This window comes from Anaerotignum sp., from assembly GCF_040307045.1.
Lineage (GTDB): Bacteria > Bacillota > Clostridia > Lachnospirales > Anaerotignaceae > Chakrabartyella.
This window is the reverse complement of the sequence record NZ_JAWRKF010000005.1, coordinates 1-57,671: the sequence shown is the minus strand read 5'-3', so window position 1 is coordinate 57,671 and position 57,671 is coordinate 1. Positions and strand designations below refer to the sequence as shown.

At 39.6% G+C, this 57,671-nt stretch carries 55 protein-coding genes, 3 tRNA genes, 1 rRNA gene, 1 riboswitch and 1 other annotated feature (1 of these 61 running past the window's edge); of the genes, 43 read left to right on the top strand and 16 right to left on the bottom strand.

Features of this window, described 5'->3' with window-relative positions:
- A protein-coding gene (gene spoIIP / locus ABVZ64_RS03785; RefSeq protein ID WP_352399729.1) for a stage II sporulation protein P crosses the window boundary here: on the top strand, window positions 1-194 show its final stretch. Its footprint begins 880 nt before the window's first position; 194 of the gene's 1,074 nt are visible here — the last part of the coding sequence; its start codon lies off the left edge, out of view; it ends in the stop codon at window positions 192-194.
- 141 nt (window positions 195-335) lie between these two features.
- Window positions 336-986: an HAD-IA family hydrolase gene (locus ABVZ64_RS03780; RefSeq protein ID WP_352399728.1), complete on the top strand. Its 651-nt coding sequence runs from the start codon at window positions 336-338 to the stop codon at window positions 984-986.
- A gap of 116 nt (window positions 987-1,102) precedes the next feature.
- Here ABVZ64_RS03780 and argH read toward each other — a convergent pair whose 3' ends face one another.
- Together argH and ABVZ64_RS03770 are read right to left on the bottom strand one after the other, a co-directional pair.
- Window positions 1,103-2,482, bottom strand: a complete 1,380-nt coding sequence (gene argH / locus ABVZ64_RS03775; protein ID WP_352399727.1) for an argininosuccinate lyase — start codon at window positions 2,480-2,482, stop codon at window positions 1,103-1,105.
- Window positions 2,483-2,595: 113 nt separating this feature from the next.
- Window positions 2,596-3,813: an argininosuccinate synthase gene (locus ABVZ64_RS03770; protein ID WP_352399726.1), complete on the bottom strand. Its 1,218-nt coding sequence runs from the start codon at window positions 3,811-3,813 to the stop codon at window positions 2,596-2,598.
- Window positions 3,814-4,162: 349 nt separating this feature from the next.
- Here ABVZ64_RS03770 and ABVZ64_RS03765 point away from each other — a divergent pair, with 349 nt between their 5' ends.
- The 3 genes from ABVZ64_RS03765 to ABVZ64_RS03755 all read left to right on the top strand — a co-directional run bounded on the left by ABVZ64_RS03765 (window position 4,163) and on the right by ABVZ64_RS03755 (window position 8,107).
- Complete coding sequence (locus tag ABVZ64_RS03765; RefSeq protein ID WP_352399725.1) at window positions 4,163-5,041, top strand: fumarylacetoacetate hydrolase family protein; 879 nt, start codon at window positions 4,163-4,165, stop codon at window positions 5,039-5,041.
- Between the two features lie 44 nt (window positions 5,042-5,085).
- Window positions 5,086-7,002, top strand: a complete 1,917-nt coding sequence (gene wecB, locus ABVZ64_RS03760; protein ID WP_352399724.1) for a non-hydrolyzing UDP-N-acetylglucosamine 2-epimerase — start codon at window positions 5,086-5,088, stop codon at window positions 7,000-7,002.
- A 196-nt stretch (window positions 7,003-7,198) separates the two neighbouring features.
- The gene (locus tag ABVZ64_RS03755; protein ID WP_352399723.1) at window positions 7,199-8,107 is read left to right on the top strand and encodes a GGDEF domain-containing protein; all 909 of its coding nucleotides are present in this window, start codon (window positions 7,199-7,201) and stop codon (window positions 8,105-8,107) included.
- A 115-nt stretch (window positions 8,108-8,222) separates the two neighbouring features.
- On the opposite strand, the gene ABVZ64_RS03750 is transcribed toward ABVZ64_RS03755, so the two are convergent.
- The 4 genes from ABVZ64_RS03750 to serC form a co-directional block, all read right to left on the bottom strand.
- Window positions 8,223-8,396, bottom strand: coding sequence for a hypothetical protein (locus ABVZ64_RS03750; RefSeq protein WP_352399722.1), 174 nt, complete (start codon window positions 8,394-8,396; stop codon window positions 8,223-8,225).
- A 122-nt stretch (window positions 8,397-8,518) separates the two neighbouring features.
- Window positions 8,519-9,769 carry a DUF1015 domain-containing protein gene (locus ABVZ64_RS03745; RefSeq protein WP_352399721.1) on the bottom strand — a complete coding sequence of 417 codons (1,251 nt, stop codon included), beginning with the start codon at window positions 9,767-9,769 and terminating at the stop codon, window positions 8,519-8,521.
- A gap of 14 nt (window positions 9,770-9,783) precedes the next feature.
- Window positions 9,784-10,953, bottom strand: coding sequence for a 3-phosphoglycerate dehydrogenase family protein (locus ABVZ64_RS03740; RefSeq protein WP_352399720.1), 1,170 nt, complete (start codon window positions 10,951-10,953; stop codon window positions 9,784-9,786).
- A gap of 10 nt (window positions 10,954-10,963) precedes the next feature.
- Window positions 10,964-12,049, bottom strand: coding sequence for a 3-phosphoserine/phosphohydroxythreonine transaminase (gene serC, locus ABVZ64_RS03735; protein ID WP_352399719.1), 1,086 nt, complete (start codon window positions 12,047-12,049; stop codon window positions 10,964-10,966).
- A gap of 537 nt (window positions 12,050-12,586) precedes the next feature.
- Between serC and ABVZ64_RS03730 the strand changes: the two genes are divergently transcribed.
- The 9 genes from ABVZ64_RS03730 to ABVZ64_RS03690 all read left to right on the top strand — a co-directional run bounded on the left by ABVZ64_RS03730 (window position 12,587) and on the right by ABVZ64_RS03690 (window position 22,224).
- The gene (locus ABVZ64_RS03730; protein ID WP_352399718.1) at window positions 12,587-13,285 is read left to right on the top strand and encodes an N-acetylmuramoyl-L-alanine amidase; all 699 of its coding nucleotides are present in this window, start codon (window positions 12,587-12,589) and stop codon (window positions 13,283-13,285) included.
- Between the two features lie 87 nt (window positions 13,286-13,372).
- Window positions 13,373-14,755 carry a DEAD/DEAH box helicase gene (locus ABVZ64_RS03725; protein WP_352399717.1) on the top strand — a complete coding sequence of 461 codons (1,383 nt, stop codon included), beginning with the start codon at window positions 13,373-13,375 and terminating at the stop codon, window positions 14,753-14,755.
- A 67-nt stretch (window positions 14,756-14,822) separates the two neighbouring features.
- Complete coding sequence (locus ABVZ64_RS03720; RefSeq protein ID WP_352399716.1) at window positions 14,823-15,122, top strand: DUF1292 domain-containing protein; 300 nt, start codon at window positions 14,823-14,825, stop codon at window positions 15,120-15,122.
- A gap of 53 nt (window positions 15,123-15,175) precedes the next feature.
- Window positions 15,176-16,369, top strand: a complete 1,194-nt coding sequence (locus ABVZ64_RS03715; protein WP_352399715.1) for a phosphatidylinositol-specific phospholipase C/glycerophosphodiester phosphodiesterase family protein — start codon at window positions 15,176-15,178, stop codon at window positions 16,367-16,369.
- A gap of 53 nt (window positions 16,370-16,422) precedes the next feature.
- Window positions 16,423-16,530, top strand: a riboswitch (TPP riboswitch).
- Between the two features lie 329 nt (window positions 16,531-16,859).
- Window positions 16,860-17,675 (top strand): bifunctional hydroxymethylpyrimidine kinase/phosphomethylpyrimidine kinase, encoded by an 816-nt coding sequence (gene thiD, locus ABVZ64_RS03710; protein ID WP_352399714.1) that lies wholly within the window; start codon window positions 16,860-16,862, stop codon window positions 17,673-17,675.
- Between the two features lie 208 nt (window positions 17,676-17,883).
- Window positions 17,884-18,903, top strand: a complete 1,020-nt coding sequence (locus tag ABVZ64_RS03705) for an LCP family protein (protein WP_352399713.1) — start codon at window positions 17,884-17,886, stop codon at window positions 18,901-18,903.
- Between the two features lie 216 nt (window positions 18,904-19,119).
- Window positions 19,120-19,380, top strand: a binding site (T-box leader).
- A 270-nt stretch (window positions 19,381-19,650) separates the two neighbouring features.
- Window positions 19,651-20,670: a methionine ABC transporter ATP-binding protein gene (locus tag ABVZ64_RS03700; RefSeq protein ID WP_352399712.1), complete on the top strand. Its 1,020-nt coding sequence runs from the start codon at window positions 19,651-19,653 to the stop codon at window positions 20,668-20,670.
- On the top strand, window positions 20,663-21,322 hold the full coding sequence (locus tag ABVZ64_RS03695; RefSeq protein WP_352399711.1) for a methionine ABC transporter permease: 660 nt from the start codon (window positions 20,663-20,665) through the stop codon (window positions 21,320-21,322). The genes ABVZ64_RS03700 and ABVZ64_RS03695 overlap by 8 nt, the downstream gene beginning before the upstream one ends.
- Window positions 21,323-21,372: 50 nt before the next feature.
- Entirely contained in the window at window positions 21,373-22,224 is an 852-nt protein-coding gene (locus ABVZ64_RS03690) for a MetQ/NlpA family ABC transporter substrate-binding protein (protein WP_352399710.1), read from the top strand.
- 254 nt (window positions 22,225-22,478) lie between these two features.
- Here the strand turns inward: ABVZ64_RS03690 and ABVZ64_RS03685 are convergent, their stop codons facing one another.
- From ABVZ64_RS03685 to ABVZ64_RS03655, 7 genes are all read right to left on the bottom strand, one after another.
- Entirely contained in the window at window positions 22,479-22,913 is a 435-nt protein-coding gene (locus ABVZ64_RS03685; protein ID WP_352399709.1) for a dUTP diphosphatase, read from the bottom strand.
- Between the two features lie 15 nt (window positions 22,914-22,928).
- Entirely contained in the window at window positions 22,929-23,423 is a 495-nt protein-coding gene (gene nrdG / locus ABVZ64_RS03680; RefSeq protein ID WP_352399708.1) for an anaerobic ribonucleoside-triphosphate reductase activating protein, read from the bottom strand.
- 3 nt (window positions 23,424-23,426) lie between these two features.
- Entirely contained in the window at window positions 23,427-25,544 is a 2,118-nt protein-coding gene (nrdD, locus tag ABVZ64_RS03675) for an anaerobic ribonucleoside-triphosphate reductase (RefSeq protein WP_352399707.1), read from the bottom strand.
- Window positions 25,545-25,680: 136 nt separating this feature from the next.
- Complete coding sequence (gene glpK, locus ABVZ64_RS03670) at window positions 25,681-27,168, bottom strand: glycerol kinase GlpK (RefSeq protein ID WP_352399706.1); 1,488 nt, start codon at window positions 27,166-27,168, stop codon at window positions 25,681-25,683.
- A gap of 72 nt (window positions 27,169-27,240) precedes the next feature.
- Window positions 27,241-27,849 (bottom strand): MBL fold metallo-hydrolase, encoded by a 609-nt coding sequence (locus ABVZ64_RS03665; protein WP_352399705.1) that lies wholly within the window; start codon window positions 27,847-27,849, stop codon window positions 27,241-27,243.
- 274 nt (window positions 27,850-28,123) lie between these two features.
- Window positions 28,124-29,515 carry an NADPH-dependent glutamate synthase gene (gene gltA, locus ABVZ64_RS03660; protein ID WP_352399704.1) on the bottom strand — a complete coding sequence of 464 codons (1,392 nt, stop codon included), beginning with the start codon at window positions 29,513-29,515 and terminating at the stop codon, window positions 28,124-28,126.
- A gap of 16 nt (window positions 29,516-29,531) precedes the next feature.
- Window positions 29,532-30,386, bottom strand: a complete 855-nt coding sequence (locus ABVZ64_RS03655) for a sulfide/dihydroorotate dehydrogenase-like FAD/NAD-binding protein (protein WP_352399703.1) — start codon at window positions 30,384-30,386, stop codon at window positions 29,532-29,534.
- Between the two features lie 198 nt (window positions 30,387-30,584).
- Between ABVZ64_RS03655 and mazG the strand changes: the two genes are divergently transcribed.
- From mazG to ABVZ64_RS03580, 15 genes are all read left to right on the top strand, one after another.
- Complete coding sequence (mazG, locus tag ABVZ64_RS03650) at window positions 30,585-31,373, top strand: nucleoside triphosphate pyrophosphohydrolase (RefSeq protein WP_352399702.1); 789 nt, start codon at window positions 30,585-30,587, stop codon at window positions 31,371-31,373.
- Window positions 31,374-31,415: 42 nt separating this feature from the next.
- Window positions 31,416-31,691 (top strand): non-specific DNA-binding protein Hbs, encoded by a 276-nt coding sequence (hbs, locus tag ABVZ64_RS03645; protein ID WP_313528484.1) that lies wholly within the window; start codon window positions 31,416-31,418, stop codon window positions 31,689-31,691.
- A 294-nt stretch (window positions 31,692-31,985) separates the two neighbouring features.
- Window positions 31,986-32,225, top strand: coding sequence for an RNA-binding S4 domain-containing protein (locus ABVZ64_RS03640; protein ID WP_352399701.1), 240 nt, complete (start codon window positions 31,986-31,988; stop codon window positions 32,223-32,225).
- A gap of 224 nt (window positions 32,226-32,449) precedes the next feature.
- On the top strand, window positions 32,450-32,728 hold the full coding sequence (yabP, locus tag ABVZ64_RS03635) for a sporulation protein YabP (protein WP_352399700.1): 279 nt from the start codon (window positions 32,450-32,452) through the stop codon (window positions 32,726-32,728).
- Window positions 32,729-32,743: 15 nt separating this feature from the next.
- On the top strand, window positions 32,744-33,346 hold the full coding sequence (gene yabQ / locus ABVZ64_RS03630; RefSeq protein ID WP_352399699.1) for a spore cortex biosynthesis protein YabQ: 603 nt from the start codon (window positions 32,744-32,746) through the stop codon (window positions 33,344-33,346).
- Window positions 33,339-33,605 carry an FtsB family cell division protein gene (locus ABVZ64_RS03625; RefSeq protein ID WP_352399698.1) on the top strand — a complete coding sequence of 89 codons (267 nt, stop codon included), beginning with the start codon at window positions 33,339-33,341 and terminating at the stop codon, window positions 33,603-33,605. Before yabQ ends, ABVZ64_RS03625 begins: the two co-directional genes overlap by 8 nt.
- A 78-nt stretch (window positions 33,606-33,683) precedes the next feature.
- Window positions 33,684-33,757: transfer RNA gene (locus ABVZ64_RS03620), tRNA-Met, on the top strand.
- Between the two features lie 13 nt (window positions 33,758-33,770).
- Window positions 33,771-33,842 (top strand) — tRNA-Glu (locus tag ABVZ64_RS03615).
- A 30-nt stretch (window positions 33,843-33,872) separates the two neighbouring features.
- Window positions 33,873-33,945: transfer RNA gene (locus ABVZ64_RS03610), tRNA-Val, on the top strand.
- 161 nt (window positions 33,946-34,106) lie between these two features.
- A complete protein-coding gene (locus tag ABVZ64_RS03605) occupies window positions 34,107-34,631 on the top strand; it encodes an ECF transporter S component (RefSeq protein ID WP_352399697.1) in 525 nt (174 codons plus the stop codon).
- A 359-nt stretch (window positions 34,632-34,990) separates the two neighbouring features.
- The gene (locus tag ABVZ64_RS03600; protein WP_352399952.1) at window positions 34,991-35,554 is read left to right on the top strand and encodes a manganese efflux pump MntP; all 564 of its coding nucleotides are present in this window, start codon (window positions 34,991-34,993) and stop codon (window positions 35,552-35,554) included.
- Window positions 35,555-35,564: 10 nt separating this feature from the next.
- On the top strand, window positions 35,565-36,128 hold the full coding sequence (locus ABVZ64_RS03595) for a phosphatase PAP2 family protein (protein ID WP_352399696.1): 564 nt from the start codon (window positions 35,565-35,567) through the stop codon (window positions 36,126-36,128).
- 127 nt (window positions 36,129-36,255) lie between these two features.
- A complete protein-coding gene (locus ABVZ64_RS03590; RefSeq protein ID WP_352399695.1) occupies window positions 36,256-37,188 on the top strand; it encodes an AEC family transporter in 933 nt (310 codons plus the stop codon).
- Window positions 37,189-37,611: 423 nt separating this feature from the next.
- The gene (locus tag ABVZ64_RS03585) at window positions 37,612-39,591 is read left to right on the top strand and encodes a sodium-translocating pyrophosphatase (protein WP_352399694.1); all 1,980 of its coding nucleotides are present in this window, start codon (window positions 37,612-37,614) and stop codon (window positions 39,589-39,591) included.
- Between the two features lie 165 nt (window positions 39,592-39,756).
- Complete coding sequence (locus ABVZ64_RS03580; protein ID WP_352399693.1) at window positions 39,757-40,431, top strand: DUF2461 domain-containing protein; 675 nt, start codon at window positions 39,757-39,759, stop codon at window positions 40,429-40,431.
- 53 nt (window positions 40,432-40,484) lie between these two features.
- Here the strand turns inward: ABVZ64_RS03580 and ABVZ64_RS03575 are convergent, their stop codons facing one another.
- Complete coding sequence (locus ABVZ64_RS03575; RefSeq protein WP_352399692.1) at window positions 40,485-41,135, bottom strand: adaptor protein MecA; 651 nt, start codon at window positions 41,133-41,135, stop codon at window positions 40,485-40,487.
- A gap of 162 nt (window positions 41,136-41,297) precedes the next feature.
- Here ABVZ64_RS03575 and ABVZ64_RS03570 point away from each other — a divergent pair, with 162 nt between their 5' ends.
- The 4 genes from ABVZ64_RS03570 (at window position 41,298) to rpmE (ending at window position 45,950) form a co-directional block, all read left to right on the top strand.
- On the top strand, window positions 41,298-42,908 hold the full coding sequence (locus ABVZ64_RS03570; protein ID WP_352399691.1) for a CvpA family protein: 1,611 nt from the start codon (window positions 41,298-41,300) through the stop codon (window positions 42,906-42,908).
- Window positions 42,909-43,082: 174 nt separating this feature from the next.
- Window positions 43,083-44,177 (top strand): LysM peptidoglycan-binding domain-containing protein, encoded by a 1,095-nt coding sequence (locus ABVZ64_RS03565; RefSeq protein WP_352399690.1) that lies wholly within the window; start codon window positions 43,083-43,085, stop codon window positions 44,175-44,177.
- 21 nt (window positions 44,178-44,198) lie between these two features.
- Window positions 44,199-45,632 carry a transcription termination factor Rho gene (gene rho, locus ABVZ64_RS03560; protein WP_352399689.1) on the top strand — a complete coding sequence of 478 codons (1,434 nt, stop codon included), beginning with the start codon at window positions 44,199-44,201 and terminating at the stop codon, window positions 45,630-45,632.
- A 114-nt stretch (window positions 45,633-45,746) separates the two neighbouring features.
- Window positions 45,747-45,950, top strand: a complete 204-nt coding sequence (rpmE, locus tag ABVZ64_RS03555) for a 50S ribosomal protein L31 (protein ID WP_352399688.1) — start codon at window positions 45,747-45,749, stop codon at window positions 45,948-45,950.
- Window positions 45,951-46,334: 384 nt separating this feature from the next.
- Here rpmE and rsiV read toward each other — a convergent pair whose 3' ends face one another.
- Together rsiV and ABVZ64_RS03545 are read right to left on the bottom strand one after the other, a co-directional pair.
- On the bottom strand, window positions 46,335-47,195 hold the full coding sequence (rsiV, locus tag ABVZ64_RS03550; RefSeq protein ID WP_352399687.1) for an anti-sigma-V factor RsiV: 861 nt from the start codon (window positions 47,193-47,195) through the stop codon (window positions 46,335-46,337).
- Entirely contained in the window at window positions 47,192-47,680 is a 489-nt protein-coding gene (locus ABVZ64_RS03545) for a sigma-70 family RNA polymerase sigma factor (RefSeq protein ID WP_352399686.1), read from the bottom strand. Before ABVZ64_RS03545 ends, rsiV begins: the two co-directional genes overlap by 4 nt.
- 365 nt (window positions 47,681-48,045) lie before the next feature.
- Between ABVZ64_RS03545 and ABVZ64_RS03540 the strand changes: the two genes are divergently transcribed.
- The 10 genes from ABVZ64_RS03540 to ABVZ64_RS03495 form a co-directional block, all read left to right on the top strand.
- Entirely contained in the window at window positions 48,046-48,984 is a 939-nt protein-coding gene (locus ABVZ64_RS03540) for a DUF1385 domain-containing protein (RefSeq protein ID WP_352399685.1), read from the top strand.
- Window positions 48,971-49,840: a peptide chain release factor N(5)-glutamine methyltransferase gene (gene prmC / locus ABVZ64_RS03535; protein ID WP_352399684.1), complete on the top strand. Its 870-nt coding sequence runs from the start codon at window positions 48,971-48,973 to the stop codon at window positions 49,838-49,840. Before ABVZ64_RS03540 ends, prmC begins: the two co-directional genes overlap by 14 nt.
- Before the next feature lie 9 nt (window positions 49,841-49,849).
- On the top strand, window positions 49,850-50,926 hold the full coding sequence (prfA, locus tag ABVZ64_RS03530; RefSeq protein WP_352399683.1) for a peptide chain release factor 1: 1,077 nt from the start codon (window positions 49,850-49,852) through the stop codon (window positions 50,924-50,926).
- A gap of 16 nt (window positions 50,927-50,942) precedes the next feature.
- Window positions 50,943-51,488 carry a chromate transporter gene (locus tag ABVZ64_RS03525; RefSeq protein WP_352399682.1) on the top strand — a complete coding sequence of 182 codons (546 nt, stop codon included), beginning with the start codon at window positions 50,943-50,945 and terminating at the stop codon, window positions 51,486-51,488.
- Complete coding sequence (locus tag ABVZ64_RS03520; RefSeq protein WP_352399681.1) at window positions 51,485-52,057, top strand: chromate transporter; 573 nt, start codon at window positions 51,485-51,487, stop codon at window positions 52,055-52,057. The genes ABVZ64_RS03525 and ABVZ64_RS03520 overlap by 4 nt, the downstream gene beginning before the upstream one ends.
- A gap of 66 nt (window positions 52,058-52,123) precedes the next feature.
- On the top strand, window positions 52,124-52,576 hold the full coding sequence (locus ABVZ64_RS03515; RefSeq protein WP_352399680.1) for a hypothetical protein: 453 nt from the start codon (window positions 52,124-52,126) through the stop codon (window positions 52,574-52,576).
- Window positions 52,577-52,682: 106 nt separating this feature from the next.
- Window positions 52,683-55,136, top strand: coding sequence for a glycogen/starch/alpha-glucan phosphorylase (locus tag ABVZ64_RS03510; RefSeq protein ID WP_352399679.1), 2,454 nt, complete (start codon window positions 52,683-52,685; stop codon window positions 55,134-55,136).
- Between the two features lie 257 nt (window positions 55,137-55,393).
- On the top strand, window positions 55,394-56,596 hold the full coding sequence (locus ABVZ64_RS03505; protein ID WP_352399678.1) for a dicarboxylate/amino acid:cation symporter: 1,203 nt from the start codon (window positions 55,394-55,396) through the stop codon (window positions 56,594-56,596).
- A gap of 227 nt (window positions 56,597-56,823) precedes the next feature.
- On the top strand, window positions 56,824-57,084 hold the full coding sequence (locus ABVZ64_RS03500; RefSeq protein ID WP_352399677.1) for a hypothetical protein: 261 nt from the start codon (window positions 56,824-56,826) through the stop codon (window positions 57,082-57,084).
- A 468-nt stretch (window positions 57,085-57,552) separates the two neighbouring features.
- Window positions 57,553-57,671: ribosomal RNA gene (locus ABVZ64_RS03495) — 16S ribosomal RNA — on the top strand; the annotation flags it as partial.

The following is a 57,671-nucleotide window of genomic DNA, read 5'->3' as shown; positions in this document are numbered from 1 at the left end:
CATTGGCAGGACAAAACTACCCTGGGTTTACAAGGAAAATTTATCTGAATCCCTATCGGTTTATTTTACACTATATGCCCCGTTCTGCACTAATTGAGGTGGGTGCGCAGACGAATACCAAGCAAGAAGCAAAGAATGCAATGAAGCCACTGGCTAAAATTTTGGCAGAAGTACTATTGAATGATACCCCTTAAAGGAGAACTTTAGGGGGTTTTTTGTTTGCACAGATTAGGTATTTGAGGTAAAATAAATCAAACTTAATAGAGTGGGGGTATGATCCCCTAATTTTGATAAATGCTACTTGAGTAGGGCATTATTGGGATGGGAGTGGAAATATGATGAAGATAGAAAAAAACACCATACTATTTGATTTAGATGGCACATTGACGGATTCGGCTGAGGGGGTTATTCGTTCAGCACAGCATATGCAGGAGAAGATGGGCATTGAAAAATGGTCCGATAAAGACTTGAAGTTTATTGTAGGGCCACCGTTGATAAAAACCTTTACTGAAGATTTTAATATGAATCAGGAAGATGCCCATAGAGCATTGGAATTTTTTAGAGAAAGATATGCAACAGTTGGGTTGTTTGAGAACAAGGTCTATGAAGGTATTCCTGAAATGTTGCAGGAATTAAAGAAAAAGGGGAAGCGCTTGGCAGTTGCAACTTCTAAAAAAGAGGAAACAGCAGTGCGAATTTTGAAGCACTTCAAAATTGACCAGTATTTCGAGGTGATTGGTGGGGATAATCGAGAACTTGGGAGAGACACAAAAGCCAAAGTGATTGCACATGTAATGGAGGTAATGAACGTATCAAAATCAGATGTAATTATGGTGGGCGATCGAAAGTTTGACGTTGAAGGAGCGCATTCAGTGGGGATTCCTTGTATTGCCATTGAATATGGCTATGGAGATAGAGATGAATTTGAAGCTTGTGGTGCTGATTATATAGGAGCTACGCCTCAGGCTGTTGTGAATATGTTTTAATTTGGGCAATGAAAGGGTAGTTGCAATTTTGCAACTACCCTTTTTGATGTCTAAGCATATTACTACACTGCGCAAAGACATAGAAAACTTTGAAAAGGCTTATTCAGTCTTTTTGTTTAAATCAAGGATTCCAAGTATACTTTATTAAATGCTATTGCTTTTGTGGTTACTGATTTTGCTGGGCCTCCAACAACATTTCTTGCTTCTACGCACTGCTTTACAGAGATAGCAGCATAAACACTTTCATTGAAAACAGGAGAGATGGCCTTATATTCCCCAAGAGAAAGGTCGTCCAAGTTGGTGTTGTTTTGTATACAATAAAGTACCAACTTCCCAATGATTTCATGGGCATCCCTAAAAGGAACACCTTGTTTCACCAGCCAGTCGGCAGCATCAGTTGCATTGGTAAAGCCGCCTTTTGCCGCTTCCAGCATGTTTTCCTCTCTTACGGTAACGGAGGCAATCATATTGGTGAATACGGGTACACACATTTTTATAGTATCTATGGCATCAAACAGTGCTTCTTTGTCCTCCTGCATATCTTTGTTATAAGCCAGAGGTAAACCCTTCATAGTAGTCAGAAGTCCCATTAGGTGGCCGTACACTCTGCCTGTTTTGCCACGGATTAGTTCAGCCATATCTGGGTTTTTCTTTTGAGGCATAATGCTTGAGCCTGTGGAATAGGCATCATCCAGCTCTATAAAGCGAAATTCATGGCTGCTCCAAAGGATAATTTCTTCGCAAAAACGGCTGAGGTGCATCATCATAATGGAAAGATTGGAAACGAATTCAACACAAAAATCACGATCAGAAACACCATCCATACTATTTTGCGTGATTGCAGAAAATCCCAGCTGCTCTGCAACAAAATCACGGTCTAAGGGATAGGTTGTGGTTGCCAATGCACCACTTCCTAAAGGCAATACATCTGTGCGTTTCAAGCAATCAGATAAGCGATCATAATCCCTTTTAAACATTTCAATATAGGCCAAAAGGTGGTGTGCAAGGGTCACCGGTTGTGCTCTTTGCAGATGGGTATAGCCAGGCATAATGGTTTCTGTATGCTTTCCAGCTAGGTTATTTAAAACTTCCATCAGTTCTTTTAGCAAGGACTGAACTGTTTTAATCTCTTTTTTTGTATACATACGTGTATCCAAGGCCACCTGGTCGTTTCGGCTTCTACCTGTATGCAGTCTCTTGCCAACATTGCCAATACGGCTAATTAGGATAGACTCCACGTTCATGTGGATATCTTCTGCTTTTTCGTCAAAGGAAATTTCCCCTTTTTCGATATCGGCCAGTATCTCTTGTAATGTGGTTATGATTAAATCGGAATCTTCCTTGGGTATAATACCCTGTTTACCAAGCATTGCTGCATGAGCTATACTGCCTGTAATATCTTCTTGATACATACGGCTGTCGAAGGAGATGGAGGAGTGAAAATGGTCGGTGAAGCTATCGGTAGATTTAGTAAAACGGCCGCCCCAAAGTTTCATAAAGCACGCATCCTTTCTTATCTTTGTTGTAAAATCACAGGGCTTTGCTCCAAACCCGCAGGCCATTTATGGACAATTGGGTATGGGGCAAAGCCCCAAAAAAGGTTTTCTAATTATTTGTTCTGGATATTTTGCATCATCATTGCACGAACCTTTAAAGGCAGACCAAACAGATTGATAAAGCCATCTGCATCTTTATGATTATAGAGCTCGCCTGTTGTAAAGCTTGCCATGGATTCATTGTACAGGCTGTAAGGAGATGTGGAGCCTGCAGAAATGATATTGCCTTTGTATAGTTTCATCTTGACAGACCCTGTAACAGTGGCATTTGTAAAGTCAAAATAGCTGCTCAACGCTTCTCTTAATGGCGTGAACCATTCACCACTATATACCAATTCAGTAAATTTGTTGCTTGCAACTTCGTTAAAGGCCTGGGTCTTTTTGTCTAAGCAAAGATATTCTAATTCCCGGTGTGCATAGTAGAGGATGGCGCCGCCGGGTGTTTCATATACTCCACGAGATTTCATACCTACTACGCGGTTTTCACAAATATCGGTAATGCCGATGCCGTTCTTTCCGCCGATTTCGTTCAGTTTTGTGAGTAAAGCAACGGGTGCTAACTTTTCTCCGTTTACTGCAACAGGAATACCAGATTCAAAATCAACGGTTACATATTCGGGTACATCAGGAGCATCTTCTGGGGATACGCCCATTTGTAAAATGTGATTAAAGTTTGGTTCATTCGCAGGATCTTCTAGCTCCAAGCCTTCGTGGCTTAAGTGCCAAATGTTACGGTCACGGCTATAAGAATCATCTTTTTTCACTGGGAAAGGAATTCCTCGTGCTTCTAAATAAGCCATTTCGTCTTCGCGGCTTTCCATACCCCATGTATCCAATCTCCAAGGAGCAATAATTTTCAATTCGGGTGCCAATGCCTTAATGGTCAGTTCAAAACGAACCTGATCATTTCCTTTGCCTGTTGCCCCGTGGCAAATTGCAGTAGCTCCTTCCTGCTTTGCAATTTCAACCAATTTTTTTGCAATGATTGGTCTTGCCATAGAGGTACCTAAAAGATACTTTCCTTCATAAACAGCATTTGCTTTGATGCAAGGATAGATTGCATCTGTGATGAATTCTTCAGTTAAATCAGCTATGTAGAGCTTGCTTGCACCAGTGCGAAGTGCTTTTTCCTCTAAGCCATCGGTTTCTTTGCCTTGGCCTACATCGCCACAAACAGCAATAACTTCAGCGTCATAGTTTTCTTTTAACCAAGGGATAATAACGGAAGTGTCTAGACCGCCGGAATATGCTAAAACTATTTTTTCTTTCATAATGACCGTTTCCTCCTTATTGTTTCCAAATTAATATTTAATGAAATGAATAATATAAATGGATTATACATAATAGAGGGGGGAAATGCAATAGAAAATGATAAAAATAATCCTATTTGTGTATTAATATTAAAATGATTAGACGCTCCACTGAACTTTTGTCCATTTTTGATGGATAATGTGAATCTTAATAGTATAATTATGCAAAAATAAAAAACCAGTTTATACCACTGTGTATACATTATGATTTCAAAGGTTTGCTCTTTGCTTGATGTATATTTTATGGTATGATGTAAACTAGAAAGAATTTTGTTTACGAAAGAGAACAGATAAAAGGAGGGTGTTGCATATGAAAGTTTTAACATTTAAACGTGGTTGTAGGGTTGAAGTTGGTGTACTGAAAGACGATGGATCTGAAGTTGTACCTGTAAATTACTTAGGTTGTACTGCGCATAACATGAATGAATTTTTAGATTTGATGACACCAGAAAAGGAAAGAAAGCTGAAAAAAAACAAGGAATTGATGAGAGGTATTCCCATTAGAGAATTAAAAGTTATTTCTCCTATTCCAGAACCCAAACAAGATATGATTTGCCTGGGTATTAATTATTATGCACATGCTGAAGAAGCTGCAAAATTTCATGGGGAAGCATTTGGTGGTGAAAGACCTGTTCCTATTTTCTTTTCTAAGCGTGTAAATGTAGCTGTTGCTGATGAAGAAATGGTTGATGGCCATTGGGACATTGTTGATGGCATGGATTACGAAGTGGAATTGGGCGTTGTTATTGGTAAAGATGCAAAAAATGTTGCGGAAAAAGATGCCTTTGATTATGTATTTGGGTATACAATCGTAAATGATTTTAGTGCAAGAAACTTGCAGACTGCCCATAAGCAGTGGTACTTTGGTAAGAGTTTAGATAATTTCACCTCTATGGGACCTTGGATTGTATCCAAAAATGAATTTGAGAACCCTCCCACACTGGGTATCCGTTGCTATGTTAATGATGAATTAAGACAGGATAGTAATACTTCTATGATGATTACCGGGATTGCAGAAGTTATTAGTAAGCTGTCCCAGGGGATGACCTTAAAAGCAGGAACAATTATTGCCATGGGAACACCTGCGGGTGTTGGAATGGGATTTGATCCCCCGAAATTTTTGCAAAAAGGCGATGTAGTTCGATGTGAGATTGATGGCATCGGTTCTATAACGAATTACATTAAATAAAAATAATTGCTCAAAATAGATATAAAAGGAGCGCGGCACGAACCATGAATAAAATTAAAGTGATGAGTGTTTTTGGAACAAGGCCAGAGGCAATAAAAATGGCCCCCCTTGTGAAAGAACTGGAAAAAAATGAACAGGTAGAAAGCATTGTTTGTGTAACGGCCCAGCACAGAGAAATGTTGGATCAGGTTTTACAAATCTTTGATTTGCAACCTTCCTATGACTTGGATATCATGCAGTCACGCCAAACTTTGGCAGGAATTACAACCAGAGCTTTAACGGGTTTGGAAGAGGTGATGGCTAAGGAAAATCCAGACATCGTTTTGGTCCACGGCGATACCTCCACCACTTTTGCGGGAGCTTTGGCTGCATATTATAACCAAACAAAGGTAGGGCATGTGGAAGCGGGACTGCGTACCTATGATAAGTATCAACCTTTCCCAGAGGAGATGAATCGTCGGCTAACAGGAGCTTTAACAGATTTACATTTTGCACCTACTTCTTTGGCAAAGGAACATCTTTTGAAAGAAAATGTTGATGAAAGCACTATTTTTGTCACAGGAAATACAGTTATTGATGCTTTAGCACATACCATTGAAGAAGAATATACTTTTACTGTGGATGAGCTGAATCACATTGATTTTAAAAATAGACGTGTCATTGCCATGACTGCCCACAGACGTGAAAATCTTGGGGAGCCTTTGGAGAATATTTGTCGCAGCGTAAAGCGCTTGGTGGAACAATACCCGGATGTTGAAGTTGTTTATGCTGTGCACAAAAACCCTGCGGTTATGGAACCGGTAAACAGAATACTTGGTCAAGTAGAGAGGATTCATCTGACAGATCCTCTGGATTTAAAGGATATGCATAATTTGATGTGCCGTTCCTATTTGGTTTTGACTGATAGCGGTGGACTCCAGGAGGAAGTTCCTTCAATGGGTAAACCTGTTTTGGTATTGCGTAATGTTACAGAAAGACCTGAAGGTGTTGAAGCGGGTACATTAAAGCTTGTTGGTACTGATGAGGAGAAAATTTATTCCACAGCGAAGGAGCTTTTGGATAATGAGCAAGCCTATGCAAAAATGGCACAAGCAAAAAATCCCTTTGGTGATGGACAAGCCTCCAGGCGTATCGTCCAAAGTATTTTATTTGCTTTTGGCAAAACGGAGAATGGACCCGATGAATATACTATCTGTATCAATTCCAAGCAAAAGGAGGAACAACCTATGAAGGACGAAAGAATGGCAATTTTAAATATGTTGGAAAAAGGTATTATTAATGCAGAGGAGGCAGAACGTCTATTGATGGCACTGCAAAGCGGCATGAGTTTTGATAAGGAAAAAATAAGCAAAACTATGAATGACGCTTTAGGAAAGGCTGGTGATGCCTTTCATACTGTTGCCAAGGCAGTCGGTGAGCAGGCAGAAAAAATCCAACCAGTTGTAAAGGATGTAGCAAATAAGGTTTCCGAGAAAGCTGAAGATTTTGAACCTGCAGTTAGAAGCGCAGCATTTCGTATGGCAGAAATGATGGAAGGTTTTAAAGCCGATGTAAAAAATTATAAAGAAAAAATGAAAGAAAAGAAAGCAAGAGATGAGGCTGAAGACTGGGATGATGTTGACAACCAGGAGATGGAGCAACAGGATGAGGAAGCAGCACAAAGCCCTGATGTGCCCCTCTTGGAAAATGGTCTTTCTCAAGAAGAAGAAGAATATGCACGCAATGTAGAATCTGTTTTAAATTCTTTGCAGGATCAGTTGAGCCAAATTGACGATGCTGAAAATTTCTTAAAATCAACCTTTGGAGATGTGGATTTTGACTCCTGGGATGACGAAAATGAGGATAACGAAGAAGCAACTGAAGTTGCTGAACAACTGGTAGAAGGGAACCTCAATGAGGATGAACCTAGTGCTGATGAAAAGATAAAAACAGATGAAACAAAGGAACCAGAAACTAAATAACTTAAGACTATTGAATATGAAATGGTCGATATGCTATGTAAAGACGATAATCGCTGAAATGGGTGGTTATCGTTTTTCAATATTATTCTAAGGTTTTCGTCTGGGAAGAAACAAACGAACATAGAAGAAATGAGACATCGTCATGGGAAATTTAATGAGGATAGAACCATTCGTAAAAAGTATGGAGGCGTTTTTAATGAATTATAGCTTACGAGAGATGAAAAGATACATAGATAATTTATCCCACATATTTGATAAAATACGTTTGGTAGACCCCATAAAACGAAGAGTTTTAGTACTTATGGACGACAGTGGAATTGGCTGGGAGGACTATGTTTGTCATAAGATTTGGAATAAAGAGGAACGCTGTGAAAATTGTATTAGTATACATGCACTTCAACTAGACAAACGACTAACAAAATTCGAATTTGCAAATAATGAAGTATTTTTTGTAGTGGCGAAGCCTGTTGAGGTTATGCTTGAGGATGGAACCATTTACCGCCTTGTCATGGAAATACTATGTATGATGACAGATGAGGTGTTTTTCGAGGCCTACGGAAGAAATACTTTTGAATCGAGAATTGCCATGGTAGAGAAAAAAATATACGAAGATCCGTTAACAAAGGTTTATAACCGTAGGTTTTTTGATGAAAGAATGTTTTTATATCATAGTCAGGGAAAACCCATAGATTCAATTACATTTATCATGGTAGATTTACACGATTTTAAGAATATAAATGACACGTTTGGCCATGCAGTGGGGGATGCTGTATTGATTCAGGTGGCAAATGTGCTACAGGCTAGCATTTGTGATATTGGTGCTGTGGTTCGTATGGGTGGAGATGAATTTTTAATAATTCTAACAAATTGTGAACCACGAACAGCGGAAAAAGTTATTGCAAGAATAAAGGAAAAAATGGAACAGGAAATCAGAATAAATACTTCCAAAGAATATAGGGTAGTGGCAGACTTCGGTATTTCTCATAGCCCTAGTTTTGTCAACTCTCCTGACTGTATTGAACAATTGTTGGAAGTTGCAGATAAAAAAATGTATCTAGACAAAAATGGAACTTGTTTGTGGGAAATGAATGAATCGTTGGGTTAAAGGGTTAACACAAAAAAATAAGACAGCCGTAAAAGCTGTCTTATAAAAAATTATCTTATGCAAAGTGGGAAGAATGCATAACGACCATGAAAATAGTATGGTCGTTTTTTTGTGATTATTTGTCAATCAAATCATCCATCATATCATCAATAACTTCTTCCGCTTTCACAGCCATTTTTTTGCCTCTTTTCATCATTTTACGGTAAGTTTTTTGATCCTGCATCAAATAAGAAATACCGGCCATAGTTGCAACGCCGCCAAGAACGAGACCTGTCGTAAATTTGTTCATAGTTAAACCCTCCTTTTGGTTTATTATGTGGGAAAGAGAGATTTTTATTCTCTGAACATATAAAAAAAATAAAATAAAAACCCCCAGGAGCTAGTTACTTTCTAACACATGGAGGTATATTTTTATTCTCCTAGATCATGGAGGAAAAGTCCACTTCTTAATTTTGGCTCAAACCAAGTAGATTTAGGTGGCATGATACGCTCTGCATCAGCTACCCTTATTAACTCATCCATAGAGGTTGGATAGAGGGAGAATGCAAGCTTCATTTCGCCCCTATCCACCCTTTTTTCAAGTTCTGCTAAGCCACGGATACCACCCACAAAGTCGATGCGTTTATCTGTACGGGGATCGCCAATAGCCAAAAGTGGCTCTAACACTTCTTTTTGTAAAATGGAAACATCCAATCCTAAAACAGGGTCATGGGACAGGATTTCTTCTTTTGTTGTTAAAGAAAACCACTTTCCTTCTAAATATAGGCCAAATTGATGAGGCTTTTGTGGCTTTAACTGGCCTTCCCCCAAATAGGGTGCCACTTCAAACTTTGTGGTGAGAAGGGCAAGAAACTCTTCGGAAGTATGGCCGTTCAGATCCTTCACAACACGGTTATAATCCATAATTTTTAATTCATCCGCTGGGAAAAGAACAGAAAGGTAGTAATTATATTCTTCTTCACCTGTGTAAAGCTCTTTTAATTCTCTTCTTTTTAACCCGACCTTTACCGCCGAAGCATTACGGTGATGTCCGTCAGCAATATAAAGATTTTCCACTTGTCTGAAGGAATCCACCAGAATACCAATCTCGGTGTCGCTATCAACCACCCAAACGGTGTGGCCAATGCCATCTTCTGAAACAAAATCATAAATGGGCTGGTTGCTTGTTTTCCAGCCTTCAATAATAACTCTTGCTGTTTCATTATTTTTGTATGCCAAGAAGATGGGGCCTGTATTTGCATTTAATGTATCTACATGGCGGATCCTGTCAGCTTCTTTATCAGCACGGGTCAATTCATGCTTTTTGATGATTCCGTTCAAATACTCATCAATCGAGGTGCAGGCTACAAGGCCAGTCTGACTATTGCCATTCATAGTTAAACGATATATATACAAATTAGGCAGCAAATCCTGCATGAAAATACCCTGCGCAATCATATCTTCTAAATTTTCTTTTGCTTTTGCATAAACAGCATCGCTGTAAATATCAGTGCCTTGAGGTAAATCCACCTCGGCTTTATCTATATGCAAAAAGGAGTAAGGCTTCCCTTGCACCATTTCTCTTGCTTCTTCACTATTCATTACGTCGTAGGGCAGAGCAGCCACTGCTTCAGCATATTCTGCTTGGGGACGTATGCCCATAAAGGGTCTAATGGTAGCCATAATAGTTATCCTCCTTATTTCAATAATCGAACTTTAATAACGCTGTTAATGGCATATAAGTCTTGAATTAATTCTGCCTCGTTTTCTGGCAAATTATCACATACAATAATATTATAAGCCAATTCGCATTTTGAATTATTAACCAGTTTGTCGATATTGATGCTATATTTTGTGAACACAGCACCCAACTGACCAATCATATTTACAATGTTTCTATGAGAAACGGTAATACGAGGTTTTCCGTTATAGGGCACGGTGCAGTTTGGAAAGTTTACTGAGTTTTTAATGTTGCCAAAATATAAATAATCCCTTAGTTCCTCTGCCACCATAATAGCACAATTTTCTTCGGACTCGGGGGTAGATGCGCCAAGGTGTGGTGTAACGATAATATTTTCATGACCCAGTAGTTCTTTTTCGGGGAAGTCGGTAATGTATCGAGAAATAATGCCCTGCTCCATCGCGCTTAAAAGAGCAGTGTTGTCTACCAAACCGCCTCTTGCAAAGTTTAAAAGGCGAGCGCCTTTTTTAGTTTTTCCAAATAAATCATCGTTAAAAGTATTTTTTGTTTTTGCATTTAAGGGAATATGTATGGTGATATAATCGCTTTTTGCAACAACTTCTTCCATAGAGTCGGCCTTTTCTACAGATGGGGAAAGATGCCAAGCAGATTCTAACGAAAGAAAGGGGTCATACCCAATGACATCCATACCTAAATCGAGGGCAGCATTTGCAACCAAAACACCAATGGCGCCTAAGCCAATAACGCCTAAAGTTTTGCCTAAAACTTCAGGGCCAATAAAGTTTTTCTTGCCAGACTCAATATCTTTTTCCAAGGTTTCGCTGTTGGCAATGGACTGTACCCACTGGGAGCCATCAACAATACGACGGGAAGAAATTAAAAGACCGGTAAGGACCAATTCTTTTACGGCGTTAGCATTACCGCCAGGGGCGTTAAATACGGGGATACCCCTTTGTGAACAGCGCTCAACGGGAACATTATTTGTACCAGCTCCGGCACGTGCCACTGCCATCAAACGATCATTTAACTCCATGTTGTGCATATCAAAGCTACGCAGGATGATGCCATCGGGGTTTTCTGCATTGTTGTCTATTTTAAAGTGTTTGTCCGGTAATTTATGTAATCCAATCGGTGCGATATTGTTTAAAGTACGAATTGTAAACATGATACTCTCCTTATTTGTTTTCCATTTCAAATTTTTTCATAAAAGCCACAAGTTGTTCTACGCCTTCTATAGGCATAGCGTTATACATACTTGCACGCATTCCGCCAACGGTCCGGTGACCTTTCAGGTTAACAAACCCCTGTGCTTCTGCTTCTTTAATAAATTTTGCATTTAATTCATCTGTTGGCAAAATAAAGGGTGCGTTCATCAAAGAGCGGTCTTTTGGTACAACAGTTCCTCTAAACAAAGAAGAGGTATCTAAGTAATCATAGAGCAGAGCAGCTTTATATTCGTTTATTTTTTGAAGTGCGGCAACACCGCCCTGACGCTTAACCCAATCGAAAACAAGACCCATAAAATAGATACCGTATGTGGGTGGGGTGTTGTACATAGAATCATTTTCTGCATGGATGTCATAGCGAAGCATTGTTGGTGTGAAGTCCATAGCATTTCCCATCAAATCTTCTCGAATGATAACAACAGTTACACCGGCAGGCCCAAGGTTTTTTTGTGCACCTGCATAAAGTAAACCAAATTTAGAAACATCAATTTCCTCGGAGAGAATGGAGGATGACATATCCCCTACCAAGGGAACATCTCCAGTATTTGGCAACTCCGTCCAACGGGTTCCATAAATGGTGTTGTTCAAAGTGATATAGAAATAATCAGCATCGTTAGCAAATTTGGATGGGTCCAATTGAGGGATGCGGTTAAATGTTGTATCTGCAGATGTGGCCACTATGTTAACTTGGCCATATTTTTTTGCCTCTTCAGCAGCTTTTTTGGCCCACTGACCTGTAACAACGTAATCAGCCTTTTTATTTTTATTCATTAAGTTCATAGGGATCATGGCAAATTGTGTAGAGCCACCTCCCTGTAGAAATAAGATTTTGTAGTTATCCGGGATGTTCATCAATTCTTTTAAATCCGCCTGTGCTTTTGCTAAGATAGATTCAAACATTTTAGATCGATGGCTCATCTCCATTACTGACATGCCACAGGAAGGATAACATACAAGCTCACGTTGTGCTTGTTCTAATACTTCTACGGGCAGCATGGATGGTCCTGCTGAGAAATTGAATACTCTTTTTTCCATAAAATAAGCCTCCTAAAATAATTTGATATGGGACATTTGACGTCTTGTCTTTATAGGGTGGTCAAATGTTCAAATTTTGTCATAGAAGAATTATAACACCTTGAGAGAAACCGTCAACAAAAATGAGGGATTTTCTTGCATGGTACGATTTTTTTGGAGGAACGGGCAAAAAGGCAGAAGGGTTTTGTGAAATCCTTGGCAAAATGTACAGATGTTGCTGAAAAAAAGAAAAACAAAAATATTGGTTTGGAATAGTTGCCAAAGGACATCTTAGTATAAATGGCTTTTCTATTAAAAGATGCTATTTTTAATAGCTGAAAAAAGCAAAATAGTAGGCTATTTCTGTATTCTTGCATTCAATGATGTAGGATTAGGTGTAAAACAATGAAAAGATAAGTGGAAATTAAACTTGAGAAGGATCATGATTTGATAAAAAAGGGATTGTGAAGTTTTAATGCAGATATAAGTGAGAAAAACAGAATTGAAGAAAGTTTTTTTAAGTTTCTTCATAAGGTTATTAAGAAAGGGGGCGGACAAATGAAAGCAAGATTTTCCGTCAAAGAGAAATGTAGTATTTATTGTTTATGTGCAGTGATTGGCTTGTGTGTTTGTATTTCTGTTGTTGGAAGTCAAAAAAGTACTAGGGCAATGCTTCCTGTGGATCAAAAAGTGGTTATTTTAGATGCTGGCCACGGTGGATGGGATCCTGGAAAGACGGGAACCACTGGGGAGGATGAAAAACAAATTAATTTAGCAGTTATGGGGAAGCTACAACAATATTTGGAACAAGGGGGAGCAACGGTGCTTGTCACCCGTTCGTCGGATGAGGCATTGGGTAAAGGAAAAAGGGCGGACATGGCAGAACGTAAAAAAATTGCCAATGAAAACGAGGGAGATATCTTAGTGAGTATTCATCAAAATGCATTTCCCTCCTCTGGGGCAAAAGGTGCCCAGGTTTTTTATCATAAGTCTAGCGAGGATGGAAAAAAACTGGCCGAGTTGGTGCAAGAGAGCTTGAAAATCAACGTAGATGGTGAGAATAAACGTCAAGCGAAACAGAATAGTGATTATTACATATTGCGCACCACAGAGATACCAGCTGTTATTGTGGAATGTGGATTTCTTTCAAACAGAGGAGAAGAAGCACTTTTGAATGATGAGGCGTATCAAGATAAGCTGGCATGGGCAATTTATTTGGGTATTATAGACTACTTTTCTAATGATGAGGGTGTGTAATGATTTTGTTTACACCTCGGTAAAAACAGGCTATAATTAAAATAATAGATAAAAGAATTGTTCTTTTAAATAAGGAAGGAATAGAACATGGAAATTAATTTTGAAACGTTGGGGCTATCATCTGCTTTGGTGGGTGCTTTGGCAAAGCAAGGCATTGAAACCCCCACAGAAATACAACAGCATATGATACCTTTGATTTTATCGGGAAAGGATGTTATTGGTCGCTCGGAAACAGGATCGGGTAAGACATTTGCGTATCTTTTGCCTATTTTTGAACGCCTAGATTTGAACGTTAAAGGTGCTCAAGCAATTATTTTAACGCCCACCCATGAATTGGCAGCCCAAGTTTTTCATCAGGCAGAGCTATTAGAAAAAAATAGTGGGATGGATGTTGGCTGTATGCTAGTTATTGGTTCAGCAGGCATGAAACGCCAGATTGAAAAGCTTAGGGATAAGCCTCGGATAATCATTGGCTCCACAGGCCGAATTTTAGATTTGATTAAGCGAAAAAAGGTATCTGCTCATACCGTTAAGACCATCGTTTTGGATGAAGGAGATCGCCTTTTGGAGGATGGACACTTCAAAGATGTAGAAGGGGTTGTAAGATCTACCTTGAAGGAGAGGCAGGTTGTGTTACTATCTGCTTCGATAGGTCAGGAGACGAAAGCCCGTGGCAAGCAGCTTATGGCAGAAGATGCGTTGACCGTTGAGGCAAAAACAGGGAGTTTAGTGCCTCAAGGCATTTCTCATTTTTATATATTAACAACGCAGCGTGAAAAATTTGTACAAATCAGAAAAATTTTGGCTGGAGAGAAACCACAAAGAGCCATCGTATTTCTGAATAACCCTGAAAATATAGAGGTAACCGTAGATAAGCTTTGCTTTCATGGTATTAGGGCAGCAGGGATTTATGGAAAGGTTGGCAAGATAGACCGAAAAAATGCCTTAGATGATTTCCGACAAGGAAGAATTCAGGTTTTGGTGGCATCGGATATTGGTGCGAGAGGTCTTGATATTGAAGGGGTAACCCATATTATCAATATGGACGTTCCTGAGGAGCCTACTCATTATTTACACAGAGCTGGAAGATGTGGGAGAAAGGGAAGCCACGGTATAGCCATTACCCTAGTAACACCCTACGAAAGAAAATGGGTGCATAAGTATGAAAGGGTGTGGGGGCTTCGTTTTATACAAAAAGAAATGGCCTTTGGCAAGCTTGTTGACAGTGGAAAAACAGTAAAGGATTTAGACAAACCCAAAAAGAATAAGCCTTTGCAAGAAAAGGGTGTTGATGTAAAAACGGTGTATGAAGAAGCAACGGTGAACAGAACTTCCTCTTTACAGAAAAAGGCGAATCACAAAAAGAAGGATCATCAGGACGATAAAAAAGAAAATTTAGGTTTTTTTGCTGCAAAGGCCAAAAAGCAGGCGGAAAAAGAGAAAAATAGATTGCAAAACCCAAAAAAGTGATTGTCCTAAAGCGCAGAATAGGGTATGATAGATAGGTAAATTTTTTTACCTAAAGGAGGTACTAAATATGTGTGATAATTGTGAATGTGGTCATGAACATGATAACGAAGAGATGGAATTAGAAACAATGTTTTTAACACTGGATGATGATACAGAAATGGAATGTGGTATTCTTGGTGTATTTCAGGTTGAAGGCATTGAAGGCAAAGAATTTATCGCATTGATGCCCTTGGAAGATGAAACAGTATTGCTTTATGAATACAAGGAAATTGGCGAAGAGATTGAATTGAATGTGATTGAAGACGATGCAATGTTTGACAAAGTTTCTGAAGCGTTCAATGAATTATTTGACGACGAGGAAGAATAATAAGAAACGGGGAGAAAATCCCCGTTCTTTGTTTTTTTAAGGGAGGGAAGGGAATGATTGGCAAAAGAATGACAGCAGTTATGCTGGCAACTATGCTAGGAACTGCCTTGCCACTCACCGTTTATGGAGGTTGGCAGCAGAATAACCCATTGATTGCCCACGCATTAGGTGAGGTAGAAGGAAAGATAGAAACGAACTCAAGGGAGGCCTTTGAATCATCCTGGGGAAACGGTTTTCGGGCTTTAGAAGTTGATTTTACCTACACATCTGACGGTGTTTTGGTTGCTCGCCATGATTTTGAGAAGGATGGAACCTATTATCGTTTGGAACAGGAAGCAAATGCACCATTGGTGATGGATAAAAGTACCTATCAAAATAGTAAAATCATTTATGAACAAACGCCAATGACAGCAGTTGATGTTTTGGGATTGATGGCAGAGTATCCCGATGTGTATATTATTACAGATACGAAGGAGACGGACCAGGAAACGGTAAAAAGGCAATTTGGTGATTTGAAAAAGATTGCTGAAGCTATGGGAGAGCCTAAGGTTTTAGAGCGAATCGTTCCTCAAATTTACAATGAAGAAATGCATGATTGGGTTAAGGAAATATATCCATTTCAAGAATGGATCTATACCCTATATTTAAACAGTAACCCAAATTATGGGAAAATTGCAGATTTTTGTGCTGCAAAAGGGATTGGAACAGTCACCATACAAAAAGAACGGGTGACGCAGACAATAGTAGAAACCCTCCATGCAAAGGGAATTCAGGTATATGCCCATACCATAAACCGATACAAGCAATTTGAAGAGTTATTGGCAATGGGTGTGGATGGAATCTATACAGATCGCATTAAGCCTTATGAACTAGAATGGGTTGGCCTTTCTGACAGTCGGCAAGTAGTACAAAAAACAATGAGTTTTGGTCAGATGTCACTAACGTTGGATACACTACAAATTTTTAATGAAGATTATGTACCATTACGTCAACTGTCAAAGGTAGGAAAGGGTTTTTCCGCTACATTTGACAGCCAAAATAAAACATTGAGTTTGTCTTCGGGCAAAACTTTTACCTCATTGGGCAATGAACTATTGATGAACCATAGTGGAAAGTTGATTATGGAAAAAGGGGATTTTCGATTGATTTACGATGACAAGGAAACAAATATCTATCCAATTTTAGTGGATGGGGAAGTTTATGTTTCATTAAATCAAATGGTGAATCTCTTAGGCTTTGGTGCTTAATTTCATCCTTGACATAGGGTGTGAATCGTGCTATTTTGTAAATGGATGGAATCAATTTTTGCTGGGGGTGCCAATTATGGCTGAGAATCAAGCGTATTCGCTTGTTACCCTTTCTACCTGATCTGGGTTATACCAGCGTAGGGAAGCGTATTACTTGCGAAAACGGGCACAGCAAACGAGATATCGTAGCTGTGCCTTTTTTGAACAATTTTTCCAATGATTATTGTTTTAATCTGGGTACTTTCAGATAAAAGGTAAGAACAAGTTAGACTTAGATGATGCAAGATAAGAAACGGCAGATGTCGTAATGGTTAAGTTGGAATTTAGGGAAGATACAAACAGCCTTTCGCCTTAAGGATAAAAATAGATTTAAAGTTTATCTTCTGTGTGTATGCTTTTTAAAGAACGTTTGAATACAATTGGATTGATTATGTTCTGGAGTTTTGTTAAGGTCGTAATTTATAATGCTTTTATTTAGGAGGTTGATAGCATGAAGCACGTTTTAACCATAGCAGGGTCTGACACTTGTGGTGGCGCAGGTATACAGGCAGACTTAAAAACATTCTCTGCCCAGGGTACATACGGTATGAGTGTAATCACAGCAGTAACCGTTCAAAATACCCAAGGGGTTTTTGGATGTCAGGATATTACGCCTGAAATCATCCGTGGACAGATTGATGCCATTTATTCCGACATTCTAGTGAGTGCCGTTAAAATTGGTATGGTTTCTCAAATTGATACAATCCATGCCATTGCAGATAAGTTGCAGGAGTACCATGCAACAAATGTTGTAGTTGACCCCGTAATGATCTCAAAAAGCGGTTTTGACCTAATGCAACCAGAGGCAAAGGACACATTAATTAAACGTTTGATTCCTCTGGCCTTTGTGGTAACACCTAACCTGCCAGAGGCAGAGGTTATAACAGGACTGAAAATTAATGATTTGCCTTCCATGGAACTGGCGGCAAGAGTCATTCATCAGATGGGTGCGAAGAATGTGTTGATTAAAGGGGGACATTTGGAGGATGATGCAACGGATTTACTATTTGATGGTGAAAAAATTATTGCGTTGCATTCCGACCGTATTGAAACAAAAAATACGCATGGTACTGGATGCACATTATCCTCAGCCATTGCAGCAAACTTGGCAAAGGGAAAATCCGTGGAAGAAGCAGTACGCATTGCCAAAGAGTATATTACGGTAGCAATCGAACATGCTTTGGACATTGGTAAGGGCGTAGGCCCCACCAACCATTTTTATCAGCTTTACAACAAAGCTGGAATTTGGAATGAAGTAAAAGACTGAGATAACGCAAAAGAATAAGCGAAATTGGGCGGTAAACTCCTTGTAGGGGATTACTGCCTTTTTATTTTAGGTAGGTGGGAAAAAATAAATGAAATGTTATATTCTGCTGTTTTGTCGTATTAAGGGATTTTTTATTGTTTTTTTATCTTGGGAGGCATATAATTAAAAACAACTCTGACGAAACTTTTAGAAAGGATGATATTCCTTAATGGATAAAAAACTATGGAAATTATACTTTAAAACACTTATGCTGACCCTTATGGGGCTTTGTGGTCTTCTTGCAATACTTTATGGGGTGTTTGTATATACTATTGGTGGATTGAATCGCCAAAGTGTTGATGAGGGTTCCCTATCTGTAAATGAGGATTTAGGGGTGTATGGAAATCAAAAAATAATGAATGTGGCTTTGTTTGGCATTGATTCTCAGAATGAAGAAAACAAAGGACGTTCTGATGCAATTATGATTGCATCGGTAAATGGAAAGACAGGAAAGATAAAGTTGATTTCCATAGCAAGAGATACCTATGTGGATGTACCCAACCATGGGAAAACGAAGATTAACCATGCCTACGCATATGGCGGCCCTGAATTGGCAATACAGACAATAAATGAGAATTTTGACTTAGACATTACGGATTATGTTTCTGTAAACTTTGATTCTTTGGCAGATGTCATTGATGAAATGGGTGGTATTGAGTTGGAGGTAACAGAAGAAGAACGTTACCAGATTAATAACTATTTGTTAAAGGGTGAAAAATTACAGGAATCGGGCTTAGTGCATCTCACTGGGCCACAGGCTGTAAGCTACTCTCGTATCAGAAAGATTGGCGGGGATGTGGTGCGTGGGGAAAGACAGCGAAAGGTTTTGGAGTGTTTGTTCCAAAAGGCTTTGGAAATCAATCCGTTGCTATATCCCTCTTACGTAAAGAAATTTTCGCCAATGGTGGAGACTTCTTTGAGTAATGACGAAATTTTGAAGATTGCTTCGGTAGGGATGAAAGGTGGTCTTTCCTTGGAGCAGGCAGGAATGCCTAATGATAATATTAAATCAGGTGGGCAAACCATTGGTGGTGTTTGGTATTTTGTGTATGATATAGACCAAGCTGCAGATATGATAGAAAGTTTTATCTATCACGATATCTCTTTTGACCAGTATGGGAAGGATAGCATAGAAACAGGGGAGGAAAGTGAAATAGCTACTGAACAAAAAATTGTGAAGATTGGATGATTCTTTTGCAGAAAAATCTTTTGAATGAAGAACAAAAAACGGTGAATGTTTTTTTATTAGTATAAAATGGCGGAAAATATGTATGTATTGCATAAATTATGACGTTTTTTTTATACAAATTGCCTAATCACAATGATGTTTATTTATTGAAACAAAAAGTTTTCTTATTGACAAAGGCTTTGAAATTTGTATAATGAGGTTAGTTCATCTATATTGAGAAAAGCTAAGAAAAGAAGAGTACACCTTGTATGGTTTTACAGAGAACCTCCAAAAAAGCTGAGAAGGAGGAAATACGGAAAAGGTGGAAGATGGTCTTGGAGCTGCGTACCGAGAGGGTTAACCTTTAGGCTACGACGGGAAAGCCCGTGATAGCGACGGAGTATCGGCATAGTATTTTGCCCGTACTTGCAGAGGCTATAACTGCGAAGTTATGGTGAATTAGGGTGGTATCACGAAGCGTATGCTCTCGTCCCTTTGACAGGAATGTCTTTGGGAGGAGGGCTTTTTTAATTGCTTCCAAAGTATAGATCACTTTAGGGGGTATTTCTTTGGAATGATTCCAGTCAAAGAAATGGCCATAAACCAACCCTCCAAAACACTACAATTATATTTTACTTTAAAGCAAATACTAGTATTGCTTTTCAATATTTTTTGTATCGTATGGAAAACCCAGGTGTGTTCCAAAAAGCGATAGACGATTCATGAAAGTTTTTCTTATGGCATGCTGAAGGAAAAGGTGGTAAAAGTATGGGAAACAAGGAAGTTATGATTCATTTAGAAAGTATTTCAAAAAGCTTTCCTCAAAAAAGAGGATCCTTGGAAGTACTTAAAAACATTGATTTGGAGATTCAAAAGGGAGAAGTGTTTGGTATTATCGGAATGAGTGGTGCGGGAAAGAGTACACTGGTACGCTGCATTAACTTACTGGAAAGACCAACAGAGGGGCGTGTATACCTTGATGGGACTGAGCTGACCTGTTTGCCAGAAAAGGAATTAAGGCAGCAACGGCACTCCATGGGAATGATATTTCAGCAATTTCACTTATTGATGCAAAGGACAGCATTGGAAAATGTATGTTTTCCGTTAGAGATTTCCGGTGTTTCTAAGGATAAGGCGAAGGCAAGAGCTACTGAGCTATTAGAATTAGTTGGGCTAGGCGAGAGGCTAGGCGCATACCCATCCCAACTTTCAGGAGGGCAAAAGCAGAGAGTTGCCATTGCCAGAGCCCTGGCAACAGAACCAAAAGTGCTTTTGTGTGATGAGGCAACCAGCGCCCTTGATCCAAACACAACAGCAGGCGTATTACGTCTATTGAAAGATATCAATGAACGATTGGGTATTACCATTGTTGTGATTACCCATGAAATGAGTGTAATTCAAGAAATTTGCAATCGTGTTGCCATTATTGATGGTGGCCAGATTGCAGAAATGGGAAGTGTGGAGGAAATCTTCCGTGCGCCCAAAACCCAGGCTGGTAGAGAGTTGGTATATCATGAAGGGAAAAACAGAGAGGCCTTTGAAGGAGCGATTCCCAACTGTTACCGAGTGGTATTTAGGGGCGGAAGCTCGGGAGAGCCCATTCTGGGTGGTATGATGATTGAATGTAACGCAGTGGTAAATATCCTTTCGGGAAATACTCGCATGATAGAAGGTAAGGTATATGGCCAGATGATGATTCAATTGCCAGAAAGTAAAGAAACAAGAGAAAAGATGTTAGCATATTTGAAGGCGAGAGATGTTGAGGTAGAGGAGGTTGCGTATGTTTAAGGAGGGATTATTGGCCTTAATTGGCTCCGCATTTTGGGAAAGTATTTATATGACCATTGTATCTACTTTTTTTGCATACTTGATTGGCCTACCCATGGGGTTGGTTTTGGTAATGACAGATAAGGATGGGGTACGGCCTATGCCCATCATTCATCAAATCCTAGGGGTGCTCATTAATATCGTTCGCTCCGTACCTTTCCTGATCTTGATGCTAACCATTATGCCCTTCACAAAGATGGTTGTAGGTACTACGATTGGTCCTAAAGCGGCTATTGTGGGTCTTTTGGTGGCTGCAGCACCTTTTATTGCAAGATTGGTTGAATCATCTTTAAAAGAAGTCGAAAGAGGTGTGGTGGAGGCTGCCCAATCTATGGGTGCATCCCCAATGCAAATTTTGGTGAAGGTTCTTTTGCCTGAAGCAAAGCCATCATTATTGGTTGGTAGTGCCATCGCTGTTACAACAATTTTAGGATATTCTGCTATGGCTGGCTTTATAGGAGGTGGTGGACTGGGTGCTATTGCAATCAATTATGGTTACCACAGAGGCCAATCAGACATTATGTACATCATGGTAATACTGCTTGTTATAATAGTACAGGTTTTACAAGAGGTAGGAATGCAGATTTCAAAAAGAACAGATAAACGTTTGTAAACCAAAAAGGGTTTCCAAATATAAATGAAAGAATGAGGAGGAAGAATATTATGAAGAAATTTTTTGCATTATTATTAACAGGGGTTTTGGCTTTCGGCGTTGTAGGTTGCGGTGGCAGCACAAATGAAGCAGGAAACCCAGGAGAAGCAGAAGCAGGTGGTGATGAAGCAGGGGCAGTGACATTAAAGATTGGTGCATCTCCAACACCCCACTCAGAAATTTTAAATGCGGCAAAAGAGGAATTGGCTGCAAAAGGAATTAACTTGGAAATCGTTGAATTTACTGATTATGTTCAGCCTAACTTAGCTTTGGATAGTGGAGACTTGGATGCAAACTACTTCCAGCATGAACCCTACCTGGACTCCTTTAACCAGGAACATGGCACAGAACTAGTAAATTTAGGCGCTGTTCACTATGAGCCAATGGGTATTTATAGTACAGCTGTAACAGATTTAGTTGAATTGCCTGAGGGTGCAAAAATTGGTATTCCTGCTGACGGTACAAATGGTGGCCGTGCGCTGTTGTTGTTGGAAGCAAATGGTTTGATTAAGTTAAATCCTGAAGCTGGTATTTCTGCAACAAAATTGGATATCAAAGAAAATCCAAAAAACATTGAAATTATTGAAATGGAAGCAGCACAGCTACCTTTATCTATTGGTGATTTAAGCTTGGCTGTTATTAATGGTAACTACGCAATGCAAAATGGCTTAAAGACGGAAGATGCTTTGGCAATTGAAGCGGCAGATTCCTTGGCGGCTACAACTTATGCAAACATTATTGCTGTAAACACAGGAAATGAAACAAAACCTGAACTAGCTACTTTGCTTGAAGTATTAAAAGGACAGACAGTGGCAGATTTTATCACCAATACGTATGGTGGTGCAGTTGCTCCTATCGTATAATTTGAACGAAAAGAAAAACCTCTGATTTCTAAGAAATCGGAGGTTTTTTTAGCAAGCAGATCAATGATTTAATAGCTGGTGGAGTTTTAGAGGACTAGTAGATTGATAATATGTAATTGTTTGGGGGAGGGATTTTGTAAATTTTCTCTTTTGCAGGTTGATGTGAAAAGAGCTTAGAACCTAAAGACAGGAATAATTTGTCTGATAATAAAAGGAGGAATTCACGTAGGTTGAATTCCTCTCAAAAAATTTAGTTATTGTTTTCCTGTTGAACCAATGCCGCCCCTATCTTCGTTACCTAGATTTTCTGTTTCCTCAAAAGAAATGGCAGGCTGATGCTCAAAAATACGGAATTGGCAAATGCGGTCGTTTACGTCAATTACAGTATCTCTCATTGCTAAAGCGGGGAAAAACCATTGATCATTATTACCACAATAACTTTCATCCACAATACCACAGTGGTTTGTCTGGATAACACCAAAGTTCTTGAAGGTTGAACTTCTGGGAACAATATGTGCTTCGAAACCTTTTGGTAACTGCATAGCAATGCCTAGGGGAATCAAGCGAAATTCTCCTTGCTTTAATTGAATTTTTTCCGCAGCACGTAGGTCAATCCAGTCGGATTTCCCATCGATATAGCGTAATTTTTCTATTTTATCACTAAGGTATTTAATTTTAATGGTCTCCATGTAAATTCCTTTCTGTTACTCCGCATTATACAGATAAAGGGAGTTATTCTTCCGTGACTTTTGTACGTCGATGATTCTTTGGTTGAAGCTACCTTTCCAGTGAAGCTTAGAATCTTTTAAATCTTCCACAAAGCGGCCATCCACCAAAACATCGATAAATTCCATGATGGGTAATGCGCTAATTTCTTCCCAACGAAAGCCTGTATAAAGCCAAATATTTTGATCGGGAAAACGCTCTTTTATATGTTTGGCTAAAATGGTCATGTCTTCCCGATTACCCATATAGAGAGGATCGCCACCGCTAAGGGTGACCCCGCTAATATAATCATGATCTAGGGCGTCAAAGAGCTCGTCTTGTGCTGATTCATCAAAGGGAATGCCTCCATTTGGATCCCATGTCACAGTGTTATGGCAACCTTTACAGCCATGGTCACAGCCTGCAACCCAAAGTACAACACGAAGGCCTTCTCCGTTTAGCATATCATCCTTCGTTATATTATGATAACGCATATGTTACATACTCTTCCTTTCTGCAATCTCTGCCATTTTTGCTTCATTCAAACGGGTGTCTCCCTTTACTCTGGAATATGAAAGGTAACCATTCATGCGGTCAATTTTTGTAAGGTTATGACTACCGCATTTCGGGCAAACATCCATTTCCAACTCTTGATGGCCACAGTCGTCGCAGTAGGCCAAGGAAAGATTTACGCCTTCGTAGAATCCAAGGTCCATTGCACGGCGAATTAAGGAGCGGATGGCATCTAAGTTATAGTCAATAGGGTACTTTACGTATTGAATTTTGCCACCGTTTGATAAGTCCCAAAAACGTTTTTCCAAGTCCTGCTTTTGAATAGGTGTCAAATTTTCTGTTACATGGCAATGGAAGCTATTGCTTACATAAGGTCTATCGGATACATTTTCAATAACACCATACTTTTTACGGAACTGGGTTACCTGCAAGCCACAAAGGCTTTCCGCTGGGGTTCCATAAATTGCGTATAGGTTACCATCTTCCTCTTTGAACTGAGAAATTTTTTCGTTTATATGGGCCAAAGTATCAATTGCAAACTGGCCGTCTTCTACTAAGGATTTGCCGTTGTGCAACGCTTGTAACTCATTCAAGGCAGTAATGCCGAAGGATGCAGTTGCAGTTTTTAAAAGAGGTTTAATCTTATCGTGTATTTTTAGGTGGCCACCATAGAAACCACCTTCGCAGTAAGCCAAGGGGTTGGTGGATGCACGCATTTCACCAAGGTATGCATAGGTACGAATATGGAGGTTGCGAATGAGCTCCAAATAATAATCTAAAACTTCATAGAAAGGCTTGCTTTCTTGTTTTGCTTTGGCATAAATCATTGGTAGATGCAAGCTGACAGCCCCAATATTAAAACGGCCTACAAAAACAGGCTTGTCCTGCTCATCGGCAGGCTTCATGCCACCACGTTCGTACCAAGGGGAAAGAAATGCCCGGCATCCCATAGGGCTGATGATTGCACCATATCTTTTGTACATATCTGCTACATACCCTTCACCCGTTAGACTTAACCAATCAGGGTACATACTTTTTGAGGAGCAAAGAATACCTGCTTCAAAAACATCTTCTAAAGATTTACCTTTGCCATGAAGATTTTCATCATAGAGGAATACCAGCTTCGGGAAAAGCACAGGTTTTTTACAATTCTTTTTGCCTTGCCCTTTACGACGTACATTCAGCATTGTAATGGATGCCAGTTTCGCAAACTTACCGGTGCCTGTACCAAAGGTCATGGTGATAAATGGGTAGTCACCACGACTGGAGGCAACGGTGTTAAACTTATATTCCCACCCCTGAAAGCCCTGTTCAAAGTCGTTTAGAATATCTGCCATGGCTTCTTGATCTGCCGCTTTTGGAGTAAGGCCCATATTGATATAACGATGATAGAACTTCTCATAACTTTTTTCTGCGTAGGGCTCTAATAACAAGTCGACAGAGGGAACGGTAAACCCGCCATATTGCTGACTTGCTGCAGAAAGAACAATATCGCCAATGACGTCAAAGGCAACATTTAAAGTTTTTGGTTCGTTATACCATAGGTTACCCATTTCAAATCCATCTTTCAAAACAGTTTTCACATCAAAAAGGCAGCAGTTCATGGTATCTCTGCGGGCAGACATATCGTGAACATAAATATACCCATCACGGCAAGCTTGCAGCTCTTCCGTGGTCATAAAAAATTTTTGATACAATTCTTTATTCAATTGATTGAAAACCAAACTACGCTTTGTAGAAACCAAAGCACTATCGGTGTTACTGTTTTCCTTATCTCCGATATACATAATTGATTGGCTCTTTTTGTAAACCTCATCTAACATTTTTACGAAGTCCTGTTTATAATTGCGATAGTCACGATAACTTTTTGCAACTTCAGGCTTTACCTGCTCTAAGGCTGACTCAACGATATTATGCATCTCGGAAATAGGAATTCCCTCTTTACCCAGTGAATTTGCTTTATCTTCCACATATTTGCATACAAAATCCAACTCATCCTGGGTGAACTTTACCAAAGCGCGATAGGCAGACTTATTTACAGCTACCACTACTTTTTGAATATTCCAAGGTTCATTTGTATTATCTTTCTTAATTACATACATAGACTGTTTCCTCCTTTATAGACAAAGAATTGTATTGGAAAGGGAGAAATCCTCCCCTTTGGGTTCGTTGACTATAAATCTACCATATATTGTACTTAAATGCAATAAAAAATAAAAAAATAACAACATGTTGTTTTTATTCCTTTTTGTAGAGAGCCTGATTTATGGCGTTTTTCCACCCGGCATACTTTATTTCTGCAGTTTCTTTTGTTACTTGGGGGGAAAAGGCGAAGGCGACTTGCCAATTTCTTCTAATTTCTGTTATATTTTTCCAGTAGCCTACGGCAAGCCCAGCCAAATAAGCAGCCCCAAGGGCTGTGGTTTCTAGGGTGGATGGGCACATTACAGGAACACCTGTTATATCCGATTGAAACTGAAGCAAAAAGGAATTAGCCGCGGCTCCGCCATCAACTCGAAGTTCTGCCAGAGGGATACCTGCATCCTGCTCCATGGCATGAAGCACATCATAGGTCTGGTACGCCATGGATTCAACGACGGCACGAACGATATGTGACCGATTTGCTCCCCTAGTTAAACCTGTTAAAATCCCTCTTGCATAGGGATCCCAATGGGGTGCACCTAAACCTGTAAAGGCCGGAACCAGATATACACCGCAGGTGTCTTCCACAGAGCGGCAAAGTTCTTCTGTTTCTGCCGCAGAGGAAATCATTTTCAATTCATCCCTTAACCACTGGATTGCTGCACCGGCAACAAAAACTGAGCCTTCTAGAGCATAGGTGATTCTATTGTCTAAACCCCAAGCAATTGTGGTGAGTAGGCCATTTTTGGAAGTGACAGGGATATCGCCTGTATTCATAAGAAGAAAACAGCCTGTACCATAGGTGTTTTTTGCCGCTCCTGGTGAAAAACACGCTTGGCCAAACAATGCAGCCTGCTGGTCACCGGCAACGCCTGAAATTGGGATGGAAGAGCCCAAAAGAGCAGGGATGGAGTATCCCAAAACTCCTGAAGATGGAACGACCTTTGGCAAGATGCTTATGGGGATTTCTAATAATTCTAAAATGTCGGTGTCCCATTTAAGGGTATGAATATTAAACAGCATGGTGCGGGATGCATTAGAATAGTCTGTTGCATGGACCTGGCCCCCCGTAAGGTTCCAAATTAGCCAAGTGTCGATGGTGCCAAAAAGTAGATTGCCTTTTGCGGCTAATTCTTTTGCACCTTTTACGTTGTCGAGGACCCACTTTATTTTTGTAGCTGAAAAATATGCATCGATAGGCAGTCCTGTCTTTTTTTGGAAGAAGCTTGTATAACCTTGTTCTTTTAATTCATCGCAAAAAGAGGCGGTACGACGGCACTGCCAGACAATGCCATTACATAAAGGGCGACCATTGCGCTTGTCCCAAAGGATAGTGGTTTCTCTTTGATTTGTAATGCCAATGGCACTGATATCTTCTGCAGAAATTCCCTTTTTCTCAATGACCTCTCTAGCCGTTTCCAGCTGTGTTTGCCAGAGTTCTAAGGGATCATGCTCCACCCACCCTTGATGAGGGTAAAATTGAGTAAATTCTTTTTGGGCAGTACAAAGGGCTTGACCCAGTTGGTTAAATAAAATAGAGCGAGAGCTAGTTGTGCCTTGGTCTAAAGAAAGGATATATTTCATGGTGAAAGCCTCCTTTGTGATAGAAAAACCCCGTCCCCAAAAAGTAGGGGCACAGGGTTATATTTGCTAATATTACATATAGGGATTTGATCTTCTTTCAATTCCTAAAGTAGTTGCAGGACCATGACCAGGGTATACAGTATAATCCCCAGGGAGGTCTCTAAGTAGCTTTAAAGAGCGCAAAATAGTAGCCCAGTCTCCCGTAGCTAAATCTGTTCTGCCACAAGAGCCTTGAAACAAAGTATCACCTGAAAAAATATTATCTTCTAAGATATAACAGAGGCTACCTTCTGTGTGACCTGGTGTAAACATAACCTGAAAGTTCATGGTACCCACGGTTACAGTGCTACCGTCCGATGCAAGCTCATCAGGGATGATGGTGATTGCGCCACCACAATATAAGGAACAGTTAATTGCAGGATCTGTTAGAACCCGCATTTCGTCTTTGCCAGCAATAACCTTACAGCCATACTTTTCCTTGACCATTTCAACGGCGCCGATATGGTCATAGTGGCCATGGGTTAGTAAGATATGGGTTGGTGTTAAATTTTTTTCTGCAATATAGGAAAACACTGGTCTGGGATCGCCATCGCAGTCGATGATTGCAGCATTGCCTGCATCGTCGGAAACGACATAACAGTTTGTCCCAATGGATCCCATTGGAAGAGTTTTGATTGTCATTAAGAAACCTCCTTTATCATTAGGTTGTGCTCATCAAAATATACCTTTATAGATTATAGCAGAACAAACTAGGTTCGCCAAGAAGAAATAACGGGGAAACATAACAAACAATTGGGCTGGCGGAAGGGAATTATTGGGACAATCGAATTTCTTAGAATTTCGGGTGTATAAGATAAATGGTTGGGGTGATGTGTTCTAGTATGAGTTGGAAACTGGATCAAAAAAGGTGCTACAAAAAAGTAGCACCTTCTAAATTTGAGTACGTATGTAAATCTTATTTACTTTGTAGATATTCGTCGATGGCAGCGGCAGCTTTTTTACCAGCGCCCATTGCTAGGATAACTGTTGCTGCACCTGTAACGGCATCACCGCCAGCATATACACCTTCTCTTGTGGTTTGATTTGTTTCTTCGTTTACAACCAAGCAACCTTTGCGGTTTGTATCTAAACCCTTTGTTGTGCTTCTGATAAGAGGGTTGGGGGAGGTGCCGATTGACATAACTACGGTATCAACATCGATTACGTAGTTTGAGCCTTCAACTTCAACGGGGCGTCTTCTGCCGCTAGCGTCGGGCTCGCCCAATTCCATTTTGAGGCATTCGATGCCCTTTACCTGGCCACTTCCGTTGTTCAAAATTTGAACTGGGTTACGTAGCAGGTGGAATTCAATACCTTCTTCTTTTGCGTGATGCACTTCTTCCAAACGGGCAGGCATTTCTGCTTCAGAACGACGATACACGATGTAAACGTGTTCTGCACCAAGGCGTTTTGCACATCTTGCGGCATCCATTGCTACGTTACCGCCGCCTACAACAGCAACAGATTTGCTTGCGCGGATTGGTGTATCGTAATCAGACTGATAAGCTTTCATTAAGTTGATTCTTGTTAAATATTCATTGGCGGAGTAAACACCAACCAGTGCTTCCCCAGGAATTCCCATAAAGGATGGCAAACCTGCACCTGTGCCGATGAATACGGCATCAAATCCCATATCATCGATGATTTCATCAACAGAAAGAACTTTACCGATAACCATATTAGTCATGAATTTAACACCCAGAGAAGCCAGAGTATCAATTTCTTTTTGTACAATACCTTTTGGCAGACGGAACTCGGGAATACCATAAACCAAAACACCGCCTGCTTTGTGGAAAGCCTCAAAAACAGTTACGTCATAGCCTGCTTTTGCTAAATCCCCTGCACATGCAAGGCTAGAGGGGCCAGAGCCAACAACCGCAACTTTTTTGCCATTAGATTCGGGTTTTTCGGGGGTTTCGTCACAGTTAGCCATATACCAATCGGCAACAAAACGTTCCAAACGTCCGATTGCAACGGCTTCCCCCTTAATACCACGCACGCACTTTGCTTCGCACTGGCTTTCCTGAGGACAGACACGACCGCATACAGCAGGCAAAGCATTGGTGGAAGTAATTACTTTATATGCTGCCAAGAAATCGCCTTTTGCAACTTCAGCAATGAACTCAGGAATACGCACGTTTACAGGGCAACCCTCTACGCAGGGTTTATGCTTGCAGTTAAGGCAACGAGTGGCTTCTTCCACTGCCATTTCAGCGGTATAGCCCAAAGAAACTTCTTCAAAGTTTTTATTTCTGATATCAGGTGCCTGTTCGGGCATTTTGATTTTTTCTAAACTCATATTAGCCATGACACATTATCCTCCTTTAGTGAATTAAATCCTTAGCCAATTTATCCATACGACAAGCATGGTCTTTGGTGAGCTCCGCTTCTCTTGACTTATAAATGGAGTTACGGTTCATTAATTCATCAAAATCCACCAGGTGGCCGTCAAAGTCAGGGCCATCAACACAAGCAAATTTGATTTCCCCACCTACTGTAACACGACAGCCGCCACACATACCTGTACCGTCAATCATAATAGGATTTAAGCTGACAATCGTATGTATACCAAAGGGTTTTGTCGTCAAGCTAACAAATTTCATCATGGGGATAGGTCCGATGGCAATTACCGTATCATATTGATTGCCTGCTTCGATGAGGGATTTTAATTTGTCAGTAACAAAGCCTTTTTCCCCCTGGGTTCCATCATCGGTCATAAGATAATAATTTGTAGATACGGCCTTCATTTCATCTTCCAGGATTACAATATCTTTGTTACGGAAGCCAGCAATTACATCGACTTCTACACCTAGAGCATGGAGAGCTTTGGCTTGGGGATATGCAATGGCACAACCTACGCCACCACCTACAACAGCTACCTTTTTCATGCCTTCATATTCAGTTGCTACACCCAAAGGACCTACAAAGTCAGAGATGGTATCTCCAATTTCCTTTGCTGCAAGGAGGTTTGTAGAAAGCCCTACTTTTTGGAAAATTATTGTTATAGTTCCCTTTTCTCTATCATAATCTGCGATAGTTAGGGGAACCCTTTCACTATATTCATCTACTCGAAAGATAATGAACTGACCTGCTTGAGCTTTTTTTGCCACAAAGGGAGCTTCAATCTCCAAAAGGGTAACAGCACTGTTGAGCTCTCTTTTATTAACAATTCGAAACATGAGGCAAACTTCCTTTCTCTTCTTAGTTTTATCGCTTTCATTTAGCGGTAGTTTTTGATAGAATTATCATATCACAAAACTTAATGGGACAAAAGCATTAAAATGCTGTTTTTATCGGCCATTATGGACATGAAGTTTATTGGTTTTTTAGGCGTACAAGCATATTTTTTTTTCAGGATATTAGATAGGAGGCTTTTTTTGGATACGAACTATACTTTAGATAATTTGATAGCAATCATAAAAAGATTACGTGGTGAGGGCGGTTGTCCGTGGGACAGAGTGCAAACCCATGAGTCTTTAAGGGAAGCAATGCTGGAAGAGGCGTATGAAACTGTAGACGCCATTGAAAGGAAGGATATTGAAAACCTAAAGGAAGAATTGGGCGATGTCTTAATGCAGGTGGTGTTTCATGCAGAGCTTGCAGCAGAAGCTGGAAAATTCACAATGGAGGACGTGATTGGTGGAATTTGCAAAAAAATGGTATATCGTCATCCCCATGTTTTTGGGAGCACTAAGGCGGATACTGCCGATGAGGTTTTGTTAAATTGGGAGGCGTTAAAGAAACAAGAAAAGCAGATTTCCACTCAAAGTGAAGCTATGAAGCAGATTACAATGGCGCTGCCAGCCTTAACCCGAGCCAAAAAGGTGCAAAAGAAGGCGGCCAGCGTAGGATTTGATTTTTATGAAGCTGGTGGTGCTATGGATAAGGTTCGGGAAGAGTTAGACGAGTTGACAGAGGCTATAGAACAGGGTTTAGGCACGGAAGAAGAGGAATTTGGAGATATTTTGTTTGCAATGGTGAATATATCTCGCTTTTTAAAAATAAATCCGGAGTTTGCCTTGACAAAAGCCACTAAAAAGTTTATAAATAGATTTGAGTATGTTGAGAATTCAGCCCTTTCAGAGGGAAAGAAGCTTTCTGAAATGACTCTGGAAGAAATGGATTTGCTCTGGGATGAAGCGAAAGGGAAGACTTTATCTGATTGAAATCCAAATAACTTAATGAACTATATTGAGGAGGAATTTATAATGAACAAATCTGATTTGGTAGCGGCTATCGCGGAAAAGGCAGAAATGAGTAAAAAGGATGCTGAAAAGGCTCTTAAAGCATTTGAAGATGTAGTAACAGAAGAACTTGCAAACAACGGAAAGGTTCAGTTGGTAGGTTTTGGTACATTTGATGTTGCAGAAAGAGCAGCTCGCGAAGGCAGAAACCCTCAGACAGGTATGGCTATGCCTATTCCTGCTTCCAAAGCTCCCAGATTCAAAGCCGGCAAAGCTCTCAAGGATGCAATTAACAAATAATTTTTGTTTGCCGATAACGCGCCTTTCGTTTGAAGGGCGCTTTATATTTTTTATAGATAAGAATTATTTGTGTTATGGCAAAGGATAGATCGTTTTTGTATAAAGTGCTTGCAGTTATTTGTGATTGGTTCGGAATAAAACAGGGAATATATTTTAATAGAGTTAAGTGAAAGGGATTTCCAAGAAAGTTTTGTCGAATCATGTAAAAAGAAAAAACATGCCAAATGGTTATGTTTATATAATTATATAATAAGGTAGAAACTGATCATTAGAATAAAATAAGGAGGGCGTTCTATGCGGATTGATAAATTTTTAAAAGTCTCACGTGTTATAAAACGTAGAACAATCGCCAATGAAGCTTGTGATGCAGGGCGAGTTATGTTAAATGGAAAAGTGGTAAAAGCTGGGGCAGAAGTAAAGATTGGAGATATAATTGAGATCCAATTCGGGAGTAATACAACTAAAGTGGAAGTGTTGAGCTTGAAAGAGTCCCCACGAAAAGAAGATGCAGCTTCCATGTATCGTTCTGTTTGATTGCATTATGAATTTTTTGGAGTAGGGCTGGCTTCTTTTACTGGAGGACAAACGTAAGTATAAAAAAGAAATAGGACGTAAGATTCATTGAAAATAAAATGAACCCATAGATTGATGGTAGATACACCTTTTGGCTAGTGCGAAAGGTGTTTTTTTGTGGAGTCTAAAAGCCCTGTTACGGACATATATTATTAGCAGACAATAAAATGCGGGAGGCGGGTCTTATGGCAGACGAAAAAAAACGAAGCAGACATACAGTATCCATGGAAGAGAGGGAGCGCATTCGCATGGGTGGTGTTTTAGAAGTTTTGTCTTTTGATGAGGAGGGAGTCATGTTAGAAACAGATTGTGGATTAATGATGCTAAAAGGCACAGGGCTACATATGGGCAAATTGGATCTGGATGCAGGTGAGGTAACAATTGAGGGATTATTTGATAGCATTACTTACTCTGACGGATCTTTGTCGGATAAACATTCTTTTTTAGGAAAGTTGTTTCGATAAAAAGGGGAGATTGTAATGATTTTATCTTTGCAGGGGCAAGCACAGCTTTTTTTACTAACTGTGTTATTGGGAGGAGCCTTAGGCTTGGTCTATGACTGCCTAAGGGTTTTCCGCCATATTATCCCTCACAAACGCCTTTGGATACAGGTGGAGGACGGAATATTTTGGATTGGCGCTATTTTTTTTGTATTTGCAGTAATGCTTGGAGCTAATGCAGGGGAAATACGCTTTTTTACCATACTTGGAATGTTTGGGGGGATGGGCCTTTATTATTTAACACTGAGTCATTTGGTGATTGCGGTTAGTGACAAAGTAATTTATGTTGTGAAAAAAATTCTATTCCTGTTATTTACTATCGTAATGACACCCTTTCGGTTGGTTTATCTTGTTATACGTAGACCACTAAGGAAAGCTGGCTTTTTTTGCGTTAGGATAAAGAAAAAAGTATTGCATTCCTGTAGTTTTTATGCAAAAATTAGATTAAACGCAATACGCAGAGATTGGCGCATAGCAGTTAGGAAGAAACAGAAAAGTGGTGACAAACCGAATGGGCAAAGGAATAAAACAAAAAGGCGAGCAAGGCGGGAGAAGGCCAAAAAAGACACGAAGGATGGATAAAATATTTATTCGCGTGTTTTTAAGTGTTTTTATTTGTGCCGTGGGGGTTGGTGTAGTGAGCCAAGCAAAGGCTTACGATCAGATTAAGCAGGAACGAATGGAGATTGCATCCCAAATAAAACAAGAGCAGGAAAAACAGCTTGAATTTGAAAAACGTAAGGAATATTATAACAGTGATAGTTACATAGAACAGATTGCAAGAGAACAGTTAGGCATGGTAAAGCCCAATGAAGTTTTATACATAAATAGAGGGCAATAAACAATAAAAAGCAAAATATTGAAGGAAAAAGGCTTGACAACCATTGGAGGAATGGGTATAATCAAATGGTCGATTTGAGGCGGAGTAGCTCAGTTGGCTAGAGCATGCGGTTCATACCCGCAGTGTCGGGGGTTCAAATCCCTCCTCCGCTATTTTCCTTTTTTCGGCCCGTTGGTCAAGAGGTTAAGACGCGGCCCTCTCACGGCTGAAACAAGGGTTCGATTCCCTTACGGGTCATTTAAATTTTATATTATTTTGTTTAAGCATGGAAGTTTAGCTCAGCTGGGAGAGCATCTGCCTTACAAGCAGAGGGTCACAGGTTCGAGCCCTGTAACTTCCATTCTTTTTTTTGTTCACAAAAGATCACAGTTTCACAGAATTGTATCGATGCAATATAGTTAATTGTACCCCTACAATATAGGCTTTGCACCCCTGTATATCTAGCTACCACGGCCGACGTATGGTAATCTTTTATCAACAGATAGGAGGGTGTGATACACAATGAAAATGACAACAAAAGAGTTATGTATTCAAGGATTATTAGTAGCGTTAGTTGCCGTCAGTACCATGGTATTCCAGATTCCCGTTTCAGCTACCCAAGGTTATATTCATTTAGGCGATAGCATGATATTGCTGATAAGTGTATTTTTTGGTGGGAAGTATGGTATGGTTGCCGGGGGTGTAGGATCTGCTTTGGCGGATGTTTTAAGCGGTTATGCCCACTGGGCACCATTTACATTTATCATTAAAGGTATTATGGGGTATGTCATTGGCAGGGTTGCTTCATTTTCCGGGAAAAATGATAAATTTTTTACTTACCGTAATATGATTGGTTCGATTTTAGGTGTAATCTGGATGGTATTTGGATATTTTATTGGAGGCGGGATTTTAAAAAGTAGCTTTGCTGTTGCAGCAGTATCTATCCCAGAAAATTTATTGCAAGGTTTTGCTGGTTTTGTAATTTTTGTTGTAGTGGGAGTTGCGTTCCATCGGGCGAAAATATATAAGTATGTCTTATCTCGTTGATGCTGTATAAGAGGTTAATTTTCATCGTTATTATATGTTAAGGGTTTTAAGAGTCTGCTGTTTGGTTTTGCAAACGGTAGACTTTTTTTATTCCAAATGAAGATAGGTAAATGAACAGATTTGTTATGGTAAGAACAGTAATTTGTGCCCCTCATGTATGAAAACAATTATTTGTATGAATTAGAAAGTCCAGAAATCATAAAAAACATAGTGTACTTTTCTGAAAATTGGTCATAAAATAAAGGAATGGTGTGGAGCAAGCTTTTTGTTTGTTGACCGAAGTAAAAGCCTGTGTTATAGTAGCTCCACCAAAGGCTTATAAAAGCCTAAGTGAAAGATGGGAGGAAAGAGTTTTGGAAATGATAACAATTTTATTGATTGCGGTTAGTCTGGCTATGGATGCCTTTGCTGTTTCTATTTCTAATGGGGTTTCGGTGAGAGGATTTGGTAAGAAGGATGCAATTAGACAGGCTGCTTTTTTTGGAGGGTTCCAATTTTTAATGCCGGTAATTGGCTGGGTATTAGGCAGTAGCGTGAAGACCTACATAGAGGCGGTTGATCACTGGATTGCTTTTATTTTATTACTCATCATTGGTGGAAATATGATTCGGGAGAGCTTAAAGGGTGATGATGACGCAGGCAAGGCGGGGGGGAGCCTCACAAATAAGATGCTGTTTTTCCAAGCGGTGGCTACAAGCATTGATGCGTTAGCGGTAGGTATAAGCTTTGCCATATTGGACGTAAATATTATTCAGGCCGGTGTTATCATTGGTATTGTTTCTTTTACAGTTTCTTGCCTGGGTGCTTGGGCTGGCAAGTATTTGGGAGATAGGTTGCAGTCCAAAGCAGAAATTTTGGGGGGAATTGTGCTGATTCTAATTGGAACAAAAATTTTGTTGGAGCATATATATTTGGGGGGGTAATTTAGGAACTATGGATTGGATACAGACGATAGATATTAAGATATTGGTGGGGTTGAGGGATATATTTAGGTCCCCTTGGTTAGATAAGCCAATGATGTTTATTTCAAAATTGGGTGATAGCGGATTCATTTGGATCGCACTGGCAGTCCTCTTTTTTTTGCTAGGAAACAAGAAAAAACCTTGGAGAAGTTGGGGGATACGATTGGCCGCAAGTCTAGGTGCCAATGCATTGTTATGCAACGTGGTGCTCAAACCAATGATAGGAAGAGTACGCCCATACGACCTATTGGGCTATGAGGTTTTAGTGGCTCATCTTACGGATTTTTCTTTTCCCTCTGGGCATACATCTGCCTCTTTTGCTGGAGCTACGGCAATTTATGCCATAAATAAGAAATGGGGGGGTGTTGCTTTTGTTTTTGCCACTGTAATGGGTTTTAGCAGACTGTATCTAGGGGTGCACTTTCCCACCGATGTTTTGGCAGGGGCATTCTTAGGGTGGGCCATGGCAACTATAACAATAATGGTATTTAAAAGATGTTCTTCTGAAAATAAATGTCGAATTAGGTCAAATTAAAGATTGCCAAGACCTATATTTTCATATAGAATAATAAAATAAATCCTGATTATGGGATTTACAGGTGTTTCTTCTCAAGTAGGGGGAGGGTGAATCACCAAGTTCTTTTAGGGAAGAAGGTTTGAATATGGCAATACCTGTTATTTTGCAACTCTTGACAATGGTAATCCTTATGGTTATCGGTGTCATACTGCAGAAGAAAAAGTTTCTCTCGGCGGCGAATGCAAAGGGCTTATCTATTGTATTAACCCGTGTAGCAGTACCATGTAATATGATTATTTTGATGCAAAGAGAATACTCAGAAGAAATTTTTAAGGGATTCCTTCAGACATGCGGTGTAACTTTTTTAATGTGCTGCATTGGTGCCCTCATGTTTTTTGCAATAGGCAAAATCAAAAAAATGAGCTTGAAGGAACTGGGGCTATTTGCAGGCGGCGGAGTTTACAGCAACGTTATCTTTATGGGCCAGCCCTTGATCATGGCAATGTATGGCTCTGAAGGCTTAATTTTTTGCGTGGCGGTGATGTTTACCTGCAACGTTTTCTTGTTCACTGTTTGTTCTTTCTTGTTTGGTCTGGGAGGCGATAACAAGAAGTCTGTGGGTAGGATGATGAAGGAAGCATTTGTAAACCTTATCTGTCTTTCTGCAATAATCGGCGTTTTCTGTTTTGTTTATTCCATCAAATTGCCAGCGCCAATTTTTGATGCATTGCAATTTTCTGCAAACACAACAGTTTGTCTGTCAATGATTTATATTGGTACATTATTGGCTGCGGCAAATGTACGAGAAATTTTAAAAGACAAAATAGTTTATGTTTTTAGTTTCTTTACATTAATCATAATGCCTATAATCACTAAGCTCATAGGTGGAATGTTTTTGGACGGCATGGCCTTGAATGTTTTGGTGGTTCTGATGGGAACACCGGCGGCAGCAGCACTGCCATCATTCGCAGAGCTGTATGGAAACGATGAGAAACGTGCGTCGGAGTATGTTTTTGTTTCTACAATTTTGTCTGTCATTACATTACCACTGGTTGCAGAATTTTTGTGTAGAGCCTAGAAATGATTAACGCGATGAATAAATTCATCGCGTTATTTTTATACTTCAAAGATTTTTTTCCAACTTTTGTATCTTATACGCATAAAATTATGTATTTCTGGCAAAATTTTTAAAAAAAGATGAATTGGAATGGCTGAAAGGGTTGATTTTTCATAAACAAATCGTTTATACTAGTGCGTGGGACAGAATAAGGCTAATATAAGATTGGAATGCAGCAAGAGACTGCACTTCATTATCTGCTGTGGGCAGGGCTAACTGTGGTAGATAATAGGGTGGTGTCTTTGTCTTTTTATTAACAGATGGACGTTTGTGCATACAACTTATAAACAGTCAGGTTTTGTTATTCCGATCATTTGATCGGGCGGAAATAATAACTAAATTATTTTAGTATCAATTCAAAAGAGAAACAGGGGGATTTTAATCATGGAAAACTTGATGTACTTGGCGCCTGTATTTGGTGTACTTGCGCTGGTGTTCGCCTTTGTTCTTGCGGGGAAAGTTAACCGCGAAGAAGAAGGTACAGAACGCATGGCAGAGATTGCTGCCTCCATTAGAGAAGGTGCAAATGCTTTCTTAAAGGCAGAGTACCGTATCTTAGTTATTTTTGCTATTGTTTTATTTGTTTTGATTGGCTTTGGCGTAGACTGGATGACAGCAGCTTGCTTTATTTTTGGTGCTATCTTATCTACACTGGCAGGCTACTTTGGTATGTCAGTTGCTACAAAGGCAAACGTTAGAACTGCAAACGCAGCTAGAGTTGGCGGTATGAATAGAGCCCTTTCTATCGCATTCAGCGGCGGTGCTGTTATGGGTATGTCTGTAGTTGGTCTTGGTTTGTTGGGCGTTGGTACAATTTATGTATTAACGAAGAATGCAAACATTTTATTCGGTTTTGGTTTGGGTGCTTCCTCTATCGCTTTGTTTGGCCGTGTTGGTGGCGGTATTTATACAAAGGCTGCTGACGTTGGTGCTGACTTGGTAGGTAAAGTTGAAGCAGGTATCCCGGAAGATGACCCTCGTAACCCCGCTGTAATTGCAGATAACGTAGGCGATAATGTAGGTGACGTTGCTGGTATGGGTGCTGACCTTTTCGAATCCTATGTTGGTTCCATCATCTCCGCTATTACTTTGGGTGTTGTTTACTTCCAGACAGAAGGCGCAGTATTCCCCTTGGTTTTAGCAGCAGTTGGTATTTTGGCTTCCATCATCGGTAGCTTCTTTGTTAAGGGCGATGAAAAGTCCAATCCTCACAAAGCATTGAAAACAGGTTCTTACTCTGCAGCTGTATTGGTTGCTATTGCTTCTGTTGCCCTGAGCTATTTGTTCTTTGGCAATATGAAGGCTGGTATCGCAATTATTGCCGGTTTGGTTGTTGGTCTTTTGATTGGTCTTATCACAGAAGTTTATACTTCCGGTGATTACAAATCTGTAAAGAAAATTGCAGATCAGTCTGAAACAGGCCCTGCAACAACAATCATCAGTGGTTTGGCTGTTGGTATGGAATCTACAGCTATTCCCATTGTATTGATTGCAATTGGCATTTTTGTAGCTTACTCTGTATGTGGTCTTTACGGTATCGCTTTGGCGGCTGTTGGTATGCTTTCCACAACAGGTATTACTGTAGCAGTTGATGCGTACGGTCCTATTGCCGATAACGCTGGTGGTATCGCTGAAATGAGCGGCTTGGATCACTCCGTAAGAAATATTACAGACAAATTGGATGCAGTTGGTAACACAACAGCAGCTATGGGTAAAGGCTTTGCCATTGGTTCTGCAGCCTTGACTGCATTGGCACTGTTCGTTTCCTATGCAGAGGCTGTTCAGTTGACACAGATCTCTATCCTTGAACCCAGAGTAATTATTGGTTTGTTCATCGGTGGTATGCTTCCTTTCCTTTTCTCTGCATTTACAATGCAGTCTGTTGGTAAAGCGGCATTCGAGATGATTGAAGAAGTAAGACGTCAGTTCCGCTCTATTCCTGGTATCATGGAAGGTACAGCAAAACCTGACTACAAGAAGTGTGTAGAAATCTCTACAACAGCAGCTTTGAAAGAAATGTTGGTTCCCGGTATTATGGCAGTAGCAGCACCTTTGGTTGTTGGTGTGCTTTTGGGAACATCAGCTTTAGGCGGCTTGTTGGCTGGTTCTTTGGTAACAGGTGTATTGATGGCGATTTTCATGTCCAATGCAGGTGGTGCATGGGATAATGCGAAGAAGTATATTGAAGAAGGCAACCACGGTGGCAAGGGCAGCGAAGCTCATAAAGCAGCCGTAGTTGGTGACACAGTAGGTGACCCCTTCAAAGATACTTCCGGTCCTTCTATCAACATCTTAATCAAGTTGATGACAGTTGTATCTTTGGTATTCGCACCATTATTTATGACTATCGGTAGCATTCTGTAATTAAATAAAAAAGGCGGACTTAGGGTCCGCCTTTTTTATTGCCCCGAATTAGGCGTCTTAAGCAAGGAGGAAATGAACGGAAAAAATGCCTTTGAAATACAAGTACTTCCTGCTACCGAAAGGAAAACGAGTGTGTTATAATTGGTAGGAACAGGAGATGAGTATATGAAGGGATTTAAGGGGTTTACACCTCAAACCATAGATTTTCTTTGGGAAATAAGAATGAATAATAATAGAGAGTGGATGGATCAAAACAGGGATCGGTACAAAGAATTTCTAAAGGAGCCATTTGATCGGCTTGCGTTTTCTTTATCAGAAGAACTGAAGGAACAGACGGGGGAAGATTTGGATTGGGCAATTTCAAGGATAAACCGGGATATTCGATATTCAAAGGATAAGAGTCCTTATCGATCATGCCGTTGGGTGGTGTTTAAAGAGCCAATGGTTGTGGGAACCACCTGGAAAACACGCCCCGTTTTTTATTTTGAATTAACGCCAGAGGGATATACCCATGGCATGGGTTTTTATGAAACAAAACCAGCATATATGAAGGCATTTCGCAAAAAGGTTGAGGCTAATGCATCATCATTTTCTAACATAGTGAATGATTTGAAACAGAAAGGTTCATTTGCTTTGATTGGAGATGACTACAAGAAGGTGGATGCTAATGGGTTGGTGGAGGAAATCCGTCCCTGGTATATCAAGAAAAACTTTGCGGTTGTTGAGACAAAAGGAGTGGAAGACATCCTATTTACGGGGGAATTGCCAAAAATGCTGGCCAAGGAATGGATCGGATTAATTCCTTTGTACCAATATCTAAGTGAAATAAAAGTGGATTAAAAAGAGAAAGCCCCTTAGGAATAACTAGATAGAATTCCTAGGGGGCTTCGTTTTTAGTTACCAAAATTTTTTGCCAAGGACTCAATGGCATTTGACTTAATTATGGTTTCACCGTGTTCCAGAAGATAATATTTCGCTAGTGTTGTGGAAATGTGTTTTTGACCGAATTCATCTAATATGAGTTCTATGCATTCGCTGTTTTCATCGGCGGTATATGTATCCGCCTGCAAAACGAGGAAAAATCTTTCGTTGCTTTTGAATAGCTCACTTTCGCCCCGATAGCAGTCGTCTAAGCGTAGACTGGCGTGAATTACATCATCTAAGGTTTCAAAGGAAAAAATAAGCAAATCTTCGCTGTCATTACTTTTTGCTTCAAACAAATCTATGGGTTTCTTTTTCCATTTATGAGCTGCTTTATTTTTTGAAAGCATATCCATAGGGTTTTCATTTTTGCTTTTTTGGTCAATTTTAGTTACGATAATCATAATGCCGTCAACGCCAACGGGGGCCGCTTCCACCATAAGGGGTGTATTTTCGTTGATGAAGTCATATTCATCTAATGCTTGCTCCATAATATCTCGGAAAAGCTTTTGTGTCTTTTCGGAAGGATTAATCAAGTCTTCCAATTTTAAATCACGTTCTACCAAATCCGCTCTTGTGAGGGTTAACTTTAGTTGATTTTCACTAACACGTTCAATTTTCATATAAATCACTTCCTTATCTTTTCATTAGAAAAACGGGTCGTGTTGGATTTCCACTATACATTCTATGTGAAATATAGTATAGTATAATGAATTGGCGGGAAGATGTAAAGAGGTTAATAACGCCAGTTTCTATTAATTTTTGCGAAGAAGGAGTGATGGGCTGTGTTGAAAAAACGGCTTATTCCAATGATTTTAACTGTCCTTGTATGGGCAGGCATGTATTATTATTACTTACCACCTCTAAATATTCATTCTCGTGACTGCTGGATGTTTATGGTTGCCCTTGTGGTTGTTGGGGTAGTGATAAATTTCTGGACTATTTTCCGTGCTGTTTTTCTGGATAGAACTAGTCCGGAGCGGGCAGTTAATCTGAAGATGATCAAGAAGTTGTTAATTATACCGGTTGTTTTATGTGTAATATATTTTGGTGGTACATTGTTGTCCTCCCCCATTATACGAGCGTCAGATTATAACAAACTTCTAACCGTGGAAACTGGTGATTTTGCCACAGATATTCATGAAGTGGATTATAACAAAATTCCTATTTTGGATAGTGATTCCGCTTCAAGGCTTGCAGAAAGAGAAATGGGTAGTATGGTAGACATGGTTTCTCAGTACGAGGTTAGCCCATACTTTAATCAAATAAACTACCAGAATAAGCCTGTGCGAGTTACACCTCTTCGTTATGGTGATTTGATTAAATGGATTACAAATAAAGACACTGGTATTCCGGCATATATACAAATTGATATGACGTCTCAGGATGTTGAACTAGTTAGATTAGAAGAAGGAATAAAATATTCCCCTTTTGAACACTTTGGTCGCAACTTAAACCGCTATGTACGATTCCGTTACCCAACGGCCATGATTCGTAGTACAAACTTTGAAATTGACGAAAATGGCATTCCTTATTGGGTGTGTGCGGTTGAAGATAAAACCATTGGTTTGTTTGGCGGTACAGACATAACAGGGGCCATCGTAATTAATGCTGTGACTGGTGAACATTCTTATTATAATGTTGCGGATGTTCCTCGCTGGATTGATAAAGTATACGACGCAAACCTATTGATTGAACAGTATGATTACTATGGAACCTTGAAAAAGGGCTTTATTAACAGCATCTTTGGGCAAAGGGAATGCTTGCAGAGTACAGAGGGCTATAACTATATCGCTCTGGAAGATGACGTTTGGGTATATACTGGTGTTACCTCTATTGGTGGAGATCAATCTAACGTAGGTTTTGTATTGATGAATTCCAGAACCAAAGAAACAAAGTATTACCAGATTTCCGGTGCAAAAGAATTTTCTGCCATGTCTTCGGCGGAGGGGCAAGTTCAGCATTTGGGATATAATGCTACATTCCCCATTTTGCTTAACATTGCAGATGAACCAACCTATTTCTTATCTTTAAAGGATGCGGCCGGTTTGGTTAAAAAATATGCCATGGTTAATATACAAAAATATCAAATTGTTGCCATCGGGGATACGGTAGCTGAGTGTGAAAAAGCATATCGTAATTTAATGGCTGGAAGTGGTATTGAGACCATAGATATGGAGAAAGCTTTAAAGGCTGAGGGGGCCATTAGCACCATGAGGGATGTTGTGATTGATGGTAACACCTATTATTACGTGATGTTGGATGGTAAGGATGCCCTCTTTGAAGTTGAAGTTAAAAATTATCTGAGTATTTTGAAAAAGCAAGTTGGAGATACTATTTCTTTAGAATATGTAGCAGAGGCCAACGGTGTGAATACAGTAATTGGATTGAACTAAAAAGTTTGGTAGATGGCCACCGGTACTCCGGTGGCTGTTTTTACGATATTATTACATTTTATTGAAAAATACCCAGTTTTGTTGACACTTATAGTGGAAGAATGTAAAATAATAAGATATAATGTGATTCTTATGAGTAAAAGTAGAAGTTTCACAAACCAGCGGAGGTAAACCATGAGCAGTGATAAGAATAGTAATACAAAACCCGGTGCACGAGGTTTAAATGATAATGATAAAGATTATTATGAAGATTTGTATAATGACCTGCCAAAAGAGGTTGTTGATATTTTGATGCAAACCCATCCCTTAATGGGTAAAGACGGAAATACGGAAGGAGTTCGTTCTAAAAAACGTCCATCAAGAGAGGATATTGAGGAAGTAAGAGAGGCAAGAATGCAGCAAGTAGGCAATGAGATTAATGAAATTAGAAAAGCACCTCAGCAAGAGGGTGAGCCTACCAGATACGTATCTCGTCGTGCAAGAAACTTTGGAACGATGGAAGATACGAATAATCCGGTATCATCAGAGCATAAAATGGAAAAGGACGAGTATGATGATGGGATTCAGTATGTCAGCGTGATGCCAGCTCGCAAAAAATCAAAAATGGTTGAGGAAGTATCTCAGCAGACTTTATCTCCCGCAAAACGTAAAAAGTTTAAAAAAGAGGATAATGCTTTTGAAGACTTCGGAAAAGTAGGCAGAAACCGCTATGAGGATCTGGATTTCGAAGAAAAGGCAAAGCAAGAGCATTTGGATAGCCTTTATGATGACTATGATGATGATGAAGATTACCGTGGTGGTATGAATAAATTAAGTATAATTTTAGGGATAATTGGGCTAGTATTAATTATATTCCTTATTTTTAAATGTGTTAGTTTAAGCAGTAAGCTTGAAGATGCTCAGAATCAGGTTGCAGCTAGTGAAGAACTGAGCGCTAAGTATGAAAAAATTCAACTTGAGAAGATGCAGTTGGAGGAGCAGTTATCAGGAGAGAGCAATCCTAATGGGGGTGAAGGTACTACTACTAGCAACGAGGGTCAAACATCGGCTGGGGATAGCAGTAGCACAACCACATCAAACAATGCAGGCGGATCTTCCCTATCAACAGGAAACACAACCGAGTATGTGGTGCAAAAAGGAGATACTGCTTGGAGTATAGCCCAAAAGACATTAGGCAATGGCGCAGAATATCAGAAGATTTTGGACGCCAATAATTTAAAAGAAACAGATACCATCGATGTTGGAACAAAGTTGAAAATTCCTAGATGATAGTAGATAGGAGAAGATGAGATGGGAAACGATCTGCAGAAAAAAACTCTAGCAGAACTACGAGATATGGCAAAGGAAATGGACATTAAGTCCATTTCCTCATTAAAGAAAAGTGAATTAATTGAAAAAATTATGGAAAAGCAGTCCCAAGCGGAGTCAGTGGCCGTTAAGCGTGTGACTGCTTATGGTTTTTCTTTGCAAGACAATCCGGAGACGATAAGAAAGAATGAGACCAACCACGAACTGAAAGAGGAAGAAAATCATCATAAAGAAAAAGTTGTACAGAAGGATGAGAAGGCTACTGTGATGGAGAACAGCGTGGCTGGAGAAGGTATATTAGAGGTAATGCCAGATGGATTTGGCTTTCTAAGAACGCAGAATTTTCTTCCAGGTACCGGTGATATTTACGTTTCACCATCTCAAATCCGTCGATTTAATCTAAAAACAGGAGATGCAGTAAATGGAAATATCCGTACGGCTAGGGATGGCGAAAAATTTGGGGCGCTACTTTTTGTAAAATCCGTGAATGGTGATCAACCGGATTTGGCTTCCAAGCGTCCGAATTTCGAAGATTTGACGCCGATTTATCCGGAGGAGAAACTTTCGTTTGAAGTGGGGAGGGAAGAACTATCTGGAAGGATTATTGACCTTTGTGCGCCTATTGGCAAGGGACAAAGAGGAATGATAGTTGCACCTCCTAAGGTAGGCAAGACCGTACTTTTAACGCAAATGGCCAATGCGCTTACGAAAAATCATAAGGAAGTACATCTTATTGTGCTTTTAATTGATGAACGCCCTGAGGAAGTAACGGACATTCAGCGTTCTATTGAAGGTAAAAATGTGGAGATTGTGTATTCTACATTTGACGAACAGCCTGAACACCACAAAAGAGTTACAGAAATGGTTCTGGAAAGGGCAAAACGCCTGGTGGAGCAAGGCAAAGACCTGGTTATACTATTAGATAGCTTAACGCGATTAGCTAGAGCCTATAACTTGACTATTCCGCCTAGTGGCAGAACACTATCTGGCGGCTTAGATCCTGCGGCGTTATACATGCCAAAACGTTTTTTTGGCGCCGCCAGAAATATTGAACATGGTGGTAGTTTAACCATACTGGCTACAGCTTTGGTGGACACGGGTAGCAAAATGGATGAAGTTGTTTTTGAAGAATTTAAAGGTACTGGTAATATGGAATTGGTTCTTGATAGGCGTCTTTCTGAGCGTCGTATCTTCCCAGCAATGGATATTATTAAATCCGGAACTAGAAGGGAAGAAAAACTACTTACTGAGCAAGAGTTGGAGTGTAACTTTACCTTGCGAAGAATGGCATCCACTATGAGTCAAATGGAAATGGTTGAAGGTTTTTATGATTTGATGAAAAAGACCCAAAATAATCAAGAATTCATGGAGAGACTTCCTGTTTGGGAAAAAACTTTGGGACTGTTTGATAAGTGATAAAACCTTTTTGATTTTTTATTGCAAAGAGAAATAAGTTATGATATACTACTAGTGTTGTCTATAAATAATTAGGATTATTGATCAACAAATCTAAATTACGAGGTGAAAAAAATGAGAGAAGCAATCCATCCCGAGTACAATCAGGTAAAGGTTAAATGCAACTGTGGTAACGAGTTCGTAACAGGCTCCACAAAGGAAGAAATCAGAGTCGAAGTTTGCTCTAAATGTCATCCTTTCTACACAGGTAGCCAGAAATTACTTCTGGAAGCTGGCGGTAGAGTTGAAAAGTTCAACAAGAAATACGGCAGAAAGTAATTTTTGCAAATTGGAAAGAGCAAAAAGAGAGTTCTATCTTTTTGGTTTCTTAAATCAAATAAAAACAAGAAACGTGCAGGGAATGTTATCCTGCACTTTTTTTATAAGAAAAAAAGTAATTTATTAATGCCTTAGAGGTGGACAAAGAGCATAAATAGCTTAAGATGTACATGCTGTGGACAATATGTGGATAACTAGAAAAAATCAAGTGTATTAAAGCAAATTCGCTGTGGACAACTCAAAGAAACTGTGGAAAAAATCATTTGAAAATGTGTAACCGTGTTTTTATTATAAAAATTAACGATTCAACTCATCCATTGGAACAAAAGATAAATAAAGAGAATAAAATAAAAACCCCCTATGAAATAGATAGGGGGTTTTGTTTTATTTTGCGATGTCACTAAGAATGTCCTGTGGAATTACAAATTCGGGGCTTCCTTGTGCGCCAGCGGCCACTTCATATTTATCAAAACAAATAACTAAGTTGCCATCATTGTCGATATAGAAGTTTTGCTCAGGTTGAATGGCTTGGAATCCTTCTCCAATTTCCGTTTGGCCGTGGATAAAAAACATACCGCCCTCGGACTCATTCATTCGTTCCATTTCGGAAGTAATATACTTGCTGATAGGTGTTACATAATCAGCCCCTTCTTTGAAAAGACTTGGCAACGTGACCAAGTTATTGGTACGTTTATCAATGGTATAAAAGGAATGAACGGTGGAGGAGGAACCTGCGGTATTTAAGATATAAACATCAATGGCTAGGTAATTATTGTTATCCGTTTTTACAATATAGTTTGAATCAATCCCCATGTGAACAGTTTCGTCACCGAACTCTGCTTTTAAGGCTTTTACATCTTTTTCAAAGGCTGCAATTAAGGCATCTGCATTGTCTTTAAACTCTGCGTTTAACTGATCTTGTAATTCTTGGTTTAGCAGTCCTTCAATATGAGGGGTAACAATATTGGCTTCATAGCCATTTTCTTCATTCACATAGCGACCAAAAGTGAGTATTTTAACAACAGTGTCCATACCAGGGACTTCGGTCATGGCATAAGCGAAACTAGGGCTTGCATTTAAAGCAATAGAGGCTGCGATAACAGTGCTTGCCGCAACGGTACTAAATTTAATCCAGGGTTGTTTTTTCTTTTCTGCTTTCATAATCATTTTAATCCTTTCTTCTAACTCTTTTGAGGCAGATATGTTTTCGTATTCTTCGTTTAAATTTTTTAGTGTTTTACTCATAAGTCTACTTCCTCCATATCAATCTTTAATAATTCCAATGCGCGATACAGCCTGGTTTTTACAGTGTTTTCATTGAGGTCAAGTAACTCAGCAATTTCTTTAATTTGCATCCTTTCAAAAAAACGGAGTACAATGATTATTCGATAGTTCTCATCCAAATGTTGTATCATTTGTGTGAATGTAATATTTGAAAAATCATCAGAAATTGCTAGATGGTTATCTAATGCTGCATAATCGATTAAAACGGCTTTCTGATTCTTTTTGATTAGTGTGAGAGCGGTGTTAATGATAATTTTATAAAACCAAGTTTTTAAGTATTGCGTATTTTGTAATTTGTGGATGGAGCGTAATGCTTTGATAACACTTTCACTTACAATATCTTCTGCATCTTGCTGGTTCCTTGTATAAGTAAAGGCAAATCTGTAGGCCTGATCCAGACTGTCTTTATTTGTAATAAATTGTTCAAACAGCTGTTTTTTGTTCATAAGGTTAACTCCTTTCATAAGCTTAGACAGTAATGTGTGGCATAAAGTTTGGTAAAAAATAAAAAATAAATTTAGAAATTTTATTTTATTTTTATCAAAAACAAGTGATATTTTACAGATCTTTGGGTGATTGCGGGTGTGCAGTGTCTATACCCTACTGCATTCGGAAAGAAAAATAAAAGAAAGTCTCATTAGATTTATCAATTATCACAAAGTCATTTCTATTGTTATATTTTTACAGTTTGCTGTAAATATTTGATTTGGACATTTTATTTATGCTACAATTAAAAATGAATTTCTGTTTATAGCCTTTTGTGTTATAATAATAAATTGCAATACAAATTTCAAATAAGAAGAGAGTTGATATGGTGTCAAGTTTAGATAAAGAAAAAAAGGTACGCCAAACAAGTATAGGCGGACAAGCCGTAATCGAAGGTGTAATGATGCGTGGGAAGAAGATGTATGCAATGGCGGTCAGAAACCCTGAAGGTGGCATTACTCTTGAAAAAAATGAGTGGGGTGGTATTGGTGCCAAGGGACTATTTAAGTATCCTATATTTAGAGGTATCGGTGCTTTCGTGGACTCATTAATTACAGGCACAAAAATTCTAATGCATTCTGCAGAAATCGCAGGGGAAGATTGGGCGGAAGAGGAATTATCTCCGTTTGAAAAATTTCTCCAGGATAAATTGGGTGATAAAATCAATGATATTTTGATATATTTTAGTGTTACCCTTTCCTTAGTACTAGGCATGGGTCTATTTTTTGTTCTGCCTGTGTGGTTAGGAAACTTCTTCAAGGAAATGGTTCCGGTATGGGCTTTGGGTGTAATAGAAGGACTTTTGCGAATTGCAATTTTTTTAGTTTACTTATTCTTAATTTCTAGAATGAAAGAAATTAAAAGGGTCTTCCAGTATCATGGGGCGGAGCATAAGACCATCAACTGTTTTGAAAGTGGTCTTGATTTAACGGTTGCTAATGTGAAGCCTTGCTCTCGCTTACATAAGCGTTGTGGAACCAGCTTTTTGCTTTTTGTTATGATTATTAGTATGATAGTATTCTTCTTTGTTCGGACGGACACTTTGGTTCTTCGTCTGGCCTCCAGAATTATTTTGGTACCTTTTATTGCAGGTATTTCGTATGAAGTCATTCGTTGGGCAGGAAAATCCGATAGTAAAATTGTTGCTTTTATCAGTTATCCTGGTTTTTGTTTGCAGAAAATAACAACAGCCGAACCTGACGAAGCCCAGATCGAAACAGCGATTGCGGCGATGAAGGGAGTACTGGAAGATGAGGGAGAATAAGACTTTAACCCAGGTTTTGCAAGAAGGTAAAAAACGTTTAAAGAATGCCAATAAGGACAACTACGCTTTTGAGGCAGAACTTTTACTGATGGATGTTTGCAGGATAAATCGAGTCGCACTACTGACTCAAGGCGATGCAAAAATCACTTTTGAGAATGAGGAAAAATATAATTGGTATTTAACCCAAAGGGAATCGAACCGTCCGTTGCAGTATATTTTAGGACAGTGTGAATTTATGGGGCTAACTTTCAAAGTTGGAGAAGGGGTATTAATTCCTCGTGGTGACACAGAAGTCTTGGTAGAATCTGTATTGGAGATTTCCAAGAGGGAAAAGATAAAAAAAGTAATAGACGTGGGGACAGGAAGTGGATGTATCCCAATTTGCCTTACCTATTTTGGACAAATGGATGCAGTTGGTTTGGACATTAGCCCTGTAGCACTTGACTTTGCAAGAAAGAATGGCGAAGATAATCAAGTAGTAGTTGATTGGATCGAAAGTGATTTGTTTTCTGCAGTGCCTGTAAAGCTAAAGGGAAGGGTTGATGCAATTGTGTCCAATCCGCCCTATATCTCAAAAGAAGCAATAGAGGGTTTGATGCCTGAGGTACGGGATTATGAGCCTAGAAATGCCCTAGATGGTGGTAAGGACGGGTTGGATTTTTATCGTGGTATTGTTGAGGAAAGCTGCTTTTGGCTCCGTGAGGGTGGCTGGCTTTTTTTTGAAATAGGTTATGACCAAGGCCGGGCATTATTAGAGATGATGAATAGGGCAGGATTTAGTCAATGCTCGCTGCAGCAAGATTTGGCAGGATTAGATAGAGTTGTTTTTGGAAAATTAGAAAGGAAGCAAAAATGAGGTGGAACCGTGTTTGAACGATTGGCTGAGATTGAAAGTAAATATGTTGATTTAGCAGACCAAGTAAATGATCCTGATATCATCGCCAACCAATCGGAATGGCGAAAGCTAATGAAGGAATACAGTGATATGACTCCCCTAATTGAGGCATATCGTGAATACAAAACAGTAAAAGAAGCAGTTCAAGAAGGTTTGGATTTGTTGAATGATAAATTGGATGAAGACTTTCGTGATTTAGTGAAAGAAGAATTTGCACAAAATAAAGTTCGGTTTGAAGAGCTTGAGAAGGAAATTACGATTTTGCTTTTACCCAAAGACCCCAATGATAATAAGAACGTGATCATGGAAATTAGAGGGGGTGCTGGTGGTGATGAAGCAGCATTATTTGCGGGGGATTTATTCCGTATGTATGCACGCTATGCCGAGGGCAGACGATGGAAAGTGGAATTGATGAATGCCAATGAAAATGATCTTGGTGGATTTAAGGAAGTATCCTTTATGATAACTGGGGCTGGAGCTTATTCTCGTATGAAATATGAAAGTGGTGTGCATCGAGTTCAACGTATTCCTACCACAGAAAGCGGTGGGCGTATTCACACCTCCACAGTTACTGTGGCTGTTATGCCAGAGGCAGAAGAAGTTGACGTTCACATTGATATGAATGATGTTCGGGTAGATGTGTTTCGTGCTTCGGGTAATGGTGGTCAGTGTGTAAATACTACGGATTCAGCAGTGCGTATGACCCATTTGCCCACAGGAATTGTGGTTTCTTGCCAGAATGAAAAATCCCAGTTGAAGAATAAAGATCAAGCATTGAAGGTTCTTTATGCCAGAGTATATGAAAGAGAAAGACAGGCCCATGATGCTGCAATTTCTGCTGACCGCCGTTCCCAGGTTGGAACGGGGGATAGAAGTGAGCGTATTCGTACCTATAATTTTCCCCAGGGTCGTGTCACGGATCATAGAATTGGTTTGACACTGCACAAAATTGATAGCATATTAAATGGAGAACTAGATGAATTATTGAATGCTCTGATTACCACTGACCAAATGGAAAAAATGCAGGCTGGTGGTCTGGCAGAATAAAGAAAGTGGTGAAGGCGTGAAGGAACTTTGGCAGCTTTTTATCACATTTTGTAGGATAGGCGGCTTTACCTTTGGTGGTGGATACGCCATGCTACCTATGCTACAAAGTGAAGTAGTAACAAAACGAGGTTGGGCTACAGAGGATGAGATATTGGATTATTTTGCCATTGGGCAATGTACACCAGGGATTATCTTTGTTAATACGGCTACCTTTGTTGGATACAAGCGGCAGGGTGTTTTGGGAGCTATATCTGCAACAATTGGAAGTATTTTTCCTTCTGTGATTATTGTTGTAATTATTGCGGCAGTTTTGAATAACTTTGCACAGCTTCCCATTGTACAACATGCTTTTGGAGCCGTTCGTGTGGTTGTTGGTGTTTTGATTGTAAATGCCGTGATTGGGATGTGGAAAAAGTCAGTAGTCGATAAACTCTGTGGTGTGATTGCAGTAGTTGCTTTTCTTCTTTCAGCAATCTTTGAGTTATCACCAATCTGGGTAGTCTTGGGGGCAGCGGTCATAGGTGTAGTCATTCCTGTTTTAAAGGAGGCTAGGGCAAAATGAGCGGCTGGGTGGTATTGTTTTATGAATTCTTTAAAATAGGGCTTTTTTCTGTGGGTGGTGGTTTAGCTACATTACCATTTTTATATAAGCTTGCAGATAAATATGATTGGTTTAGCCAGGGCATGATTGCCGATATGGTGGCGATTTCTGAGTCAACACCAGGCCCCTTAGGGGTTAATATGGCAACATATACAGGATTTCAGTTTGGTGGGCCCTTGGGTAGTATTGTGGCAACGGTGGGGTTGGTATTTCCTTCGATTGTTATTATTATTGTCATATCTAAATTTTTGCAAAAATTTCGGAATAATGCCCATGTGGAAGATGCCTTTTATATGCTTAGGCCAGCAGTAACTGGGCTGATTGGAGCGGCTGGGTTTGGAGTGATTATCAGTGCATTATTACACGTTCACAAAATATCTGAAATTACAGCAGAAAACTTTTTTGGTTTAATCGGTATGAAAGAGTGTATCTTGTTTATAATGATGTTATTTTTAACAAATAAATATAAAAAGCACCCGGTATTATATATTGCAATTGGGGCGGTAGTTGGTATCATATTTACTTTTTGATACGGAATGAAAGGCTTTTTCCATCCATATGATAGAGATATATGGAATAAGGAGGAAGGGCGTATTATGCTATGGCTGTCGATTCCTGTGTATTGGGTGCTGCTGTGGGCAGCGAGTAGGTGGAATAAAGCCTATCCGTTGCCTTTTCGTTTTTTGGAGGGTACCATTTTAGCTTATCTTTGCTTTTTATTTTTACCCCCAGCTTTTTTAGAGGAGTTCCTATGGGCTGGACTGGGGGCAATATTGGGGATTGTATTTGGGGTTTGGGCAGAAGAAAAATACCCAGAGTTTGGGTTTGGAAAAGAACTTAGAAGTATAATGATTTTTTCAGTTGCTTTTGTATTTGACGCATTTGTTGTGGGTGCGTGGGCATTACCAAGAAGTGTCATTGGTGGTACAGCATTATATTGTGCTTGTGGAGGCCTATTTCCTGAGGGGGTTACTTTGAGGGAGACCGTATTATCCGCAATGGGTGGAATAGCAGGGTTTATTTTAGGCGTTGCGATTTGTTTTGTTTAAAAGAGGAAAGGTTCATTGCAAAATGGGGAATGCTTTGTTATAGTAAATTAAAAAGTGCCGAGAAATTTTACAATGGAAAAAGGGAATTCCCCTAAAGGAGGTTCTTATGGGACAGATTGGGATAGAAAAAGAGACATTAAAAACAATGATCAGAGAGAATGTAAAGACCCTGTATAGAAAGACCCTAGAAACTGCCTCGGTAGAAGAAATATATCATGCAGCTGTATTTTCCTTAAGAGATTTAATAACCGACAAATGGATTAAAACCCACGATACTTATTATGAGCAGGATGTGAAAGCTGTTTATTATCTTTCGATGGAGTTTTTGATGGGAAGATTCTTTGGCAATGCTTTAATCAACATGGAAATGAGCAATGAGATGAAAGAAGTTTTTGATGAGCTGGGGATCGATTTTAATACAGTTGAAAATGCAGAGCCAGACCCGGGTCTTGGCAACGGAGGATTGGGCCGTTTGGCAGCCTGTTTTTTGGATTCATTATCCACTTTGGAGCTACCTGCATATGGCTGCGGAATCAGGTACCATTATGGCATATTTGAGCAAAGGCTGGAAAATGGTTATCAGGTTGAGGTGCCTGATAATTGGTTGCAGGATGGAGACTCTTGGGGAATTCGGAGAAATGAATATGCTGTTGAGGTGAAATTTGGTGGACATGTGCGGGCCGTGCCAAAGGAAGGGGGAGGATACGGTTTTGTGCAAGAAGGATACCAATCCGTAATGGCAATACCTTATGATTACCCCGTTTTGGGCTATGGCAACAACACAGTAAACACGTTACGCCTTTGGGATGCCCAGGCAAAAAATAGAATCGACCTTAAGTCCTTTAACGAGGGCAACTATCAAAAAGCAGCCGAGGAAGAAACCCTTGCAAAAACACTAACAGATGTACTTTATCCTGCTGATGAGCATTATCAAGGGAAGGAATTAAGACTAAGGCAACAGTACTTCTTTATTTCTGCTACAGTACAGCGGGTTGTGGAGCGTTTTAAAAATAACCATTCTGATTTCAACTTACTGCCTGAAAAGGTGGCTTTTCAACTAAACGATACCCATCCTAGTATTGCAGTGGCTGAACTAATGAGAGTTTTGGTTGATGAGAATAACTTGCCTTGGGATCAGGCGTGGGACATCACCAGAAAAGTGTGCGCCTATACGAACCATACCATTATGGCAGAGGCTTTAGAAAAATGGCCTTTGGATTTGTTTAGCCGTTTGTTGCCCCGCATATATCAAATTGTTGAAGAGATTAACCGACGTTTTTGCCTTGAACTAACGGAGCGGTTTGGTAACAATCCGGAAAAAATTCGTCGACTTGCAATCATTGCAGATGGGCAAATTCGTATGGCGTATATGGCTATTGTGGGAAGCCACTCTGTGAATGGCGTGGCTGCCCTCCATACGGAGATATTAAAAAACCAGGAACTCAAGGATTTTTATGAACTTTATCCTGAAAAATTCAATAATAAAACCAATGGCATTACCCAACGTAGATGGCTTTTGCATGCTAACCCCAAACTGGCAGAGTTGGTGACAGAGGTAGTTGGGGATGGCTGGATAACGGATTTATCCCAGATAGAAGGGATTATGCCTTATGGGGATGACGAAAAATTTAGAGAGCGTTTTATGGAAATTAAGCGTGAGAATAAGATAGCCTTGGCGAAATATATTAAATCTACCAAAGGAATTGATATTAACCCCGATAGTATCTTTGATATTCAGGTGAAAAGATTGCATGAATATAAACGTCAGCTTTTGAATGTGCTACACATCATTGGCCTTTATAACAGATTAAAGATGAACCCTGGATTAGATATGGTGCCTAGAACTTTTATTTTTGGCGCAAAGGCTGCTGCAGGATACCGAAGGGCAAAGTTAATCATTAAATTGATTAACAGCGTGGCAGAGGTTGTGAACAATGATCCATCTATCAATGGAAAAATCAAGGTGGTATTTCTAGAGAACTATTGTGTGTCTTTGGCGGAGCGGTTGATTCCAGCGGCAGATGTAAGTGAACAAATTTCCACGGCGGGCAAAGAAGCATCAGGCACGGGTAATATGAAGTTTATGCTAAACGGTGCACTGACTGTGGGAACTATGGATGGTGCCAATGTTGAAATATTTGAAGAAGTTGGAGAAGAAAACATCTTTATTTTTGGTATGAGCGCCGAAGAAGTGCAAGACAAATACAATGGTACTTATGACCCTTGGAGTATTTACAATATGAACCAAGAGGTACGAATGGCAATGACTGCATTAATTGATGGGACTTTTGATAAGGATACACAACGATTCCGAGAGATTTATGATGCTTTATTAAATGGTTTTGGCGGAAGCAAAGCCGATGAGTATTTTGTGTTAGAAGACTATGCTGATTATGGTCGTGCCCAATGGTCAATTGATGATGCTTATCGCAATAAAGAACGATGGGCAAGGATGGCAATTTGTAATGTGGCAAAGAGCGGCAAGTTTTCTAGTGACCGAACAATTAAGGAGTACGCAGAAGAGATCTGGCAGTTGCCAGCTGTGTCGATAGACTTTTAATGTTTCGCTCCCACCTATTTTGTGTGGGAGTTTTTTTTATTTTAATTTTTTCTATGATGAATTTATGAACTAGATTTTTAAAATATTTGGAAGTATAAATGGAAATGCAGAGGAAGAACTCTATTTATAATACAGTGAATCAATAGGAATTTACGCATATACAAAGAAGTTACTTGTCAGATAAGTACAGTTCATGTAAAATTAGAATAGAAATAGTAAAAAAAAATCATGAGAGTGTAGAAGGAGCGAAGGGGAGTATGGTACGTAGCAAGAGGAAGTTTCCGTTGGCATTTTGGATTTTTATAGGATTGATATTGGGTATTTTAGCCGGAATCGCACTTATGAAAACACCCTATATTGCAGTGGAATACATTAAACCATTTGGAACGTTATTTCTTAACTTAGTTAAGTTTATTGTTGTTCCTATTGTACTGTTTTCTATCATGGCGGGTGTCATTTCAATGAAAGACATTCGCAAGGTGGGCAAAATTGGTGTTAAGACGGTTATATTTTATATGACTACAACAGCAATTGCTGTTGTCATTGGCTTAGTATTTGCAAATGTTTTTAAAGGATTATTTGGGCAAATATCCACAAGTGGCTTGGAATATACAGCGTCAGAGGCACCAGGATTCATTACTACATTAATTAATATCTTCCCCAGCAATATAATTTCACCTATGAGTGAGGCAAATATGTTGCAGGTAATTGTTGTGGCACTATTTTTTGGCTTTGCCGTTATTACAGCAGGGGAAAAGGGGAAGGCCTTTGCAGATTTTGTTGAAAGTGCCAATGCAGTTTCCATGATAATTATGGATGCCATTATCAAATTTAGCCCAATTGGGGTTTTTTGTTTGATCACTCCTGTGGTGGCAGAAAATGGTACTTCAATTTTAGGCAGTTTATTAACGGTGCTTACCGTTGCCTATGGTGCGTACATTCTTCATATGATATTGGTATATTCATTGGCAGTGAAAGCTTTTGCGAAGATGAGTCCTTTGAAGTTTTTTGGGGGCATGATGCCAGCAATTATGATGGCATTTTCTAGTGCATCTTCTGTTGGTACACTTCCTTTGAACTTAGAATGTACAGAAAGGCTGGGTGCCAAAAAGGATGTTGCCAGTTTTGTATTACCATTAGGTGCTACCATCAATATGGATGGAACTGCAATTTACCAAGGGGTGTGTGCAGTGTTTATTGCTGCTTGTTTTGGTGTGGACTTAACCTTGGTGCAACAGGTTTCCATTATTTTGACTGCAACTTTAGCTTCTATTGGTACAGCTGGAGTTCCTGGTGCGGGCATGATTATGTTGGCCATGGTATTGCAAAGCGTTAATCTTCCTGTTGAGGGAATTGCATTGGTAGCTGGCATTGACCGAATTTTTGATATGGGTAGAACAACGGTAAATATTACTGGGGATGCCGCTTGCACATTGATTGTTTCAAAGCTAGAGCAATAGGGAAACCAAAATAGAGGTTAATGAAACAGAGGTAATTTCAAGGGTGTATTTTGATTTAAAGAGATCTCCCCCTTCTTATATGTAAAATCATGGAATGGCAGCGAAATAGGTTGGCCAAAAGGTGATTTTTTTGTCGAATTATGAGCGATAATGCGATACATTTAGCGGTTGTTTTATTTTTTTTGTGCTATAGTTGGATTGCAAAACATATAAGGAGGGAATGTATTATGAAACACAAAATGAGCAAAGGATGGATTGTAGCAGTATGCCTAGGTCTTGCATTGGCTTTTACTGGCTGTGGAAATTCAAATGAAACTCCATCTGATGCACCAGCACAGGAAGAAGTACAGGACGTTCAGCCTGAAGAACAGGGAGCTGTTACTAATGATCAAGCAGGCGTAACAGACACAACCACAGATGCGGCAACAGATACAACAACTGATGCAGCACCCGAAGCTTCTGTTGATGGTGAAGCAACAGCGGAATAATAAAGTAGTACTACCTATAAGGCATCCCCTAGTTTGGATGCCTTATATTCTTTGTTTTTCAACAATACTCTTAAAGAGATGCGTAAAAAAGCAGATAAGGAAGAAAAATAAAAAAAATAAGGAAAAGGTGTTGACAAGTATCTAAATTAGTGTATAATAGAACAAGTCACTGCAAAACACTGTGGAACACAGTAAAAGCTAAACAGCCAATGTTAATATCTTGAAGAAAGAAAAAAACTTCAAAAAAAAGCTTGACAGGCTAAAGTGATTATGATAAACTAATCTTCGCTGATAACGAAAAAATGACAGCGAACAACAGTAAAATTGATCCTTGAAAACTAAACAGTAGAATACAAACACACAACCCATAGTCAATTCAAAAGCATATGCTTTTAAAAGAGACAAAAGAGTTTGCTGGTTTTGAAAAAACCAGAGAAAGCCAGATTTAAGACTGGCAGGACAAAACTTTAATTTAAGAGTTTGATCCTGGCTCAGGATGAACGCTGGCGGCGTGCTTAACACATGCAAGTCGAGCGGAGATATTTAAACGGAAGGTTTCGGCTGGAAGGTTAAATATCTTAGCGGCG

Bases quoted from the DNA above. Each gene is read 5' to 3' on its own strand.
- ABVZ64_RS03780 (WP_352399728.1), top strand. From the start codon at position 336: ATGATGAAGATAGAAAAAAACACCATACTATTTGATTTAGATGGCACA.
- argH (WP_352399727.1), bottom strand. From the start codon at position 2,482: ATGAAACTTTGGGGCGGCCGTTTTACTAAATCTACCGATAGCTTCACC.
- ABVZ64_RS03770 (WP_352399726.1), bottom strand. From the start codon at position 3,813: ATGAAAGAAAAAATAGTTTTAGCATATTCCGGCGGTCTAGACACTTCC.
- ABVZ64_RS03765 (WP_352399725.1), top strand. From the start codon at position 4,163: ATGAAAGTTTTAACATTTAAACGTGGTTGTAGGGTTGAAGTTGGTGTA.
- wecB (WP_352399724.1), top strand. From the start codon at position 5,086: ATGAATAAAATTAAAGTGATGAGTGTTTTTGGAACAAGGCCAGAGGCA.
- ABVZ64_RS03755 (WP_352399723.1), top strand. From the start codon at position 7,199: ATGAATTATAGCTTACGAGAGATGAAAAGATACATAGATAATTTATCC.
- ABVZ64_RS03750 (WP_352399722.1), bottom strand. From the start codon at position 8,396: ATGAACAAATTTACGACAGGTCTCGTTCTTGGCGGCGTTGCAACTATG.
- ABVZ64_RS03745 (WP_352399721.1), bottom strand. From the start codon at position 9,769: ATGGCTACCATTAGACCCTTTATGGGCATACGTCCCCAAGCAGAATAT.
- ABVZ64_RS03740 (WP_352399720.1), bottom strand. From the start codon at position 10,953: ATGTTTACAATTCGTACTTTAAACAATATCGCACCGATTGGATTACAT.
- serC (WP_352399719.1), bottom strand. From the start codon at position 12,049: ATGGAAAAAAGAGTATTCAATTTCTCAGCAGGACCATCCATGCTGCCC.
- ABVZ64_RS03730 (WP_352399718.1), top strand. From the start codon at position 12,587: ATGAAAGCAAGATTTTCCGTCAAAGAGAAATGTAGTATTTATTGTTTA.
- ABVZ64_RS03725 (WP_352399717.1), top strand. From the start codon at position 13,373: ATGGAAATTAATTTTGAAACGTTGGGGCTATCATCTGCTTTGGTGGGT.
- ABVZ64_RS03720 (WP_352399716.1), top strand. From the start codon at position 14,823: ATGTGTGATAATTGTGAATGTGGTCATGAACATGATAACGAAGAGATG.
- ABVZ64_RS03715 (WP_352399715.1), top strand. From the start codon at position 15,176: ATGATTGGCAAAAGAATGACAGCAGTTATGCTGGCAACTATGCTAGGA.
- thiD (WP_352399714.1), top strand. From the start codon at position 16,860: ATGAAGCACGTTTTAACCATAGCAGGGTCTGACACTTGTGGTGGCGCA.
- ABVZ64_RS03705 (WP_352399713.1), top strand. From the start codon at position 17,884: ATGGATAAAAAACTATGGAAATTATACTTTAAAACACTTATGCTGACC.
- ABVZ64_RS03700 (WP_352399712.1), top strand. From the start codon at position 19,651: ATGGGAAACAAGGAAGTTATGATTCATTTAGAAAGTATTTCAAAAAGC.
- ABVZ64_RS03695 (WP_352399711.1), top strand. From the start codon at position 20,663: ATGTTTAAGGAGGGATTATTGGCCTTAATTGGCTCCGCATTTTGGGAA.
- ABVZ64_RS03690 (WP_352399710.1), top strand. From the start codon at position 21,373: ATGAAGAAATTTTTTGCATTATTATTAACAGGGGTTTTGGCTTTCGGC.
- ABVZ64_RS03685 (WP_352399709.1), bottom strand. From the start codon at position 22,913: ATGGAGACCATTAAAATTAAATACCTTAGTGATAAAATAGAAAAATTA.
- nrdG (WP_352399708.1), bottom strand. From the start codon at position 23,423: ATGCGTTATCATAATATAACGAAGGATGATATGCTAAACGGAGAAGGC.
- nrdD (WP_352399707.1), bottom strand. From the start codon at position 25,544: ATGTATGTAATTAAGAAAGATAATACAAATGAACCTTGGAATATTCAA.
- glpK (WP_352399706.1), bottom strand. From the start codon at position 27,168: ATGAAATATATCCTTTCTTTAGACCAAGGCACAACTAGCTCTCGCTCT.
- ABVZ64_RS03665 (WP_352399705.1), bottom strand. From the start codon at position 27,849: ATGACAATCAAAACTCTTCCAATGGGATCCATTGGGACAAACTGTTAT.
- gltA (WP_352399704.1), bottom strand. From the start codon at position 29,515: ATGGCTAATATGAGTTTAGAAAAAATCAAAATGCCCGAACAGGCACCT.
- ABVZ64_RS03655 (WP_352399703.1), bottom strand. From the start codon at position 30,386: ATGTTTCGAATTGTTAATAAAAGAGAGCTCAACAGTGCTGTTACCCTT.
- hbs (WP_313528484.1), top strand. From the start codon at position 31,416: ATGAACAAATCTGATTTGGTAGCGGCTATCGCGGAAAAGGCAGAAATG.
- ABVZ64_RS03640 (WP_352399701.1), top strand. From the start codon at position 31,986: ATGCGGATTGATAAATTTTTAAAAGTCTCACGTGTTATAAAACGTAGA.
- yabP (WP_352399700.1), top strand. From the start codon at position 32,450: ATGGCAGACGAAAAAAAACGAAGCAGACATACAGTATCCATGGAAGAG.
- yabQ (WP_352399699.1), top strand. From the start codon at position 32,744: ATGATTTTATCTTTGCAGGGGCAAGCACAGCTTTTTTTACTAACTGTG.
- ABVZ64_RS03625 (WP_352399698.1), top strand. From the start codon at position 33,339: ATGGATAAAATATTTATTCGCGTGTTTTTAAGTGTTTTTATTTGTGCC.
- ABVZ64_RS03605 (WP_352399697.1), top strand. From the start codon at position 34,107: ATGAAAATGACAACAAAAGAGTTATGTATTCAAGGATTATTAGTAGCG.
- ABVZ64_RS03600 (WP_352399952.1), top strand. From the start codon at position 34,991: ATGATAACAATTTTATTGATTGCGGTTAGTCTGGCTATGGATGCCTTT.
- ABVZ64_RS03595 (WP_352399696.1), top strand. From the start codon at position 35,565: ATGGATTGGATACAGACGATAGATATTAAGATATTGGTGGGGTTGAGG.
- ABVZ64_RS03590 (WP_352399695.1), top strand. From the start codon at position 36,256: ATGGCAATACCTGTTATTTTGCAACTCTTGACAATGGTAATCCTTATG.
- ABVZ64_RS03585 (WP_352399694.1), top strand. From the start codon at position 37,612: ATGGAAAACTTGATGTACTTGGCGCCTGTATTTGGTGTACTTGCGCTG.
- ABVZ64_RS03580 (WP_352399693.1), top strand. From the start codon at position 39,757: ATGAAGGGATTTAAGGGGTTTACACCTCAAACCATAGATTTTCTTTGG.
- ABVZ64_RS03575 (WP_352399692.1), bottom strand. From the start codon at position 41,135: ATGAAAATTGAACGTGTTAGTGAAAATCAACTAAAGTTAACCCTCACA.
- ABVZ64_RS03565 (WP_352399690.1), top strand. From the start codon at position 43,083: ATGAGCAGTGATAAGAATAGTAATACAAAACCCGGTGCACGAGGTTTA.
- rho (WP_352399689.1), top strand. From the start codon at position 44,199: ATGGGAAACGATCTGCAGAAAAAAACTCTAGCAGAACTACGAGATATG.
- rpmE (WP_352399688.1), top strand. From the start codon at position 45,747: ATGAGAGAAGCAATCCATCCCGAGTACAATCAGGTAAAGGTTAAATGC.
- rsiV (WP_352399687.1), bottom strand. From the start codon at position 47,195: ATGAGTAAAACACTAAAAAATTTAAACGAAGAATACGAAAACATATCT.
- ABVZ64_RS03545 (WP_352399686.1), bottom strand. From the start codon at position 47,680: ATGAACAAAAAACAGCTGTTTGAACAATTTATTACAAATAAAGACAGT.
- ABVZ64_RS03540 (WP_352399685.1), top strand. From the start codon at position 48,046: ATGGTGTCAAGTTTAGATAAAGAAAAAAAGGTACGCCAAACAAGTATA.
- prmC (WP_352399684.1), top strand. From the start codon at position 48,971: ATGAGGGAGAATAAGACTTTAACCCAGGTTTTGCAAGAAGGTAAAAAA.
- ABVZ64_RS03520 (WP_352399681.1), top strand. From the start codon at position 51,485: ATGAGCGGCTGGGTGGTATTGTTTTATGAATTCTTTAAAATAGGGCTT.
- ABVZ64_RS03515 (WP_352399680.1), top strand. From the start codon at position 52,124: ATGCTATGGCTGTCGATTCCTGTGTATTGGGTGCTGCTGTGGGCAGCG.
- ABVZ64_RS03510 (WP_352399679.1), top strand. From the start codon at position 52,683: ATGGGACAGATTGGGATAGAAAAAGAGACATTAAAAACAATGATCAGA.
- ABVZ64_RS03505 (WP_352399678.1), top strand. From the start codon at position 55,394: ATGGTACGTAGCAAGAGGAAGTTTCCGTTGGCATTTTGGATTTTTATA.
- ABVZ64_RS03500 (WP_352399677.1), top strand. From the start codon at position 56,824: ATGAAACACAAAATGAGCAAAGGATGGATTGTAGCAGTATGCCTAGGT.